Consider the following 57,671-nt stretch of genomic DNA (forward strand, 5'->3'; position numbering starts at 1 on the left):
GAATACTGGGTTCAGGTCTTTTACGAGCTTTGTACAAGATAATTGGCGTTGTAAGGGGGGTCGTGAAGGGGTGTTGTCTCTGTAACCCGCTTGAATACTGGGTTCAGGTCTTTTACGAGCTTTGTACAAGATAATTGGCGTTGTGAAGGGGTGTCGTGAAGGGGTGTTGTCTCTGTAACCCGCTTGAATACTGGGTTCAGGTCTTTTACGAGCTTTGTACAAGATAATTGGCGTTGTAAGGGGTGTCGTGAAGGGGTGTTGTCTCTGTAACCCGCATGAGTACTGGATTTCAGGTCTCTCACGAGCTTTGTACAAGATAGTTGGCGTTGTGAAGGGGGGCGTGAGTAGGTGTCGTCGCTGCCGCTCTATGGATACAGGGTCTCCACAGTTCGCAATGTCCATGGCGGTAGCGGGAGAACGACAGTAGATGACAACTGAGCATCAGAAGGTATCCGCCAGACGCGCACAGTTACAACACATGGTGGGCAGATGACGACTCTCCGGGCCAGCGAAAGGGCGCGAGCAATGAATGTGCAACAGATGACGACGATGAGTTGCTTTAGAAATCCCGCTACTCAAATGGTTGGGCTGGCTGATCGGTTTTTTGCCGGGGAACCACTGCATAGACTGCTAAAACCCCGTTTCGAGAACACATTGCAGTAGACATATCGTTGCTGGCTAACGTTCGAGTGCGGCCTTAGCACCTTTGAGTATTCGGAGCGGAGTGAAAATAGGCCGTCGGTTCTGTGACAGGGCGCCAGCTCTAAGGGGTAAACTTGCGTTTTTGCCCGTATTCCAAGGAGTTGTTGTGTGAACACGGAAAACCATTCCCAGGCGGCCGCGTTTCTTTGGTCCATTGCCGATCTGCTGCGCGGTGACTTCAAGCAATCCCAGTACGGCCGCATCATCCTGCCGTTCACCCTGTTGCGCCGGATGGAATGTGTGCTGGCACCGACCAAGGATGCCGTGATTCGCGAGTCCTACGCACAGGAAGGCCGCCCGGATACCGTGCGCGAGATGTATATGCTGCGCGCTGCCGGCCAGCAGTTTTTCAATGCCTCAAAGCTCACCCTGGAAAGCCTGTCTGACACCCAAACCGCCGCCGATCTGATGAGCTATGTGCAGGCGTTCAGCAAGGATGCCTGCGAGATCTTCGAGCACTTCCACTTTGAGGATTTCGTTCAGCAGTTGGAAACCGCCAACCTGCTGTATCAGGTGGTGCAGCGCTTTGCCGCGACTGACTTGAGCCCCGAGCGCATCAGCAACTTCGGCATGGGCATCATCTTCGAAGAGCTGATCCGCAAGTTCGCGGAAAGCTCCAACGAAACCGCCGGGGAGCACTTCACCCCGCGCGATATCGTGCACCTCTCCACCTCGTTGGTGATCACCGATCAAGACCACAAGCTCGCGCCCAACAGCATTGTTACCATCTACGACCCAACGGCCGGCACCGGTGGCTTTCTGTCTGAGGGTGATGAGTACATCCAGTCCATCAGCGAAAAGGTCAGCGTGTCGCTGCATGGCCAGGAGCTCAACCCCGAGTCCTACGCCATCTGCAAGGCGGACATGCTGATCAAGGGCCAGGACGTGACCAGCATCAAGCTCGGCAACACCCTGTCCAACGACCAACTGGTCGGCAAGCACTTCGACTTTATGCTCAGCAACCCGCCGTTTGGCGTGGAATGGAAGAAGGTGCAGAAGCAGATCACCGACGAGCACACCGACAAGGGCTTCAACGGCCGCTTCGGCCCCGGCTTGCCGCGTGTGTCCGATGGCTCGCTGCTATTCCTCCTGCACCTGGTCAGCAAGATGCGTGACCCGCGTGAAGGCGGCTCGCGCATCGGCATCATCCTCAACGGCTCGCCGCTGTTTACTGGCGGCGCGGGTTCGGGCGAGTCGGAGATTCGCCGCTACCTGCTGCAGAACGATCTGGTCGAAGCCATCATCGCTCTGCCCACCGACATGTTTTACAACACCGGCATCGCCACCTATGTGTGGGTGCTGAGCAACCACAAGGCCGCCGTGCGCCAGGGCAAGGTGCAGTTGATCGATGGCAGCCAGCATTTTGCCAAGATGCGCAAGTCGCTGGGCAGCAAACGCCAGTACCTCACCGAGGAGCAGATTGACGATCTGGTGCGCCTGTATGGCCGCTTCGAGGAAACCCTGCAGAGCAAGATCCTCCCCGTCGAAGCCTTCGGCTACCGGCGCATTACCGTCGAACGCCCGCTACGCCTGAACTTCCAGGCCAGCACCGGGCGCATCGACAAGGTTCTGGAAGAAAAGGCCATCGAGAAGCTAGAAGCCTCGGCACGCCAGCGCCTGATCGAAGCCCTGCAATCCATGGACGCCAGCGTGGTACATCGCAACCGCGAGCAGTTCAGCAAGCTGCTGAAGAAGACGCTCAGCGCTCACGATGTATCGCCTAGCACGCCGGAGCTGAAGGCCATCCTCAACGCCCTGAGCGAGCGTGACCCCGAGGCGGATATCTGCACCAGCAAGGGCCAGCCGGAGGCCGATACCGGCCTGCGCGACAACGAAAACGTGCCGCTGGGCGTGTCGGTGTACGACTACTTCGAGCGCGAAGTGAGACCCCATGTGAAGGATGCCTGGATCGACGAAAGCAAGACGGACGCGCAGGACGGCGAAGTTGGCGTGGTCGGCTTCGAGATTCCCTTTAACCGGCACTTCTATGTGTTTCAGCCACCGCGCCCGTTGGAAGAGATTGACCGCGACCTTAAAGCCTGCACAGACCGCATCAAGCAGATGATTGAGGGGCTGTCGGCATGAGCTTTCCCGCGTATCCGGACTACAAGCATTCCGGTGTTGAGTGGGCGAATGAGCTTCCTGCACATTGGAGGACAGTTGCTCTTAAATGGGTATCAAGGATCTATGCTGGCGGCACGCCTGATAAAAACAAAACGTATTACTGGGAGAATGGATCGATTCCGTGGTTGAACTCAGGCGCGGTCAATCAAGTATTAATCTCTGAGCCCTCAAGCTACATAACGACTGAGGCATTTAGCTCTAGTAGCGCCAGATGGATTCCAGCTGGCTCCTTGGTCATTGCTCTTGCAGGGCAAGGAAAGACAAAGGGTATGGTCGCACAGCTAGCAATTAAGACGACTTGCAATCAGTCCATGGCTGCAATTGTTCCTGATCTTTCGATGGTGTCTCGGTATCTTTTCTGGTGGCTTTCAAGTAATTACCAAAACATCCGAAACATGGCAGGTGGCGACCACAGGGATGGTCTAAATCTTGAGCTAATTGGCAATATTGCCGCACTACTGCCAACTGAAGCAGAACAAACCCAGATCGCCCGCTTCCTCGACCACGAAACCGCCCGCATCGACGCGCTGATCGAAGAGCAGCAGCGCTTGATTGAGTTGCTCAAGGAAAAGCGTCAGGCCGTGATCTCCCACGCCGTCACCAAAGGCCTCGACCCGACGGTGCCGATGAAAGACTCCGGAGTTGAGTGGCTGGGCGAGGTGCCGGCACATTGGGTGGTCAGTAAGTTTGGATATATCTCTTCTGTTGTCCGAGGAGGGTCGCCGCGACCGGCAGGTGATCCCGAACTCTTCAATGGGGACTTTTCACCTTGGGTAACGGTGGCAGAAATAACGAAAGACGATGAAATTTACTTAGAAGAAACAGAAACATTTCTAACAAAGAAAGGCAGTGACCAATGCCGAATTTTCTCCAAAGGCACGTTGCTTCTTTCAAATAGCGGGGCGACCTTGGGCGTTCCCAAAATACTGATGATCAACGCTAATGCTAACGACGGAGTTGTTGGCTTTGAAAATATCTCCTTAGATAGAGAGTATTCATACTTCTATCTGTCAACACTAACTCAAGGGCTTAGAAAAAGGGCTGCGGGCTCGGGGCAGCCAAACTTGAACACTGATATCGTCAAATCAATTGACGTGCCCATTCCTCCAAGTAATGAGGTGGCTGAGATTCTCGTTGCTGTCAGAAAACTAAGAGCTCAGTTTCATCTTTTGAGTAAGGAGGCTGCGGACGGCGTTAGATTGCTTCAAGAGCGTCGTTCAGCCCTAATCTCCGCCGCCGTCACCGGCAAAATAGACGTGCGCGGCTGGCAGCCACCGGTCAGCACCCAAGCCCCCAAATCAGAAGCAGCAGAGGCCGTATAAATGGCGGACAGCAAGGAAGCCCAGTTCCAGCAGGACATCATCACCGCCATGACCGCTCAGGGCTGGCTGACCGGCCCGGCCAGCGGCTATGACCGGCGTACAGCGCTGTATACCGAGGACTTTCTGGGTTACTTCAAGGACGCTTGGCCGGAGCGCTGGGACAAGTTTGCCAAGGCCAACCCGAACAACCCAGAAAGCGTACTGGCACAGAAACTGGTGCGCGAACTGGAGCAGGACGGCACCCTGGATGTGCTGCGCCATGGCTTCAAACTGCCTGGGGTCAAGGTCGATGTGTGCAGCTTCAAGCCCGACCACGGCATGAACCCGGACACTCTCAAGCGCTACCAGTGCAACCGCCTGCGTGTGGTGCCAGAGGTGTCCTACTCACCGCATTACCGGGAGGGCGAGTACAACCCTCGCCTCGATCTAGTGCTGTTCGTCAACGGCATCCCCGTCGCCACGCTGGAGCTGAAAAGCGAGTTCAAGCAGAGCGTCGAAAACGCCAAGCGCCAGTACCGCGTTGATCGCCCGGTTAAAGACCCGCTGACGCGCAAACCCGAGCCGCTGCTGACCTTCAAGCGCGGCGCGCTGGTGCACTTTGCCGTGAGCCAGGATGAGGTGGCGATGACCACCCAGCTGGCCGGCAAGGAAACCTTCTTTCTGCCGTTCAACCTGGGCAGCCTCGACGGCGGTGCCGGCAACCCGCCTGCGCCGGACGACAGCCAGTACGCCACCGGCTATCTGTGGCAGCGCCTGTTCCAGCCGGATGCCTGGCTCAAGGTGCTGGGCCGCTTCCTGCACCTGCAGAAGAGCGTGAAAGAAAATGCCGACGGCAAGTGCGTCACCAAGGAAACCCTGATCTTCCCGCGCTACCACCAGTGGGAAGTGGTCAATACGCTGATCGAAACCACCCGCGCCGAAGGGCCGGGCAAGCGTTACCTGATTCAGCACAGTGCCGGCTCCGGCAAGTCCAACTCGATTGCCTGGACGGCGCATCAACTGGCCTCGCTCTACGATGCCGAGGGCCAGCGCCTGTTCAACTCGGTGATCGTGATTACCGACCGCACCGTGCTGGACAAGCAGCTGCAGGACACTATCTACCAATTCGAGCACGCCCAAGGCGTGGTCAAGTGCATCACCCGCGATATCGGCAGCCAGAGCAAGTCCGAGCAACTGGCCGAGGCGCTGGCCGAGCAGACGCGCATCATCATCGTGACAATCCAGACCTTTCCGGCGCTGTTCGATGCACTGGACAAATACCCCAAGCTGGCCAGTGGCCGCTATGCGGTGATCGCCGACGAGGCGCACTCCTCGCAGACCGGCTCATCGGCCAGCAAGCTCAAGCAGATTCTCGGCAGCGATGCCCCGGAAACTGAAGAGATCAGCGCCGAAGAGCTGCTGGACGCCGCCGTGGCCGCCCGCGCGCCCAACGAGCGCATCAGCTACTACGCCTTTACCGCCACGCCCAAGGCCAAGACCCTGGAGCTGTTCGGTCGTGAGCCTGATCCAATGCAGCCACGCGGCCCCTACAACAAGCCCGAGGCGTTTCACCTGTACTCCATGCGCCAGGCCATAGAGGAGGGCTTCATCCTCGATGTGCTGCAGAACTACACCACCTACAGCACCGCCTGGAAGATCGCCCATCCGGACGGCGACGATGAGGAAGTGGACTCGAAGAAAGCACGCATGAAGCTGGCGCGCTGGGTGCGCCTGCACCCGTACAACATCAGCCAGAAGGTGGAGGTGATCGTCGAACACTTCCGCGCCAATATCCGCCACCTGCTGGGCGGCGAGGCCAAGGCCATGGTGGTCGCCAGCAGCCGGCAGGAGGCGGTGCGCTACCAGTTGTCGGTGCATGCGTATGTGAAGCAGATGGGCTACACCGATGTGCACCCGCTGGTGGCCTTCTCCGGCAGCGTGATGCCGGACGGGGTGATCCCCGAAGAGGTGACGGAAAGCAGCAGCCTGCTCAACCCCGGCCTGAACGGGCGTGACCTGACGGAAGCCTTCGACACCCAGGACTTCAACGTGATGATCGCCGCCAACAAGTACCAGACCGGCTTCGATCAGCCCAAGCTGTGCGCAATGTACGTGGACAAGAAGCTGCAGGGCGTGGACTGCGTGCAAACCCTGTCGCGTCTGAACCGTACCTTTGGCGACAGCAAGCCGACCTTCATCCTCGACTTCTTCAACGATCCTCAGGACATACTCGACGCCTTCTTGCCGTACTACACCAAGGCCGAGCTGACCGACGTAACCGACCCGCAGCTCATCTATGACTTGCAGAAGAAGCTGGATGCCGAGGGGATTTACCACTGGAAAGAAGTGATGGCCTTCGCGCTGGCCTTCTTCGACCTCAAGGCAGCCGCCAGCAAGCTCAGCTACTACTGCGCGCCGGCCAAGGAACGATTTTCCAAGCGCTACAAGCTGGCCCAGGAGTCACGCCAGCAGGCGCTGGACTTCAAGCGCACCGCCGAGCACAACGGCGACAGCGCCGGCCTGAAAAAGGCCGAGGCGGCAGTGAAGGAAGCCGGCGAGCAGGTGGATCAGCTCGACCTGTTCAAGAAGAACCTGCAGAGCTTTGTGCGCCTGTACGAGTTTCTCTCGCAGATCATTCCCTATGAAGATCGCGAGCTGGAGCAGCTGTGTGTGTACGCCAAGCACCTGTACCCGCTGCTGCGCGTGGATCGCCTCGATCAGGATGACGTGGACGTGGGCGAGCTGCAACTGACCCACTACCGCCTGACCAAGCGCGCCGAGCACCAGCTGCGCTTGAGTGAGGAGCAAGGCGACTACGGCCTCGACCCGGCCAGCGCACTGGGCAGCGGCAAGGCCCATGACCCGGAGAAGAAACGACTTTCGGAAATCATCGAGGCGCTGAACGATATCTTCGGTGCCGAAGTGAGCGATGAAGATCAGCTGCAGTTCCTCACCGGCATCGCCAAGCGCATCAGCCGCCAGGAGGATGTGATGGCCCAGGTGAACAGCCACTCGGTCGAGCAGGTGATGCACGGCCTGTTTCCCAAGCGGGTGCTCGACACGGTGCTAGATGCTATGACTGACCACGAGAAACTGTCGCTGGAAGTGCTGGATAACGAGACCAAGAGCCGGGCGTTTGCGTTGGTAATTTTGAAGATGCTGAAGACGGCGGCCGGGCTCGATAAGAGCGACTCGCGCGGCATCTAAGCGGCCAATAAGGTTGGGGAGTGATGATGGCAATTCCAGATTTTCAAAGCGTCATGAGACCGGTGCTGACCACCGTGCAGAACGGTGCGCCGCTGCCGCTCAATGAGTTGCGTGAGCGGGTGGCCGATCAGTTCCAGCTGAGCGAGGACGAGCGTAAGGAGCGGCTGCCCTCCGGCCATCAGACGGTGATCAACAACCGTGTGGGCTGGGCTCGCACCTATCTGAATAAGGCCGGGCTGCTGTGCATTCCCGCCAAGGGCATGGTTCAGATCACTGCGCGTGGCCGGGACGCTTTGGTCAGTGGCCCCGAGCGCATAACTGTAAGCTGGCTGAAGCAGTTTCCCGAGTTCGCGTACTTCCATACCCCCAAGCCGCAAACAGCTGACGCACCTGCCGCGCTGGACATTGAGATTGCCGAAACCACGCCGGACGAGCGGTTGGCCGAGGCGCATCAGGCGCTTGTGCAGTCCCTCGCAGACGAGGTGCTGGCGCAAGTCCGGGCAGCGACACCAAGTTTCTTTGAGCAGTTGGTGGTCGATCTGATGATTGCCATGGGGTACGGCGGCTCGCGCAAGGAAGCCGGTAAGGCGACCCAGGCGACCACCGATGACGGCATCGACGGCATCATCAAGGAGGACAAGCTCGGCCTCGACGTGATCTACCTGCAAGCCAAGCGCTGGACCAACACGGTACATCGCCCGGAGATCGACAAGTTCATCGGCGCCCTGACTCGTCAGCGGGCGCGGAAAGGCGTGTTTATCACTACCTCGGACTTTTCCGATGGTGCCCGTACTGCAGCGCAAGGGCTGGATATCAAAGTGGTGCTGATCGATGGTGTTGAGCTGGCGCGGTTGATGGTGGAGAACAACCTGGGCGTGAGCGTTAAGCAGGTGTACGAAGTGAAGCAGCTGGACAGTGATTACTTCGCGGAAGAGTGAGTCACAACCCAGGTAGCCGGCTCACCCAAGTAGGTATGAACTCGGAGATCACTGTTGTTGTGGCAGTTTTTATCCCTCCCAGGGGAAAGGGCTACCTACGAAACCTACAGAACTAGGTTTCGTAGGTTTTGTAGGTCGCCCTGCCGGTCTTTTTAGTGAACAGGTTGGGTTGAGCTACGTTTTTCGCCAGACATAGCGAGTCGATGGGCGGCCACCTTTTTCTCCGGCCACCTCGTAGCCAACGATGAAGTCATGTTCAGCTAGAACTGCGAGCGCATTATTTACCGCGTCCTGCGTGCTTAATCCTGTCCAATCCTTCTGGCGCACCTCTCGTGCAGTAAACGGCTCGGGCAATTTCTGCTGGCGCTCCAGAATCAGCCGCGCAGCGATTAGTGATGCGTTGATTGCCGCTCCGTACAGCCGCTGGGCGTGGCTCATCAGGTAGTTCGCCCAGTTGATGGCGCGGTCAGTGGACTCAGCGCCGACGGCTTCCCGCCCGCCTTCAATCAGCTCAAAAAGAAGGGCCAAGCCTGCAATGGTTTTCGGCATTTTCAGGTAATGAGATTGCAATGCGGGGTGAAGATGATCGCTCCGGCTTGCTTGCATGTGGCAGGTATACCAGGCGATAAACTTCTCCTGGGCTTCTGGGGTAAATCTGAGGGCAGAGCGAGGCTCACCAGGTATCTGGTCGAGCTGTTCGATAACCTCCGAGACGCGCTCAGCGGCGATGTTGTTCGGCCAACGGTCGATATAGCGCCATTCTCGAACATCGTCGGGATATACCGCTAGCTGCAGGCGCTGAATCAGGCCGTCATCCAGATCGCCGCTGACGGCAGCGTTTACAAGGGACGCAATTCGTGAGGGTTGAATCCCGCCGATCAACGATAAACAGCATGACTTGATATAAATGGTTCCTCGGCCGATACGGTCATAGGTGAATGAGCCGTTGCCGTCGAAACATTCCAAATAAAATGCTCGCGCAACCGAGCCGTCTTCGCTCTGCATCGTTGCCAGCCAACCTCCCAGCTCGTCACGCTCAACTACTAGACCGTTTGGATTCTCGTTGAGCAGCTCGCCGAGTTTTTCGACCGTTGCGTCGTTGACGATGTAACGCCGCTGGATTGGGAGGGCGTTCTCGCTTGAGTGACGTTTCAGTTCTTCCTGAGCTGCATTCTCATCACCACCACTGTAAAGCTTTCTGGCTTTTGCTCTGGCTGCATTGCGCTTCATGTCATACAGCTCCCTAGCAGCCTTGTGTTCGGCTTGAGCCTGGCTATAGCGTTCTCGCTCTTTGGCATCCAATGCGCGCAATGGAAGCAGGGCCTGTTTGAGTGCCGGCGTTTTCATCGCAGACGGTCGCCCGATGATGACGCCCCACTGGTTGGGAACGACCATCCAGTCATCGTGTTGTTTCGGGTAGACAGTGAATTTGCGCCCGACTACGGTGCTGACTGCCACGATAAGCGCGACCCCAACAAAATCAGGTGGGCACTGGGTACGCTCAGCAATATCCCGCACATACTCCTGAAGAGCAGTAGGTAATAGTTCATCAAGCCAGGGCATGACACTGGTCAACACGCTCGGGAGTGGCTTTGGCGCAATGTTAGGGTTCATGTATGCGGCAAGTGCCGACGCGGGCATCTCTGCCAAGAACGACGGTATCTGCTCGTGTGTAGTCATTTGTCTTCTCGCCCGGCGAGATCCAGAGCGACACCATCACGCTCGCTGATCTTGCTCTCCAGCCAGGCTTCTACCTCTGCGACAACGAAGTAAACCCCAGCCTGTTTGCTTGGGCCAAATTTGATGGGGCGAGGGAAGCTGGGATCGGTTTCGCGGAGTTTTTCTAGGCCGGAGAGGCTCTTGTCAAAGCAGTGCTGAAGAGAGGTGTGACTGATCAGGTATTTTTTGGGGGCGTGTGTCGACATGTGTGGGGCTCTGTGTGTAAGTCGACTCCTATTAAATATCCTGTCCGGTTAGTGGGGGGGCGATTTCAAACCAAAAAAGCGCCGGAAAACGTTCTGTCGATTGTTGAAGTAAAGGCGACGGCCGCGGATGGGCTTTGCGGTTAGACGGCTGTCATAAAGCTGGCATAACCCACCCGAAACAGCCCTGGAAAGCACAAAAAAGGCATTGCGGCTTTTCGATAAATGACTGATTTATAACGGTAATTTCGTGTGGTCTGAGGTGGGTCCGCATCCAGCCCTTGTATTTCGCGGCTTCACGCTACGACGTCGTGCCGCAGTCTTCGTCGTCTCTGCCGTGCCCTTGCTGGCTTGGGTCATTGCGCGGCTGGACGATCCGCAACCGGGTGGAGATGGACCTGCACAACGACGGCAAGCCGGACTGGTGGGGCGATTCAGTTCTACTACATCCCTAGTCCTCACTCTTTAGCATTCTAGACTTTTTGATTCGAAGATCGCACCACTCGATTACCTCTACCCTAACCCAGGCCACAGCTCGACCACCTAGTTTAACTTGTCGTGGAAATGTGCTCTGACTTACCATTTTGTAGATCGTACTAGTCGACATACCTGTAATTCGCTTTACTTCAGCCAGCCTAATGAAACGGATCGGTTGTCGACTAAGATCATTTGACTCTCTAGGTCGAGAAAATGTATCAGCCTCAGTCTTTTCGACTTCGCGCGGCTCTTGGCTCAAGGATTTGGTAGCCTGCTTCCTCGTCCGATCAAGCTCAAGCTTGGCTCTATCTCGCTGTCGATCAATGTAATCAGCAAGATCCGACAGATGAACGCCTCGTGCAGTTTTTTCGTTCAGCTCCATGGAGACAATCAGTAGATCAATCTCGCCTGAGGAGACCTTTGTTCGTAGATTTGTTGGTGTCAGATGAGTGAAATAGTCGGCGCATACCCGACTCAAGGGCACAATCGTCTGGCCATGATATTGAGCCATTAAGAGAAAAAGAGTGTTCATCGCTCGACTCCTTCGCATTACGGCGGCATTAATCTACCGGTGCGGTTTGTTCCATCCTTCGGGTCCAAGCATTTTGCCACTCTCTCTGCTCAAGTCGACTCACGAAAAATCTTAAAGCGCCGGCGCTCATTGCGACGATGATAGTTATATATTCGAAGCGTTCACTGTATACGCCTGCAATCGCCAGCGCGGTCATCGCGGCTAGCCATGCAGCCGTAGAAGCCAGTATGCAGTCTTTGACTTCGTTCGCTACGGGTCTTGGGTATCTGGTCGACGTCACGAAATTCGCGCGCGAATGATAGCTGTCAGGTTCTTCTGCGTTTTCATTCAACTTTGTACCGCTCCTGGTTATCGCCTGAGCTTAGCGCGAATGCAGTAGATGATCATCGCAGATGCTGTCATTAAGCTGGCATAACCGAGCCAAAACCACCCATTCAGGCACAAAAAAGGCACTTGCGGTAAACGCTAAGTGCCTGATTTGTATAGCTTATTTGGTGGAGCCGGGGGGATTTGAACCCCCGTCCGCCAGTACTCCGCTGTCGGTACTACATGCGTAGCCGTTTCTATTAAGTTAACCCTCAGCGACCCGAAGGGCAGGGTGCTTTGGGCGAGTTGTGTAAGTTTTAGCCGCTTCGTCCACAACGTACTGCACGGCGATTCTGTTCTATATGACAATCACTTTGGGTTTACAGACATCCCCTGGTGATTGCTGGACCCGAAGGTACCAGAAGCTCAGGGCTAAAGCTGCTTACGCAGCGAGAGCGAATTCCTGGCCGTAGTTTTCGTCATTGGCAACTATAAGAAGTTGCAACAGTGGATTTACGAGTTCTGTTACCAACTCGGCATGCACCTAAAGTTTCGCGACCGGCGTCGAATCCTAAACGGCCCCGTGCTTGTAACTCGTTGTTTCTTAGTGAGTGACAAGCCTGTGCAGTGTACGCCAAAAGCTCAGCGAAGGCCAACCCGAAGGTTGGCCCTATCGCTTACTGACCGCCTTTCTCGCTGTTCTGCAGGTCTTGCAGGGCCTTGGAGGTGATTTCGATGCACTTCTTCTCATCACCTGCGTCGTGGGCGGCCTTGGCCTGGGAGACGGCGGTGTCTATTTCGCCACTTTTGCCACTGGTATCGGTGGACAGCAGGGCTTTGCCGTTGTTGATTTTGTCCAGGTTGATCTGGCACAGGTCTTTGTCACCGGCAGCGAAAGCGGGAGAGGCGAGCATCGCAGCGGTCATGAACAAGCCAGCAAGAGCGGAACGCTTCATAGGGTGTCTCCTTGCGCAAAAGGGCTCGACGCTGCTGGCGTGCAACCGCTGCCAGCGACATCACTGATGGGCCTCGTTTGTCGAGGCCTATGCAGATGACTGCGCTGGTGCGCCAGGGTTCGGTTTTTTTGCCGGGTCAGTGGGCGCGGGCGCGGGTGACGCGGTCTACCAGGTAGACCAGGCCGTGGTAGTCGATGCCGCCATGCTGGCTCAGGCCGATCTCGCAGGTGCGGCTGGTGGAGATGCCTTCGCTGCAATGTTGCACGGCGTGCTTGAGCGAGCGCAGGGCGTGGGCGTTGAGTTGCGGGGTGGTGAAGCCTTTGTCGCCGGCAAAGCCACAGCAGTGAATGCCTTCGGGGATGACGACGGTTTTTGCACAGCGCCGGGCCAGTTCGATCAGGGCCTGGCTTTCGCCCAGGTGCTGGGTGCTGCACGTGACGTGTACGGCGATGGGGGCTTCCTGCGGCGTGAAGTCGAGGCGGTCCATTAGGTGGGTGCGGATAAAACGTACCGGGTCGTAGAGGTCCAGGCGGGTTTCGCCGAGGTCTTGTACCAGGCGCAGGGTGCAGGGGCTGGTGTCGCAATAGATCGGGTCGAGGCCGCCTCGGCTGGCGTGGAGCAGGGCGCCGATCAGTTCCTGGCGCTTGTGTTCGGCCTGCTCGGCATAGCCTTTGGAGGCGAAGGGCTGGCCGCAGCACAGGTTGTCTTGATTGTCGGGGAATACGACTTGGTAACCGGCTTTTTCCAGGAGGTTGCGGGTTTTGTCGTACAGCGACATCTGTTCTTTATCGCCGGCTGCCGGGCCCATGGCGCGTGAGACACAGGCGGCCAGGTAGACCACCCGCGGGCGCTCATCCATTACAGGCGGGCTGAAGCGAATGGCTTTTTCCGGTTGTGGCACGGCATTGGTCCACTGCGGGATTTGCCCTTTGGACAGTCTGTTCACGGTGGCTGACCACTTCTTCAGGCGCGGGGCACCCAATAACATGCGTGCACCATTGGCGACGTGCAGGGTGAAGCGCGCACCTTGCAGTGCGGTGGCGAAATGGCTGGCGAGCCATTCGGCGGTTTTCGTACGGTCTGCTTCGCGGCTGCGCAGCTTTTTCACCAGGTCGCCGGTATTGATGCCTACAGGGCAGCGTTGGGCGCATAGCCCGGTGGCGGCGCAGGTGTCGATGCCTTGATAGTGGTAGGCCGCTTCCAGTTCAGTGGTGTCCACGCCTGCGCGGCGTTTGGCCTGGATGTCGCGCCAGATCACAATGCGCTGGCGCGGGCTCAGAGTCAGGCCTTTTGAGGGGCACACGGGTTCGCAGAAGCCACACTCGATGCACTTGTCCACAAGCTCATCGGCGGCGGGCAGGGGCTTGAGGTGTTTGAGGTGGATTTGTGGGTCTTCGCTGAGCACCACATCCGGGTTGAGGATGCCGTTGGGGTCGAGCAGGCGCTTGAGTTGCCACATCAATTGATAGGCGTCGCTGCCCCATTCCAGTTCAACGAACGGCGCCATATTGCGACCGGTGCCGTGTTCGGCCTTCAGCGAGCCACCGAACTCCACCGCCACCAGTTGTGCGACGTCGTCCATGAACGCTTGATAGCGTGTGACTTCTTCGCTGCTGTTGAAGCCTTGGGTGAATACAAAGTGCAGATTGCCTTCCAGGGCGTGTCCGAAAAGGATGGCTTCGTCGTAGTGATGTTTGTCGAACAGTTCGATCAGGCGGTTTACGCCGATCGCCAGTTGTTCGACGGGGAAGGTGACGTCTTCGATGATCACGGTGGTGCCGGTTTTGCGCACCGCGCCTACGGCGGGGAAGGTGTCTTTGCGGATTGCCCACAGGCGGGCGTTTTCCACGGGGTCGTCGGTGAAGTCGACCTGTTTTTCTACGGGAAACGCCGCCAGAGAGGCCATGATCAGCGTCAGTTGTTCGTGCAGTAATGACGGCGAGGCCGCGCGGGATTCGATCAGCAGTGCGCAGGCATTTTCCGATAAGTGTTGTACGAATGCGGGCATACCCGGTTTGTCTTGCACCGAGCGCATACTGCGTCGGTCCAGCAGTTCAACGGCTGAAACCGGCTGGGTTTTCAGCACCGTTACTGCGTTGCAGCATGTCTCGACATCCGGGAACACGATCAGCGCCGAGGCTTTGTTCGGGTGATCGATCACCGTGTCGTAGGTGACCGCACTGATAAACCCCAGGGTGCCCTCGGAGCCGACCAGCAGGTGGCTGAGGATATCCAGCGGGTCGTCGAAATCCACCAAGGCGTTGAGTGACAGGCCGGTGGTGTTTTTCAAACGGTATTTGTGGCGAATCTTCGCAGCCAGTTCAGCGTTTGCGCGTGTCTCGCGGCCCAACGTGGCCAGGCGCTCAAGCAGTGCACTGTGGGTTTGGCGGAAGGCTTGCACGCTGGCGGCATCTTCGGTGTCCAGGCGGCTGCCATCGGCCAGTACCAAACGAATGCCTGCCAGGGTGTGATAGGTGTTTTGTGCCGTACCGCAGCACATGCCGCTGGCATTGTTGGCAACGATGCCGCCAATTTTGCAGGCGTTGATCGACGCCGGGTCCGGGCCGATCTTGCGCCCGAACGGCGCGAGCCAGGCGTTGGCCTGGGCGCCGATGACGCCGGGTTGCAGGCGGATCTGTGTGCCTTGCCCACGAATTTCGCGGTGGTTCCAATTGTCGCCGAGCACGATCAGCACCGAGTCGCTGATCGCCTGGCCGGACAGGCTGGTGCCCGCGGCCCGGAAGGTCACCGGCACGTGATCGCGCTGGGCCAGTTGCAGCAGTGCGACGACTTCGTCTTCTGACTCCACGCGGATCACCAGTTGTGGGATCAATCGGTAGAAGCTGGCGTCGGTGCCGAAGGCGAGGGTGGAAAGTGGATCGTCGAAGCGGCGATCTTGCGGGATCAGTTGTGCGACGTCGCTGAGAAAAGCAGCAGGCAGGCTCATCGGTCCTCCAGAAATAGCAGACGCCGGCATCGTTGTCCGGCGTCGATTCTTACCCTATTACGTGCAGGTCTCAGTGCACCAGCATACCGGTGAACCAGTACGCCTGCGCCAGGGTGATCAGCCCGACGATGGTGGCAAAGAACAGGCTGTGCTTGAGGGTAAAGCGGAACAGATCGGACTCCTTGCCCACCAGGCCCGTGGCTGCGCAGGCCACGGCGATCGATTGCGGCGAGATCATTTTGCCGGTCACGCCGCCGCTGGTGTTCGCCGCTACCAGCAGGGTGTCGTTAACACCAATCTGGTGGGCGGTGGTGGCTTGCAGCGAGCTGAATAGGGCGTTGGATGAGGTGTCCGAGCCGGTCAGGAAAACCCCCAGCCAGCCGAGGAAGGGCGAGAAGAACGGGAAGGCGGCGCCGGTGCCAGCCAGTACTAGGGCCATTGTCGAGGACATGCCGGAGTAGTTGGTGACGAAGGCGAACGCCAGCACCATGCCGATGGACAGGATCGGCCAGCGCAGCTCAAAGAAAGTCTCTTTTAAAGTGGTAAGACCAGTCTTGATATCAATTTTCAGCACTAGCATCGAGACCAGCGCGGAGAAGAAGATCGCGGTGCCGGTGGCCGAAATCGGGTCCAGCTTGAAGACGGCGGGGATGGCGGTGGGGTTGGTGACGATGGGTGCGACTTTGATCACCAATTGATCCAGGTGGGGGATCGCGAAGTTGAACACCCAGCTGTACATCGAACCGCCCGCGGCGAACATGGCCTTGAAGGGTTTGAGCGTCCAGATGGTGACCAGAACGGTCAGGATCAGGAAGGGCGACCAGGCCTTGAAAATTTGCCCCAGGCTGTAGGGTGAAACCACTGTGCTGCGTGGCAAACCAAAGCCGCCGGCGCTGGAGGTGACCGCTACGCTGGAGGTGGCACCGGCAATCTGCGCGCCTGCGGTGCGCTTGGGTTGCCAGATTTTCAGGAACAGTGTCAGGGAGATCAGGCTGGCGAGTGCCGAGGTAATGTCTGGCAGTTCCGGGCCAATGAAGTTGGAGGTGAAGTACTGGGTGACGGCAAAGCTCAAGCCGGCCACCAAGGCTGCCGGCCAGGTTTCACGCACGCCGCGCAGGCCGTCCATCATGAACACCAGCCAGAAGGGCACGAACAGCGACAGCAGCGGCAGTTGGCGGCCGGTCATGGCGCCGATCTTGAACGCATCGATGCCAGTGACCTGGCCTGCGACGATGATCGGAATGCCCAGTGCGCCGAACGCCACCGGCGCGGTATTGGCAATCAGGCACAGGCCCGCGGCGTACAGGGGGTTGAAGCCCAGGCCCACCAGCAGCGCGGCGGTGATTGCCACGGGTGCGCCGAACCCGGCCGCGCCTTCCAGGAAGGCGCCAAAGCAGAAGCCGATCAGCAGCACCTGCAGGCGTTGGTCATCGGTGATCGACAAGACGGAGCTGCGGATGATCTCGAACTGCCCGCTCTTGACCGTCAGCTTGTAGAGGAACACCGCCGCCACGATGATCCAGGCGATCGGCCACAAGCCATAGGCAAACCCGTAACCGGCCGCTGCCAGGGCCATGTCGACCGGCATCTGGAAGGCGAAGATGGCGACCAGGATCGACAATGCCAGGGTGATGCTGCCGGCCACATGGCCTTTGAGGCGGAATACGGCCAGGGCCAGGAAGAAGAACACGATTGGAATAACGGCGGCCAGTGCGGACAGGCCGAGGCTGCCGAGAGGGCTGTAGAGCTGTTGCCAGGTTTGCATATGGGGTGGCCCCTGATTGTTGTTGTTTGGTCAGCTTGGATAATTGGTAATACCAATTTACAATCGCTGTGGGCTAGATTAAGAGCCTTGGCAGGGTGTGTCAATTTGCCGCTCGTCAAACTTTGGTCTGAGAGTGGGTGTCGAGTGTTCTGATCGGGTAAATCGAAGGTGTTCTGATAGGTGCTGCCAGCGCGGCGATAGGCCAGAATAGGGGCCCCGGCGAGTGGTCGGGATGGTGGAGAGTGAGTTATGGGGTTTGATCAGGTGCGTCAGCGCCGTTTGTCTGACGATATTGTCGAGCAGCTTGAGGGCATGATCCTTGAGGGCACGTTGAAGTCGGGCGAGCGCTTGCCGGCCGAACGCGCCTTGGCTGAACAATTTGGTGTGTCGCGCCCTTCATTGCGTGAGGCGATCCAGAAATTGGCGGCCAAGGGGTTGCTGGTCAGTCGGCAGGGCGGCGGCAACTATGTGGTGGATTCCCTGGGTTCGACCTTCAGTGATCCGCTGCTGCATCTGCTGGAAAACAATCCCGAGGCGCAGCGCGACCTTCTGGAGTTTCGCCAGACTCTGGAGGCTTCGTGTGCTTATTACGCGGCATTGCGTGCTACCGAGGTCGACCGTGAGCGATTGACGGCAGCGTTCGAGGCGCTGCAGGACTGCTATGCGCGAGCCGACGAGGTGAGCCGAGTGGAGGAGGGCGCTGCGGATGCAAGGTTTCACTTGGCGATCGCCGAGGCCAGTCATAACGCGGTGCTGCTGCACACCATTCGCGGGTTGTTCGACCTGCTCAAGCGCAACGTGGTGACCAATATTGGCGGTATGTATCAGCAGCGCACCGAGACCCGCGACATGCTGATCAGTCAGCACCGGGACTTGTACCTGGCGATTATCGAGGGGCGGGCCGAGCAGGCGCGCGACGTTTCAACACGTCACCTGTTGTACGTGCAGGAAGTGTTGGAGGAAGTGCGGCAGGAGGTTCAGCGGGTAGCGCGGGCGGAGCGACGTAAGGGCATGTAGCCACGGGGGGTGCCCGCGGCTACATCATTACAAGGGTTAGTCTTCCTTGCCCTTGTTGCGCACGGCGCGATGCAGTTCGCGATTGGAGTCGCGCTCGCGTTCGGTGTCGCGCTTGTCGTATTCCTTCTTGCCCTTGCCCAGTGCGATTTCGCACTTGACCAGGTGCTTGCTCCAGTACCACGACAGGCAGACGCACGCGTAGCCTTTTTGCTGCACGGCCGCGGCGAGCTTTTCGAGTTCGCTGGCATTGAGCAACAGCTTGCGCGTGCGCACCGGGTCGGCAATCACGTGGGTGCTCGCGGTGGTCAGCGGGGTGATATGACTGCCGAGCAGCCACGCCTCGCCATCCTTGAGCAGCACATAGCTGTCGACCAGCTGCAGTTTGCTGGCACGCAGACTTTTTACTTCCCAGCCGGCCAGGACCAGACCAGCCTCGAACCGATGTTCGATGAAGTAATCGTGTCGCGCCTTTTTATTTTGCGCGATGGTCCCTGTGGGGTGTTTCTTTCGTTTAGCCATAGGGGCGGCATTATAGGGAGTTGCGAGCGTGTCGGCTACGGTCAACCTGCGTGCTTGAGCGTGTTGGACGAATCCCGGACAATACGGGCAGTTCTTTGGTTTTTTTCTCTCGCGGATCGGGCTGTACTTTCGCGACGTTTGCCTTAAGCAGTGGAAGTAACGCTCACATGACGACGCATATTCAACGTTCGGCCCTGCTGCCCTATCCGGCACAGGCGCTCTATGACCTGGTCAACGACGTGGCGCGTTACCCGGAATTCCTGCCTTGGTGCTCGACTGCCGAGGTTTTGGAGAGCAGTGATGAGCACATGGTCGCCAGTGTTGGTGTGGCCAAGGGCGGCCTCAGCCAGCATTTTGTTACGCGCAATGTGCTGGTGCCGGGCAAATCCATTGAAATGAATTTGCAGGAAGGGCCGTTCACCCAGCTGCACGGCGTGTGGGTGTTCAAGGCGCTGACAGATAAGGCCTGCAAGATCAGTCTGGATCTTTCATTTGATTACGCCGGCCCCATTGTGCGGGCGACTTTGGGGCCACTGTTCAATCAGGCGGCAAATACTTTGGTGGACGCTTTCTGTCAGCGAGCCAAGCAATTGCATGGTTGATATTGAAGTGGTGTATGCCGACGTGGATCGCCAGGTTCTGCTGGCGGTGGCGATACCGGTGGGCACAAGCCTGAGGGCGGCAGTGCTGGCGTCGGGCATTGCAGAGCATTTTCCGCAGTTGGCGTTGGCGGACTGCCCGTTGGGTATCTTCGGTAAGGTGGTGCCGGACGCTGATGTGCGTGCCGTGCAGGCGGGAGATCGGATCGAGATCTACCGGCCATTGCTGGCAGACCCCAAGGAAATACGCAGGCTGCGTGCGGCCAAGGCGGCGATGCTCAAGCGACAGAACGCCTAGGCTTGCCAACCGGCAGGCAACAAAAAGCCCGGCATGCCGGGCTTTTTATCGAGCGTCGCAAAATTATTGCGGGCTGGTGTCCAGAGGCTGTGGTGTCGGGACGGGTACAGTTTCGACACCGTCGACGTCTTTCTGGATCTGGTCCAGCAAGGAGCCTGGCTTGGCCGGCACCTCGGATTTCGGCTTTTCGGCTTCCTGCGCAGGTGCGGTCACGTTGGTGCCGCTGTCCTTGCCCAGCAAGGCTTCATCGCGGCTTACGCCGGGCATGAAGTCACCGGACAGGCTCACGAGCTGGTCATTGCCATTGAAGATGACACTGACGCGCTCCTGTTGGCGTTCACCGCCACCAGGCTGCAGGCTGTAGAGATAATCCCAGCGATCGGCATGGAATGTGTCGGTCAGCAGGGGGTTACCCATGATAAACCGTACTTGCCGTCGGGTCATTCCCGGGCGTAACTGGTCTATCATGTCCTGCGTGACGACATTGCCCTGCTGGATGTCGATTTTGTAAACCCCGGGGAATGAACAACCGGCGAGTGCGAGCAGTCCCACAAAGGTGAAACTGGTTAGCAAGAGCTTGGTGTTTTGCATCGGTGGGCGACTTCCACTATCTTGGCTGGGACAACGTAAACGCCGATCATACCCGTATTAAGAGAAGCTGCGAAGCAGCATCCGCGAGAAAGCTAACCATGGTTGAAAATAGCGAACTACGCAAAGCCGGTCTCAAAGTGACTCTGCCACGAGTCAAGATTCTACAAATGCTCGATTCTGCTGAGCAACGCCACATGAGTGCCGAGGATGTTTACAAGGCGCTGATGGAGTCTAACGAGGACGTCGGCCTGGCCACGGTTTACCGTGTACTGACCCAGTTTGAAGCCGCAGGGCTGGTGGTTCGCCATAATTTCGACGGCGGTCATGCAGTATTCGAACTGGCTGACGGTGGTCACCATGACCACATGGTTGATCTGGATACCAATGAGGTTATCGAGTTCACCAGCCCTGAAATCGAAGCGCTGCAGCATAAGATTGCTGAGGAGCACGGTTTCGATTTGGTCGACCATAATCTGGTGCTGTACATCCGTAAGAAAAAGTAAAAATCGACGCAGTTTTGCTCTGCGAAACGATTGAAGGCGACCCTAGGGTCGCCTTCGTGCTTTCTATAAAGAGGAAAAGTACCCGTTCAAGCCTTCGCGGCCACGACCATTTTTTTCGCGTGAGCCAACGACTCCTTGGTCAGGTCGATACCGCCGAGCATCCGCGCAACTTCTTCTACCCGTTCCGACTTGTTCAGCTTGGAGACGGCCGTGTGCGTCGCGTCGCTGCCGCGCACCTTGTGCACAAATAGATGTTGATGCCCTTGAGCCGCCACTTGCGGCAAGTGAGTCACCGTAAGTACCTGGCCACGATCCCCCAGGCGACGCAACAATTGGCCAACAATTTCTGCGGTTGGCCCGCCGATGCCAACGTCTACTTCATCGAATACCAGCGTTGGTACCCGTGAGGTCTGCGCGGTGATCACCTGGATCGCCAGGCTGATCCGCGACAACTCGCCGCCTGAGGCCACTTTGGCCAGGGCCTTGAGTGGCTGACCGGGGTTGGCGCTGACCAGCAGTTCTACCTGCTCCAGCCCATGGGGCTGCAGTTCGTGGCTGGCGTTGGCGCGCAGTTCGATGGTGAAGCGCCCGCCCGGCATACCCAGGCGCTGTATTTCCTGCTCGACGGCGCTGGCCAGGCTGGTGGCGGCCTGTTGGCGCAGGTCGCTCAGCTCCTGGGCCTTTTCCTGATAATGGCGGGCAAACGAAGCGAGTTCCTCGCCCAGTCGCTCGATGGACTCGTCGTTGGCGTTCAGTGTGTCGATTTCATCCAGCAGCTTCTGTTGCATGGCAGCCAGTTCAGTGGGCTGGATTCGATGCTTGCGCGCCAGGGTATAGATGGTGTCCAGGCGCTCTTCTATTTCCTGCAGGCGTGCCGGATCGGCATCGAAGTGGTCCAGGAAGCGGTTGAGTTCACCGACGGCTTCTTCAACCTGGATCTGTGCGCTGGTGAGCAGGGTAGTGGCCTCATTCAACGAGCCGGAAGCATTGTTCACGCTGGACAGGCGATTGAGGCTGGCTGTCAGTGCGTTGAGCACATTGCCCGAGTCGCTCTCGCTGCATTGCTCGACGACCTGGCGGCAGATACCCAGCAAGGTCTCTGCATTGGTCAGGTTCTTGTGTTCCTGCTCAAGCTGCTCCAGTTCGGTCTCGCCCAGGCCCAGGCTTTCAAGCTCTTCGAGTTGATAGCTGAGCAGTTGGTGGCGGGCGCGTTGTTCATCGCCGGAGTTGGAGAGGCGTTCCAGTTCCTGGCGTGTCTGGCGCCAGCGTTGGGCGGCCAGTTGAACCTGGCGGGCAAGGTCGGTGGCGCCGGCGTATTCGTCGAGCAGTCGGCGGTGAGTATCGGTTTTGAGCAGGGACTGGTGTTCATGCTGGCTGTGGATATCGATCAGCAGCTCACCCAGGGCTTTCAAGTCGCCAAGTGGGCACGGCGTGCCGTTGATATAGCCGCGGGAGCGACCTTCGGCAGTGATCACCCGGCGCAGAATGCACGGGCCTTCATTGTTCAGGTCGCGCTCGACCAGCCATGCTTCGGCCTCGGGAATGTCGGCCAGGTCAAAGGTGGCCAGGATATCGGCTTTGTCGGAGCCTGGGCGTACCACGCCACTGTCGGCGCGGTCGCCGAGGGTCAGGCCGAGGGCGTCGAGCATGATCGACTTGCCGGCGCCGGTTTCGCCTGTGATTACGCTCATCCCGCGATCCAGTTCGAGATCCAGATGTTCAACGATTGCGTAGTTATGTACAGACAGGTGCACGAGCATGACGGCCGCTCCCAGGCTTGAGGTCTGGTTATTTATACAGTGTTTTGTTTGTGGCTGACAATCCTAGCGCTTAGCTCGATTTGCTTGATCAATAGCTTTTTTTAGCGCGATGAGGAATGTAGGGGCAGGAAATGATCCGAGTCATGCGAAAGACTTTTGGTAACGCCCGCGCCCTTGAACCTGGAAATTGTGGCCCCATATACCGGAACAGAAGCGCGAGTCGAGATCGCGCATGATTTTGAAAGGAGAAATCTATGGCTGACGAACAGACGCAGGATACGCAAACTCCAGACGCCAATGCGGCTGCCGGTGATGAGCTGGCCACCCGCGTGCAAGTGCTCGAAGAGCAATTGTCCGCTGCGCAGGATCAATCGTTGCGTGTTGCCGCCGATCTGCAGAACGTCCGCCGCCGTGCCGAGCAGGACGTAGAAAAGGCTCACAAATTCGCGCTGGAAAAATTCGCTGGCGATCTGCTGCCGATCATCGACAGTCTTGAACGTGGTCTTGAGTTGTCTGACCCGGCCGACGAAAACATCCGCCCAATGCGTGAAGGTATCGAGCTGACGCTGAAAATGTTCCAGGACACCCTGAAGCGTTATCAGCTGGAAGCGATCGATCCGCAAGGCGGCGAGCCGTTCAATGCTGAGCATCACCAGGCCATGGCCATGCAGGAAAGCCACGATCTGGAGCCTAACAGCGTGATGAAGGTGTTCCAGAAGGGTTACCAGCTCAATGGTCGCTTGATGCGCCCGGCAATGGTGGTGGTGAGCAAGGCTCCTGCACCCGCTGCACCTTCTATTGATGAGCAGGCTTGAAATCCGCCGCAAGGCCCCCATCTATAAGTCAAGCGTTTAAGTGCTACCGCAGTTAGCCACAACTGCTGCGGCAACCAAATTCAAAGTTCGGGAGAGTAAATCATGGGCAAAATTATCGGTATTGACCTGGGGACCACCAACTCCTGCGTCTCCGTGCTGGAAAACGGCGTTGCAAAAGTTATCGAAAACGCCGAAGGCGCACGTACCACTCCGTCGATCATCGCTTACGCCAACGACGGTGAAATCCTCGTCGGTCAGTCGGCCAAGCGTCAGGCTGTGACCAACCCGCATAACACCCTGTATGCGGTAAAGCGTTTGATCGGTCGTAAGTTCGACGAAGAAGTCGTACAGAAAGACATCAAGATGGTCCCTTACAAAATCGCCAAGGCCGACAACGGTGACGCCTGGGTTGAAGTAAACGGCCAGAAAATGTCGCCGCCGCAAATTTCGGCTGAAATCTTGAAAAAGATGAAGAAAACCGCCGAAGACTACCTCGGTGAAGCAGTGACTGAAGCGGTGATCACCGTTCCGGCCTACTTCAACGACAGCCAGCGCCAGGCAACCAAAGACGCCGGTCGCATCGCGGGTCTGGACGTAAAACGTATCATCAACGAGCCAACCGCAGCCGCTCTGGCTTACGGCATGGACAAGGCCAAGGGCGACCACACTGTGATCGTCTACGACCTGGGTGGCGGTACTTTTGACGTGTCCGTGATCGAGATCGCAGAAGTTGACGGCGAGCACCAGTTCGAAGTGTTGGCCACCAACGGCGACACCTTCCTGGGTGGTGAAGACTTTGACATCCGTCTGATCGACTACCTGGTAGACGAATTCAAGAAAGAAAGCGGCATGAACCTCAAGGGTGACCCGCTGGCCATGCAGCGCCTGAAAGAAGCCGCTGAAAAAGCCAAGATCGAGCTGTCTTCCGCTCAGTCGACCGACGTCAACCTGCCGTACATCACTGCAGACGCTACCGGTCCTAAGCACTTGAACGTGAAAATCTCGCGCTCCAAGCTCGAAGCTCTGGTTGAAGACCTGGTTCAGCGCACCATCGAGCCTTGCCGTATTGCACTGAAAGACTCCGGTATCGACGTTGGCTCGATCAACGACGTGATCCTGGTCGGCGGTCAGACCCGTATGCCGCTGGTTCAGAAGCTGGTAACCGAGTTCTTCGGCAAAGAAGCACGTAAAGACGTGAACCCGGACGAAGCTGTTGCCATGGGTGCTGCCATCCAGGGTGCGGTATTGGCCGGTGACGTAAAAGACGTATTGCTGCTGGACGTGAGCCCGCTGACCCTGGGTATCGAAACCATGGGTGGCGTGATGACTGCGCTGATCGAGAAAAACACCACGATTCCTACCAAGAAATCCCAGGTGTTCTCGACTGCCGATGACAACCAGGGCGCCGTGACCATTCACGTGCTGCAAGGTGAGCGCAAGCAAGCCGCGCAGAACAAGTCCCTGGGCAAGTTCGACCTGGCTGAGATTCCACCAGCACCACGTGGTGTGCCGCAAATCGAAGTGACCTTCGACATCGACGCCAACGGCATCCTGCACGTCGGCGCGAAAGACAAGGCAACCGGCAAAGAGCAGAAGATCACCATCAAGGCCAACTCGGGTCTGTCTGATGAAGAAATTCAACAGATGATTCGTGATGCTGAAGCCAACGCTGATGCGGATGCCAAGTTTGCTGAACTGGCTGGCGCCCGTAACCAGGGTGATGCGCTGGTTCACTCGACTCGCAAGATGATCGCTGATGCTGGCGATAAAGTGACCGAAGAAGAGAAAACCGCAATCGAAGCGGCCTTGGTTGCCCTGGAAGCCGCCATCAAAGGTGACGACAAGGCTGCCATCGAAGCCAAGATCGAGGAGCTGTCGAAAGTCTCCGCACCGGTCGCTCAGAAAATGTACGCCGAACAAGGCCAGCCGGCTGACGGTGCTGCGCAGCAGGCAGAGCCAGAAGCCAAGCACGACGATGTTGTCGATGCCGAGTTCGAAGAAGTCAAAGAAGACCAGAAGAAGTAACTTGGTCGCCCGGTTGACCGCTCACAAGCGGTGACTGGTAGGATGTCGCCGCGCGGGAGCTTGCTCCCGCGTTGGCGTGTCTGGGGTATGCGAATTTTTACAGCATGCGACAACGCTCGGATGCTGGCGGTGTGATCGGGAATGCTCCTGCTTTCCGAATGGCATTCACCGCGTTTTTGGCCGGGTCCCTGGCTGAAAGCAGTAATGACCAGGATCGTTGAATTGACGTGAGTTGGGTCCGGGCCTGTATTGGGGCTCAACGAGTTTGGCAGGGTTCAGGAGGGCCAGGCCGAACGTCCTTAAGAGTGCAAAGACTTATGGCAAAGCGTGACTATTACGAAGTATTGGGTGTGGAGCGCGGGGCCAGCGAGGCGGACCTGAAGAAGGCCTACCGTCGCCTGGCGATGAAGCACCACCCCGACCGTAATCCGGATAACAAAGAATCCGAAGAGATGTTCAAAGAGGCCAATGAGGCCTACGAATGCCTGTGTGATCCCAATAAGCGTGCGGCCTACGACCAGTACGGTCATGCCGGCGTCGACCCGAGCATGGGTGGCGGCGGCGCCGGTTTCGGCGGTCAGAACTTCTCCGATATTTTCGGCGACGTGTTCAGCGATTTCTTCGGCGGTGGTCGTGGCGGTCAACGTGGCGGCGCGCAGCGTGGCAGTGACTTGCGCTACACGCTGGAGTTGAATCTGGAAGAAGCCGTGCGCGGCACCAGCGTCAATATTCGTGTGCCGACGCTGGTTAACTGCAAGCCGTGCGACGGTTCGGGTGCCAAGAAAGGCTCCTCGCCGATCACGTGCCCGACCTGTGGTGGCATCGGTCAGGTGCGCATGCAGCAGGGCTTCTTCTCGGTGCAGCAAACCTGCCCGCGTTGCCATGGCCAGGGCAAGATCATTTCCGACCCGTGCGATTCCTGCCACGGCGAAGGTCGTGTTGAAGAGTACAAGACCCTCTCGGTGAAAGTGCCGGCGGGTGTGGATACCGGTGATCGTATTCGCCTGTCGGGCGAAGGCGAGGCGGGGACCCAGGGCGGTCCGACTGGCGACCTGTACGTGGTGATCAATGTGCGTGAGCACTCGATCTTCCAGCGCGATGGCAAACACCTGTTCTGCGAAGTGCCGATCAGCTTTGTCGATGCGGCCCTGGGCGGTGAGTTGGAGATTCCGACCCTTGATGGTCGAGTCAAACTCAAGATTCCCGAGGGGACACAGACTGGCAAGCAGTTCCGCATCCGTGGCAAAGGCGTTGCGCCAGTGCGCGGTGGCGGTGCGGGCGACCTGATGTGTCGTGTGGCGGTGGAAACCCCGGTCAACCTGGGCCGTCGTCAGCGCGAACTGCTCGAAGAGTTCCGCAGCTCGCTGGAAGGCGATGACTCCCATTCGCCGAAAACCACTGGCTTCTTCGATGGCGTGAAACGCTTCTTCGGCGACCTGTAAGGACGTGAATATGCGACGTATAGCCGTAATGGGCGCTGCCGGGCGCATGGGCAAGACGCTGGTCGAGGCGGTGCAGCAACGCTCGCCGGCCTCCGGGCTGACGGCGGCGATTGTTCGCCCCGGCAGCACGTTGATCGGTGCGGATGCCGGTGAGTTGGCGTCGTTGGGCCGCATCGGTGTCTCGTTGACGGGCAGCCTTGAGCAGGTGGCTGACGAGTTTGACGTGCTCATCGATTTCACCTTGCCTGACGTGATGCTGAAAAACCTGGCCTTCTGCCGCAAGGCAGGCAAGGCCATGGTGATCGGTACGACTGGTTTGAGTGCTGAGCAGAAGCAGTTGCTGGTGGAGGCTGGCAAGGATATTCCGATCGTCTTTGCTGCCAACTTCAGCGTTGGCGTGAACCTGTCGCTGAAATTGTTGGACCTGGCAGCGCGTGTGCTGGGTGACGAAGCCGATATCGAGATTATCGAGACTCATCACCGCCACAAGATCGATGCGCCGTCGGGCACTGCGTTGCGCATGGGTGAAGCTATCGCTGATGCGCTGGGCCGCGATCTATCGAAAGTGGCGGTATACGGGCGTGAAGGCCATACCGGTGAGCGCGCGCGCGACACCATCGGCTTTGCAACCGTGCGCGGTGGTGATGTGGTTGGCGATCACACGGTGCTGTTCGCCACCGAAGGCGAGCGCCTGGAGATCACGCACAAGGCTTCAAGCCGCATGACGTTCGCCAAGGGTGCAGTGCGAGCTGCGCTCTGGTTGGAAGGCCGCGAGCCGGGCCTGTATGACATGCGCGACGTGTTGGATCTGCACTAATCAGTAGCTTAAATGGGGCCTCGGGATTATCCTGAGGCCCCGTTTTTACCCGCTAAGCGACGTCCTGTCGCATTCTCCTGCCTTTAAGGCTCATTAGCGGTGGACCCAAAAAGCCTTTTTCTGTAAGCTACAGCTTTAGTGTGTCCACTAAAAGCGCGCAGAATAATTCGATGAAGAAGCGGGGTGACGTGTCCATACGTCACTCCGCTTTTTTACAACCTGCGATCGCCCTTTCAGGCTTTATTTACGGGAGGTCTTCTTGACTAAGCCAGCCATACTCGCCCTTGCTGATGGCAGCATTTTTCGCGGCGAAGCCATTGGAGCCGACGGTCAAACCGTTGGAGAGGTGGTGTTCAACACCGCCATGACCGGCTATCAGGAAATCCTTACCGATCCTTCCTACGCCCAACAGATCGTTACCCTGACCTATCCGCACATCGGCAACACCGGCACTACACCGGAAGATGTCGAGTCTGATCGTGTCTGGTCGGCCGGTCTGGTGATTCGTGACCTGCCACTGGTTGCGAGCAACTGGCGTAACACGATGTCGCTGTCCGATTACCTGAAAGCCAACAATGTTGTGGCGATCGCCGGTATCGATACGCGCCGCCTCACGCGCATCCTGCGTGAAAAAGGCTCGCAGAATGGCTGCATCATGGTCGGTGACAATATTTCCGACGAGGCGGCGATTGCCGCAGCACAAGGCTTCCCTGGCCTGAAAGGCATGGACCTGGCGAAAGTCGTCAGCGTCAAAGAGAAGTACGAGTGGCGTTCCACTGTGTGGGATCTGAAGACCGACAGCCACGCGACTATCGAGGCTGCCGATCTGCCTTACCACGTGGTCGCCTATGACTACGGCGTCAAGTACAACATCCTGCGTATGTTGGTCGAGCGTGGCTGCCGCGTGACCGTGGTGCCCGCGCAAACACCTGCCAGCGATGTGCTCGCGATGCAGCCGGACGGCGTGTTCCTGTCCAACGGCCCGGGTGACCCCGAGCCATGCGACTACGCTATCCAGGCCATCAAGGACGTGCTGGAAACCGACATTCCGGTGTTCGGTATCTGCCTTGGTCACCAGTTGCTGGCTTTGGCCTCCGGCGCCAAGACCCTGAAAATGGGCCACGGCCACCACGGTGCCAACCACCCGGTACAAGACCTGGACACCGGCGTTGTGATGATCACCAGCCAGAACCACGGTTTTGCGGTGGATGAAGCCAGCTTGCCGAGTAATGTGCGCGCCATTCACAAGTCGCTGTTCGACGGTTCCCTGCAGGGCATCGAGCGCACCGACAAGAGCGCGTTCAGCTTCCAGGGCCACCCTGAAGCCAGCCCGGGCCCGAACGACGTAGCGCCGCTGTTCGACCGTTTCATCAATGAGATGGCCAAGCGACGCTGACTGAGTGCTCTGCGGGCGGCCCCGAACCACGGTGGCCCCCGCAGGCTCTTCAAGGATTGTTCTAGACGGCTTGCCGACTGACCTGCGGATTTGAGTGACAAACCCATGCCAAAACGTACAGACATAAAAAGCATCCTGATTCTCGGCGCTGGCCCGATCGTGATCGGCCAGGCCTGCGAATTCGACTACTCCGGCGCCCAGGCCTGTAAGGCCCTGCGTGAGGAGGGCTACCGCGTCATCCTGGTGAACTCCAACCCGGCCACCATCATGACCGACCCGGCCATGGCCGACGCGACGTACATCGAGCCGATCAAATGGCAGACCGTTGCCAAGATCATCGAGAAAGAGCGTCCGGACGCGCTGCTGCCAACTATGGGCGGCCAGACTGCATTGAACTGCGCCCTGGACCTGGAGCGCGAAGGCGTCCTGGAAAAGTTCGGCGTAGAGATGATCGGCGCCAATGCCGACACCATCGACAAGGCTGAAGACCGTTCGCGTTTCGACAAGGCCATGAAGTCCATCGGCCTGGCGTGCCCGCGTTCCGGTATCGCCCACAGCATGGAAGAAGCCAATGCGGTCCTTGAGACCCTGGGCTTCCCGTGCATTATCCGTCCGTCCTTCACTATGGGTGGCACCGGTGGCGGCATTGCCTACAACCGTGAAGAGTTCGAAGAAATCTGCGCGCGTGGCCTGGACCTGTCGCCGACCAAAGAGCTGCTGATCGACGAATCGCTGATCGGTTGGAAAGAATACGAGATGGAGGTGGTCCGCGATAAAAAGGACAACTGCATCATCGTCTGCTCCATCGAAAACTTCGATCCGATGGGCGTGCACACTGGTGACTCGATCACCGTGGCTCCGGCGCAGACCCTGACCGACAAGGAATACCAGATCCTGCGTAACGCCTCCCTGGCGGTACTGCGCGAGATCGGCGTTGAAACCGGCGGTTCCAACGTTCAGTTCGGTATCTGCCCGGACACCGGCCGCATGGTCGTGATCGAGATGAACCCACGTGTATCGCGTTCTTCGGCGCTGGCCTCGAAAGCTACCGGCTTCCCGATTGCGCGTATCGCTGCCAAGTTGGCTATCGGCTACACCTTGGACGAACTGCAAAACGAAATCACCGGCGGCGCTATGCCGGCGTCTTTCGAGCCGTCTATCGACTACGTTGTGACCAAGCTGCCACGCTTTGCCTTCGAGAAGTTCGCCAAGGCTGATGCGCGCCTGACCACCCAGATGAAGTCGGTTGGCGAAGTCATGGCGATCGGCCGCACGTTCCAGGAATCCCTGCAGAAAGCCCTGCGCGGCCTGGAAGTCGGTGTTTGCGGCCTGGACGAGAAGCTCGACCTGAGCAATCCGGAAAGCATGAGCATCCTCAAGCGCGAGCTGACCGTGCCGGGTGCCGAGCGTATCTGGTACGTGGCTGACGCCTTCCGTGCCGGCCTGAGCGTCGAAGATATCTTCGGCATGAACATGATCGATCCGTGGTTCCTGGTGCAGATCGAAGATCTGATCAAGGAAGAAGAGAAGGTCAAGACTCTGGGCCTGTCGTCTATCGACCGCGACCTGATGTTCCGCCTCAAGCGCAAAGGCTTCTCCGACCAGCGCCTGGCCAAGCTGCTGGGTGTGACCGAGAAGAACCTGCGTACTCATCGCCACAAGTTGGATATCTTTCCGGTCTACAAGCGCGTTGACACCTGCGCCGCAGAGTTCGCCACCGACACTGCCTACATGTACTCCACCTATGAGGAAGAGTGCGAAGCCGCGCCGTCGGATCGCGACAAGATCATCATCCTGGGTGGCGGTCCGAACCGTATCGGCCAGGGCATCGAGTTCGACTACTGCTGCGTACACGCCGCCCTCGCCCTGCGCGAAGACGGGTACGAGACCATTATGGTCAACTGCAACCCGGAAACGGTTTCCACTGACTACGACACTTCCGACCGTCTGTACTTCGAGCCGGTAACGCTGGAAGACGTATTGGAAATCTGCCGCGTCGAGAAGCCTAAAGGCGTGATCGTCCAGTACGGCGGCCAGACCCCGCTGAAGCTGGCGCGTGCCCTGGAAGCTGCCGGCGTGCCGATCATCGGTACCAGCCCGGACGCTATCGACCGTGCCGAAGACCGTGAGCGCTTCCAGCAGATGGTTGAGCGCCTGAACCTGCGTCAGCCGCCGAACGCTACTGTGCGCAGCGAAGACGAAGCCATCCGTGCAGCCAGCAAGATCGGCTACCCGCTGGTGGTGCGCCCGTCCTACGTACTGGGCGGTCGCGCGATGGAAATCGTCTACGAAGAAGACGAACTCAAGCGCTACCTGCGTGATGCGGTGAAAGTGTCCAACGACAGCCCGGTGCTGCTGGACCACTTCCTCAACTGCGCCATCGAAATGGACGTGGATGCGGTATGCGACGGTACTGACGTAGTGATCGGCGCGATCATGCAGCACATCGAGCAGGCCGGCGTTCACTCCGGTGACTCCGCGTGCTCGCTGCCGCCGTACTCGCTGCCGGCGCACATCCAGGACGAGATGCGCGAACAGGTCAAGAAAATGGCCCTCGAGCTGGGTGTGGTCGGCCTGATGAACGTTCAGTTGGCGCTGCAAGGCGAAGACATCTACGTCATTGAAGTCAACCCGCGTGCCTCGCGTACCGTGCCGTTTGTATCCAAGTGCATCGGTGTGTCCCTGGCCATGATCGCTGCCCGTGTGATGGCCGGTAAGACCTTGAAGGAAATCGGCTTTACCAAGGAAATCATTCCCAACTTCTACAGCGTGAAAGAGGCGGTGTTCCCATTCGCCAAATTCCCTGGTGTGGACCCGATCCTGGGCCCAGAGATGAAGTCCACCGGTGAAGTGATGGGCGTGGGCGATACCTTCGGTGAAGCGTTCGCGAAGGCCCAGATGGGTGCCAGCGAAGTGCTGCCGACCGGCGGTACTGCATTTATCAGCGTGCGTGATGACGACAAGCCACTGGTTGCGGGCGTGGCCCGTGATCTGATCAACTTGGGCTTTGAAGTTGTCGCGACTGCCGGGACCGCCAAGCTGATCGAGGCTGCGGGCTTGAAAGTACGTCGCGTGAACAAGGTGACGGAAGGCCGTCCGCATGTGGTCGACATGATCAAGAATGACGAAGTCACGCTGATCATCAACACCACCGAAGGTCGTCAGTCGATCGCGGATTCCTACTCCATTCGTCGTAATGCCTTGCAGCACAAGATCTACTGCACCACCACCATTGCTGCTGGCGAAGCTATCTGCGAAGCGCTCAAGTTCGGTCCGGAAAAGACCGTGCGTCGCTTGCAGGATCTACACGCAGGATTGAAGGCATGATCAAATACCCAATGACCGTCCAGGGCGCCAAGGCCCTGGAAGAGGAACACGCCCATCTGACCAAGGTTGTACGTCCGAAGCTGAGCCAGGACATCGGTACGGCCCGCGAGCTGGGTGACTTGAAGGAAAACGCCGAATACCACGCTGCTCGCGAGCAGCAGGGTATGGTCGAGGCGCGGATTCGTGATATCGAGGGCCGTATGCAGAATGCGGTGATTATTGATGTCACGACCATCCCGCATACCGGCAAGGTGATTTTCGGCACGACCGTGGAAATCGCCAACGTCGAGACTGACGAAAGCGTGACTTACCAGATCGTGGGTGAGGATGAGGCTGATTTCAAGCAAGGCAAGATCTCTGTCGGCTCGCCGATCGCTCGCGCCTTGATTGCCAAGGAAGAGGGTGACGTCGTTGCCGTGAAAACGCCGAGCGGCGTCATTGAGTACGAGATTGTCGAAGTCCGCCACATCTGAAAGACGGCGTCCGCTACGTGTGGGCGCCATGCTTTGGCAGCTCTCTCAGATGCTTTGGGTGGGCGGCCTGTGGCTGTTGCATATGGGTGTATTACCGGTGCTGGGCCTTATTGGTCTGGCACCGTTACTGATCGATGAGATCGACAAATTGCTGAGCGCGCTGCTGGTGGGTTTTGCGGCGGCGTGTGTGTTGCTCCAGGCGTTAGTGCTGGTCAAGGCTGAGGGCTTTGAGAGTTTGTGGCGGGACATTCGCGGGCAACTGCTGTTGATGGCGCTGTATGCGTGCGCGATGTTTTGCGTGGTGTATATTTGGCTGCCGCAAGCGTTGCGCTGGCAGTTATTCAGCTATCTTGTGCTAGGGTTTTCCGGTTTGGTGCTGGTCATGCAGCCGGCGCCGGGGTGGAGTGGCAGGGCGCGCGAAGCACGCCCGTGACCCTTTTCATCATTTGAAGCGATGAACGTTCGACAGTTGCTTGTTGACGCTGAAGTTCTTGCGATACAGCAGCGCCATCTTGCCGATGACCTGAACCAGGTCCGCTTTGCCCACCTTGCACAGTTCTGCAACGGCGGCCAAACGCGCTTCGCGATCAAGGATATTGACCTTGATCTTGATCAGTTCGTGATCGTTCAGTGCGCGTTCAAATTCGGCTAAAACACCTTCAGTCAACCCGTTGTCTGCCACAATCAGAACTGGTTTCAGATGGTGGCCAATGGATTTGTACTGTTTCTTCTGCTCTTGAGTGAGCGGCATAATCTGACCCCTGCGTCTGATCTTGTAAAAAGCGGCGGCCAGTTTACCCGAGCGAGTCCGGGACCGCCCAGTTAATCACGACCCGTTTTATTTTTCGAGGTGGCCCGTGGCCCGTTCCAAAACCAGCCTTAAGTGGCTACAAGAACATTTCAATGATCCTTACGTCAAAAAGGCGCAAAAGGACGGCTACCGTTCCCGGGCCAGCTACAAGCTGCTGGAGATCCAGGACAAGGATAAACTGATCCGTCCGGGCATGAGCGTTATCGATCTCGGCGCGGCCCCCGGTGGCTGGTCCCAGGTGACCAGTCGTCTGATTGGTGGGCAAGGCCGATTGATCGCTTCCGACATCCTCGAGATGGACAGCATCCCGGACGTGACCTTTGTTCACGGCGACTTTACCGAAGACAAGGTATTGGCCGAGATCCTGGAGGCTGTGGGAAATTCGCAGGTAGACCTTGTGATTTCCGACATGGCCCCCAATATGAGTGGATTACCGGCTGTTGATATGCCGCGTGCCATGTTCCTGTGTGAGCTGGCGCTGGATTTGGCAGGTCGGGTATTGCGTCCGGGTGGCGATTTCCTGGTGAAGGTCTTCCAGGGCGAAGGTTTCGACGAGTACCACAAGAACATTCGCAAGTTGTTCGACAAGGTGCAGACCCGTAAACCGGACTCTTCCCGTGACCGGTCCAGGGAGCAGTATCTGCTGTGCCGTGGCTACCGCGGTGTGGAAGGCGCAGCGAGCGAAGAGCGTTTTTGAGAAATTCGAGGAGGGCGATAGGTTTTTTTATATCGCTTTCGTCACGAAGCTTTACGAATATTGTGTAGTCAAAGTTTCACAAAGGGTTACAGACGGCGCCTGCCAGAGTTGTAGGTAATGTAGTAAGTTAGGCCGGTGAATATCATGCGAAGCGCGCGCCAGTAGCGGAGCTTGCTTCAGAGGGTAGTTAATTGAACGATATGGCAAAGAATCTGATCCTGTGGTTGATCATCGCGGCTGTCCTGGTGACGGTGATGAACAACTTCTCCAGCCCTAACGAGCCGCAGACCCTCAACTATTCCGACTTCATCCAGCAAGTTAAGGATGGCAAGGTCGAGCGCGTAGCGGTTGATGGCTACGTGATTACCGGTAAGCGCAACGACGGCGACAGCTTCAAGACCATTCGTCCGGCAATTCAGGACAATGGTCTGATCGGTGACCTGGTGGATAACCACGTGGTTGTCGAAGGCAAGCAGCCTGAACAGCAAAGCATCTGGACTCAGCTCCTGGTGGCAAGCTTCCCGATCCTGGTGATTATCGCCGTGTTCATGTTCTTCATGCGCCAGATGCAAGGTGGTGCGGGAGGCAAGGGCGGGCCGATGAGCTTTGGCAAGAGCAAGGCACGCCTGCTCTCCGAGGACCAGGTCAAGACTACCCTGGCTGACGTTGCAGGTTGCGACGAAGCCAAGGAAGAAGTGGGTGAGTTGGTCGAGTTCCTGCGTGATCCGGGCAAGTTCCAGCGCCTGGGTGGTCGTATTCCTCGCGGCGTGTTGATGGTAGGTCCGCCAGGTACCGGTAAAACCTTGCTGGCCAAGGCGATTGCCGGCGAAGCCAAGGTGCCTTTCTTCACTATTTCCGGTTCTGACTTCGTCGAAATGTTCGTCGGTGTGGGCGCCAGCCGTGTTCGCGATATGTTCGAACAGGCCAAGAAGCATGCGCCGTGCATCATCTTCATCGATGAGATCGATGCCGTTGGTCGCCATCGTGGCGCTGGCATGGGGGGTGGTCATGATGAACGTGAGCAGACCCTCAACCAGTTGCTGGTAGAGATGGATGGTTTCGAGATGAATGACGGCATTATCGTCATCGCCGCGACCAACCGTCCGGACGTACTGGACCCGGCGTTGCTGCGCCCGGGCCGTTTCGACCGTCAGGTCGTGGTTGGCCTGCCGGATATCCGCGGTCGTGAACAGATTTTGAAAGTACACATGCGCAAGGTGCCAATGGGTGACGACGTGGCTCCGGCTGTGATTGCCCGTGGTACGCCTGGCTTCTCCGGTGCCGACCTGGCCAACCTGGTCAACGAGGCTTCGTTGTTTGCTGCCCGTACCGGCAAGCGCATTGTTGAAATGAAAGAGTTCGAATTGGCAAAAGACAAGATCATGATGGGCGCTGAACGCAAATCCATGGTCATGTCCGAGAAAGAGAAGCAGAACACGGCTTATCACGAAGCCGGTCACGCCATTGTTGGTCGCGTTGTGCCTGAGCATGACCCGGTCTACAAGGTGTCGATCATTCCTCGTGGCCGTGCGCTGGGTGTGACCATGTTCCTGCCGGAAGAGGATCGTTACAGCCTCTCCAAGCGTGCATTGATCAGCCAGATCTGTTCGCTTTATGGCGGGCGGATTGCCGAGGAGATGACCCTGGGCTTCGATGGCGTCACCACAGGTGCTTCCAATGACATCATGCGTGCCAGCCAGATTGCACGAAATATGGTGACCAAGTGGGGCTTGTCGGAAAAACTCGGTCCTTTGATGTATGCAGAGGAAGAGGGTGAGGTGTTCCTCGGTCGTGGTGGTGGCGGTCAAAGTGCCAGCTTCTCCGGTGAGACTGCCAAGCTGATCGACTCCGAAGTTCGCAGCATCATTGACCAGTGTTATGGCACGGCCAAGCAGATCCTCACCGATAACCGCGACAAGCTTGATGCCATGGCTGATGCGCTGATGAAGTACGAGACCATTGATGCCGATCAGATCGATGACATCATGGCTGGTCGTACACCGCGTGAGCCTCGCGATTGGGAAGGTGGTTCAGGTACTTCGGGTACCCCACCCGTCGTTCAGAACGAACGCCCTGAGACCCCGATCGGCGGCCCGGCAGCTGACCACTAAGGTTTGAAATGACTTCTGCTTTGTCCTCTACCCGGTTGCCTTGCGGCAACCGGGTTCTTGATTTGGCCCATACGCATGTCATGGGTATTCTCAATGTAACTCCCGATTCCTTTTCCGATGGTGGCCGTTTCAGCCAGCTGGATGCCGCGTTGCGTCATGCCGAGGCGATGGTGGCTGCCGGCGCGACCTTGATTGATGTGGGCGGCGAGTCCACTCGGCCTGGGGCTCGTGTGGTATCCCCGTTGGAAGAGCTTGAGCGGGTAGCGCCCATTGTCGAGCGTATCGCCCGTGAGCTGGATGTGATCATTTCTGTGGACACTTCAACTCCCGCGGTAATGCGTGAAACCGCGCGTCTGGGGGCGGGGCTCATCAATGATGTGCGTTCGTTGCGGCGTGACGGTGCTCTCGATGCAGCTGCAGCGACCGGCCTGCCGGTGTGCCTGATGCACATGCTGGGTGAGCCCGGTAACATGCAGGACAGTCCTCACTACGACAACCTGGTCGGTGAGGTCACTGGGTTCCTGGCAGACAGGATCGCTCAGTGTGTCGAGGTGGGCATCGCGTGCGAAAAGATCATCCTTGACCCGGGGTTTGGCTTTGCCAAGACCCTGCGACATAATTTAAGCCTGTTCAAGCATATGGAGGCGCTGCATGCCCTTGGTCGGCCGCTGCTGGTCGGTGTGTCGCGCAAGAGCATGATAGGGCTGGCCTTGAATCGCCCGGTGGGTGAGCGCTTGTACGGCGGCCTCGCGCTTGCAGCGCTTGCCGTGACCAAGGGCGCTCGTATTTTGCGTGTGCATGATGTCGCCGAGACGGTGGATGTGGTGCGCATGATTGCCGCTGTAGAATCAGCCGAATAAGAATGATGGAGCACTTATGACTAAAAAATACTTTGGCACCGACGGCATCCGTGGTCGGGTCGGCGAGTTTCCGATTACCCCTGATTTCATGCTCAAGTTGGGTTGGGCGGCAGGCATGGCGTTCCGCAGCATGGGGGCGTGCCGGATCCTGGTTGGCAAGGACACCCGTATTTCGGGTTATATGTTTGAATCCGCGCTTGAGGCAGGCTTATCTGCTGCCGGCGCCGACGTAATGCTGTTGGGGCCCATGCCGACGCCGGCGATCGCTTACCTGACGCGTACCTTTCACGCTGAAGCCGGTATTGTGATCAGTGCGTCGCACAACCCGCATGACGACAATGGCATCAAGTTCTTCTCGGGGCAGGGCACCAAGTTGCCTGACGAGATCGAGTTGATGATCGAAGAGCTGCTGGATGCGCCGATGACGGTGGTTGAATCCAGCAAGCTGGGCAAGGTGTCGCGTATCAATGATGCGTCCGGCCGTTATATCGAATTCTGCAAAAGCAGCGTGCCGAGCAGTACCAATTTTGCCGGGCTGAAGATCGTTGTCGATTGCGCCCATGGTGCGACCTACAAGGTAGCGCCAAGTGTTTTCAAGGAGTTGGGGGCGCAAGTCACTGTACTATCGGCTCAGCCTAACGGCTTGAACATCAACGACAACTGCGGCTCCACGCATATGGAGCAACTGCAGGCGGCGGTTCTGGCCGAACATGCGGACCTGGGTATCGCGTTCGATGGCGACGGCGATCGTGTGCTGATGGTGGATCACACCGGCATGATTGTGGATGGTGATGATTTGCTGTTCATCATTGCCCGCGATCTGCATGAGCGTAACAAGCTGCAGGGCGGCGTCGTGGGTACCCTCATGAGCAACCTGGGGCTTGAGTTGGCATTGGCGGAGTTGGGTATTCCGTTTATCCGCGCCAATGTCGGCGACCGTTATGTGATCGCCGAGCTTCTGGAGCGTAACTGGCTGGTAGGCGGCGAGAACTCGGGACACGTCGTATGCTTCCAGCATACGACTACGGGCGACGCCATCATCGCTGCGCTGCAGGTGCTTCTGGCCTTGCGTCGTCGTGACGAGAGCCTGGCGCAGGCGCGTCAGGCCCTGCGCAAGTGTCCGCAGGTGCTGCTCAATGTGCGTTTTGCCGGTGGTGAAAATCCGATCGAGCACCCTGCCGTCAAAGCGGCTTGTGAGCGTGTTACCCAGGCAATGGCTGGGCGTGGGCGTGTGTTGTTGCGCAAGTCGGGCACTGAGCCTCTGGTGCGTGTCATGGTCGAAGGCGAGGACGAAACCCAGGTTCGCGGCCATGCCGAAGACCTGGCAAAACTGGTAACTGAAGTTTGCGCCTGAATTCGGCTTGCCAGTGATGGTGTGGTTGGGTAACATCTGCGCCCACTTTGACCGACGGGGTACAGCATGCGTCGCACTATGGTAGCTGGTAACTGGAAGATGCACGGTACCCGCGCCAGTGTCGCTGAGCTGATCAATGGCCTTCGTCACTTGGCCTTGCCTAGCGGTGTTGATGTCGCGGTTTTCCCACCTTGCTTGCATATCAACCAAGTGGTTGATGGCTTGAAGGGCAAGTCGATCCAGGTCGGCGCGCAGAATTCTGCGGTGGAGCCCATGCAAGGCGCATTGACCGGTGAGATTTCGCCGAGTCAGTTGGTTGATGCGGGTTGTGCCTATGTACTCGTTGGGCACTCCGAGCGCCGTCAGATGATGGGCGAGCGGGATGCGACGCTCAATCGCAAGTTCGCCGCGGCACAGGCTTGTGGCTTGGTTCCGGTGTTGTGCATAGGGGAGACCCTTGAGCAGCGCGAATCGGGCAAGACTCTTGAGGTTGTCTCGCGTCAGCTGGGCAGCATCATCGAGGAGTTGGGTGTTGGTGCGTTTGCAAAGGCGGTTATTGCTTACGAGCCGGTCTGGGCCATTGGCACCGGACTGACTGCTACACCGCAACAGGCGCAGGATGTGCACGCAGCCATCCGCGCGCAGTTGGCGGCAGAGAATTCTGAAGTCGCGCAAGGTGTGCGGCTTCTATACGGCGGCAGCGTGAAGGCGGCCAATGCGGTCGAACTGTTCGGCATGCCGGATATCGATGGGGGGCTCATTGGTGGAGCTTCCCTGAATGCAGATGAGTTCGGTGCGATCTGTCGCGCCGCGGGAAACTGAAAAAATGCTGGAAACAGTCGTAGTCGTTTTTCATCTGTTGGCTGCCCTGAGCGTAGTTGCTCTGGTTTTGTTGCAACAGGGTAAAGGTGCGGATGCTGGTGCGTCTTTCGGTGCAGGTGCTTCAAATACTGTGTTCGGAAGCCAAGGTTCCTCTACCTTTCTTAGTAAGTTTACTGCTATACTTGCCGCAGGTTTCTTCATGACCAGCTTAGGGTTAGGTTACTTTGCTAAAGAGAAAGCTCATGTGCTGACTCAGGTAGGTTTGCCAAACCCAGCAGTGTTGGAAGTTCCAAAAGCAAAACCGGCTTCTGATGATGTCCCGGTGCTTCAAGAGCAAAAGTCGGCTACTCCAGCGACTGACGTACCTCCAGCTCAAGAGCAGAAGTAAGAAGGGTTGTAAGCGCTGTATTGCCGAGGTGGTGGAATTGGTAGACACGCAACCTTGAGGTGGTTGTGCCCATAGGGTGTAGGGGTTCGAGTCCCCTTCTCGGTACCAATTATCAGGAGAGCCCGCTGTTGCGGGCTTTCTTGTAGGTGGAAGGTTACATTGACCCTGTAAGGGATCGGTCGTATACTTCCGCCCCAGCTTTGTCGCGGGGTGGAGCAGTCTGGTAGCTCGTCGGGCTCATAACCCGAAGGTCGTCGGTTCAAATCCGGCCCCCGCAACCAGTTTTAGCGGAGCCCCTTTTAAGGGGCTTTTTGTTAGCTGGACACTTTCAACGCCGCTGTTCGACGGCGTTTCAAGGATGGGCGTTTCGCCCATTTTTTTATTTTGCACAGCATGCACATACATGCACGAGGGGGTTCAGGTGTCGAGCAAGCTAGAAGAGTTGCAGGCCTTGCTGGCCCCGGTGGTCGTGGCCCTAGGCTATGAATGCTGGGGTATTGAGTTTTCGGCTCAAGGTCGCCACTCAATGTTGCGCGTTTATATCGATAAAGAGGGCGGCGTGCTGGTGGACGATTGTGCCATTGTCAGCCGTCAGATCAGCGGTGTGCTGGATGTTGAAGATCCGATTTCCGTTGAGTACACCCTTGAAGTTTCCTCGCCAGGCATGGAACGCCCACTGTTCACTATTGATCAGTTTGCAAAATTTGCCGGTGAACAAGTGAAGATCAAGCTGCGTTCGCCCTTCGAAGGGCGACGCAACTTTCAGGGCCTTCTGCGCGGTGTAGAAGAACAGGATGTCGTGGTGCAGGTAGAAGACCATGAGTTCCTGTTGCCGATCGATATGATCGACAAGGCCAACATTATTCCCAGTTTTGACTGAGACGCGGATCCCGCGGATCCAATGGCTTGCGAAAGGCGAGGCGTACGATGAGCAAAGAAGTACTGCTGGTTGTTGAGTCGGTATCCAATGAAAAGGGCGTACCGGCAAACGTGATTTTTGAAGCGCTGGAGCTGGCCCTGGCCACTGCTACCAAAAAGCGTTTTGAAGACGAAGTTGATCTGCGTGTGGAAATCAACCGCCACACCGGTGCCTATGAGACTTTCCGTCGCTGGACGGTCGTCGAAGAAGCCGATCTTGATGATCCGGCCATCGAAACCTGGCCGAGCAAGGTTGCACAAACGCACCCGGGCGCCCAGGTCGGTGATGTCGTCGAAGAAAAGATCGAATCGATCGAATTCGGCCGTATTGCTGCACAGACCGCCAAGCAGGTCATCGTGCAGAAGGTTCGTGAAGCCGAGCGCGCTCAAGTCGTTGACGCTTATCGCGAGCGCCTGGGTGAAATCATCTCCGGCACCGTGAAAAAAGTTACCCGCGACAATGTGATCGTCGACCTGGGCAACAACGCCGAAGCGTTGCTGGCCCGCGAAGACATCATCTCTCGCGAAACCTTCCGTGTCGGCGTGCGTCTGCGTGCGCTGCTCAAGGAAATCCGCACCGAGAACCGCGGTCCTCAACTGATCCTGTCGCGTACCGCGCCGGAAATGCTGATCGAGCTGTTCCGCATCGAAGTGCCGGAAATTGCCGAAGGTCTGATCGAAGTCATGGCTGCGTCCCGCGATCCGGGTTCGCGTGCCAAGATCGCGGTTCGCTCCAAGGACAAACGCATCGACCCGCAAGGCGCTTGCATCGGTATGCGCGGTTCGCGCGTCCAGGCAGTGTCGGGCGAATTGGGCGGTGAGCGTGTGGATATCGTCCTGTGGGACGATAACCCGGCGCAGTTCGTGATCAACGCCATGTCGCCGGCTGAAGTGGCGGCAATTATCGTTGACGAAGATGCCCATGCAATGGACATCGCCGTTGGCGCAGACAATCTGGCTCAGGCCATTGGTCGTGGTGGTCAGAACGTGCGTCTGGCCAGCCAACTGACCGGCTGGACCCTGAACGTGATGACCGAATCGGACATCCAGGCTAAGCAGCAAGCTGAAACCGGTGACATCCTGCGCAACTTCATCGAAGAGTTGGAAGTCGATGAAGACCTGGCACAGGTACTGGTAGATGAAGGCTTCACCAGCCTGGAAGAGATTGCCTACGTACCGTTGGAAGAAATGCTCAACATCGACGGCTTTGACGAAGACACCGTCAACGAGCTTCGCGCTCGGGCCAAGGATCGTTTGTTGACTAAAGCCATCGCTACTGAGGAAAAGCTGGCAGACGCCCATCCGGCCGAAGACCTGCTCTCGCTTGAGGGTATGGACAAGGATTTGGCGATGGAACTGGCGGTGCGCGGCGTAATTACCCGCGAAGACCTGGCCGAGCAGTCTATTGACGATCTGCTCGACATCGACGGCATTGACGAAGATCGTGCCGGCAAGTTGATCATGGCCGCCCGAGCCCATTGGTTCGAGTAATTAGGCGCGGCCTGAGGAGAGAAGTGCATGACGCAAGTCACGGTGAAACAACTGGCCGATGAGGTCAAAACACCGGTAGAGCGCCTGTTGCAGCAGATGCGTGAGGCAGGTCTGCCGCACACCGCCGCCGATGAAGGTGTGAGCGATAGTGAGAAGCAGTCTTTGCTGACTCACTTGAAGAGCAGCCACAAGGCGAAAGTGGAAGAACCGCGCAAGATTACATTGCAGCGCAAAACCACCAGCACCCTGCGTGTTGCGGGTAGCAAGAGCATCAGCGTAGAAGTACGCAAGAAGAAAGTCTTCGTACAGCGCAGCCCGGAAGAAATCGAAGCCGAGCGCAAACGCGAGCTGGATGAACGTCGCGCAGTAGAAAATGCTGCTCGCCAGAAGGCTGAAGAAGAAGCCAAGCGTCGCGCCGAAGAAGAAGCGCGTCGCCAGCCTGCTGCTGCGCAACCTGCCAACACTGAAGCGGTTGCCGCTCCTGTTGAAGCTGTGCGTGAGGCCGCCCCGGTTGCTGCTGCGCCTGCTCCTGCAGCTGACGCCCGCAAGCGCGACGAACCTCGTCGTCCGGACAAACCACGTGCCGACGATAACAATCGTCGCGGTGGTGGTGGCGATGGCGAGCGCAAAAACGCTCCGCATCGTGCCTCGGTCAAAGAGAAAGCGCCTGCTCCACGCGTTGCCCCACGTACTACCGACGAAGAAAGCGATGGCTTCCGTCGCGGTGGTCGCGGCAAGGCCAAGCTGAAAAAACGCAACGCCCACGGTTTCCAGAGCCCAACCGGCCCTGTCGTGCGTGAAGTGAAGATCGGCGAGACCATCACTGTGGGCGATCTGGCCCAGCAGATGTCGGTCAAGGCTGCTGAAATCATCAAGTTCATGTTCAAGCTGGGCACCCCGGCCACCATCAACCAGGTACTGGATCAGGAAACTGCCCAGTTGGTTGCTGAAGAGCTGGGCCACAAAGTGACCCTGGTCAGCGACACCGCCCTGGAAGATTCCCTGGCCGAGTCCCTGAAGTTTGAAGGCGAGGCAGTTTCCCGTGCACCGGTTGTGACCGTAATGGGCCACGTTGACCACGGTAAAACTTCCCTGCTCGACTACATCCGTCGTGCCAAGGTTGCCGCAGGCGAAGCCGGTGGTATTACCCAGCACATCGGTGCATACCACGTTGAAACCGAACGCGGCATGGTCACCTTCCTCGACACTCCAGGTCACGCCGCGTTTACCGCGATGCGTGCCCGTGGTGCCAAGGCGACCGACATCGTGATCCTGGTGGTTGCAGCGGACGACGGCGTAATGCCGCAGACCATTGAAGCTGTCCAGCACGCCAAGGCTGCCGGCGTTCCTCTGGTTGTAGCCGTGAACAAAATCGACAAGCCCGGCGCCGATCTCGATCGCATCCGTAGCGAACTGTCGGTTCACGGCGTGACATCCGAGGAATGGGGTGGCGAGACGCCATTCGTATCGGTCTCGGCGAAAATGGGTACCGGCGTTGACGAACTGCTCGAAGCGGTCCTGTTGCAAGCTGAAGTCCTGGAATTGACTGCTACGCCTTCGGCTCCTGGCCGTGGTGTGGTAGTTGAATCGCGCCTCGACAAGGGCCGTGGCCCGGTCGCGACCGTGCTGGTTCAAGACGGTACCCTGCGCCAAGGCGACATGGTGCTGGTCGGTTCGAACTACGGCCGTGTACGTGCCATGCTCGACGAGAACGGCAAGCCAATCAAGGAAGCAGGTCCTGCTATCCCGGTCGAGATCCTCGGCCTGGACGGTACGCCGGACGCTGGCGACGAGATGAGCGTAGTTGCCGACGAGAAGAAAGCCCGTGAAGTGGCTCTGTTCCGTCAAGGCAAGTTCCGCGAAGTCAAGCTGGCCCGTGCTCACGCCGGCAAGCTGGAAAACATCTTCGAGAACATGGGCCAGGAAGAGAAGAAGACGCTTAACATCGTCCTCAAATCCGACGTCCGTGGTTCCCTCGAAGCGTTGAACGGCGCCTTGAACGGCCTGGGTAACGACGAAGTGCAAGTGCGTGTTGTCGGTGGCGGTGTCGGTGGTATCACCGAGTCCGACGCCAACCTGGCACTGGCTTCCAACGCTGTACTGTTCGGCTTCAACGTGCGTGCCGATGCTGGCGCTCGCAAGATCGTCGAGCAGGAAGGTCTGGACATGCGTTACTACAACGTCATCTACGACATCATCGAAGACGTCAAGAAAGCCCTTACCGGTATGCTTGGCAGCGATGTCCGGGAGAACATCCTGGGTATCGCCGAGGTGCGTGACGTGTTCCGCTCGCCGAAATTCGGCGCGATCGCCGGTTGCATGGTTGTCGAAGGCACCGTGTACCGTAACCGTCCGATCCGTGTACTGCGTGAAGACATCGTTATCTTCGAAGGCGAGCTGGAATCCCTGCGCCGCTTCAAGGATGACGCTGCCGAAGTACGTGCCGGCATGGAATGCGGTATCGGCGTCAAGAGCTACAACGACGTCAAGGTTGGCGACAAGATCGAAGTCTTCGAGAAGGTTCAGGTTGCTCGCAGCCTCTAACTCGCGCACTTCAGGAGCCACACAGCGCGTGGGCATGTACTTGCCCCGCGCCGTGTCCGGACTCTAAACGCAACGCCCGGTCTGGCTTTTGTCAGGCCGGGCGTTTGCCGCTTTCAGACCCCACGGGTTTCACCGTGTGGCAGTAACAGGTAACAAGACATGGCAAAAGAATACAGCCGTACCCAGCGTATCGGCGATCAGATGCAGCGTGAGCTGGCTCAACTGATCCGTCGCGAAGTCAAAGACCCCCGCGTTGGCCTGGTCACCATCACCGCCGTTGAAGTGAGCCGTGACGTGGGTCATGCCAAAATCTTCATCACCGTGATGGGGCAGGACAACAGCGAAGAAATCGCGCAAAGCATCAAGGTGCTCAACTCCGCCGCAGGTTTCCTGCGGATGCAGTTGGCCCGCGAAATGAAGCTGCGCAGCGTTCCGCAGTTGCACTTCCATTACGACGAAAGCGTCGTGCGTGGCGCGCACCTCTCGGCCTTGATCGAGCGCGCCGTGGCTGAAGACAGTCAGCATCCGTCCACACCTGAAGACGCCAAGGAGTAAGCGGTGGCTCAGGTCAAACGTATCCGTCGCAACGTCAGTGGCATCATTCTGCTCGACAAGCCCATTGGTTTTACCTCCAATGCGGCGCTGCAGAAGGTCCGCTGGCTGCTTAACGCCGAGAAGGCGGGACACACCGGCAGCCTGGATCCACTGGCCACCGGCGTTCTGCCGTTGTGCTTTGGTGAGGCCACCAAGTTCTCGCAGTACCTGCTTGATTCGGACAAGGGTTATGAAACCCTCATGCAACTGGGCAAGACAACCACCACGGCAGACGCCGAAGGTGATGTTTTGCAGGTTCGCGACGTGACCGTTGGTCGTGCGGATATCGAAGCTGCATTACCTGCTTTTCGTGGGCAAATCAGTCAGATACCGCCGATGTACTCGGCGCTCAAGCGGGATGGGCAACCTCTTTATAAGCTGGCACGTGCGGGCGAAGTGGTGGAGCGCGAACCGCGTTCTGTTACTATTGCCCGGCTGGAACTGCTCGCCTGTGAAGGTGACACTGCTCGATTGGCGGTGGACTGCAGCAAAGGCACCTATATCCGTACCCTCGTGGAAGATATTGGTGAGAAGCTGGGCTGCGGTGCTTATGTAGCTGAACTGCGACGTACCCAGGCAGGCCCTTTCACCCTGGCCCAGACGGTCACGCTGGAAGAGCTGGAAGCGGTGCACGCCGAAGGCGGCAACGAAGCGGTTGATCGCTTCCTGATGCCCTCGGACAGCGGTTTGCTGGATTGGCCATTGCTGCACTTCTCGGAGCACAGCGCGTTCTACTGGCTCAACGGCCAGCCGGTACGCGCCCCGGATGCCCCGAAGTTCGGCATGGTGCGAGTACAGGATCATAACGGTCGCTTTATCGGTATCGGTGAAGTGAGCGAAGACGGGCGCATCGCGCCGCGTCGACTGATTCGGTCAGAATGACCGAACGAGGGTGGCTGTTAATAGGCATGGTCACTTCTCATTTATAGATACGGGGGTATGCCCTCGGCCTATTGAGATCACCCCTTGGGTGGTTTCCTGAAAAAAGGATTGCCTCATGGCTCTCGACGTTCAAGAAAAAGCACAAATCGTAGCTGACTATCAGCAAGCTGTTGGTGACACTGGTTCGCCAGAAGTGCAAGTTGCACTGCTGACCCACAACATCAACAAACTGCAAGGTCACTTCAAGGCCAACGGTAAAGACCACCACTCCCGTCGTGGTCTGATCCGCATGGTAAACCAGCGCCGTAAGCTGCTGGACTACCTGAAAGGCAAGGATCTGGGTCGTTATCAGACTCTGATCGGTCGCCTGGGTCTGCGTCGCTAATCAGCGATTGCGCTAGAGGTTGGTTGTCTGCCGTGTGCCAGTGGGATTCCCGCTGGCCCATGGTAGGCTCCCAGCCTCAAGTTTTATCTGGATCCACGTTTTACCCTGGACGAGGGTCGGGCCGATTCCCGACATTGCCCAAGAATTTCGCAAGAAGACAAGTTCCCCCAAGAGCCACAAAGAAGGTAGGACACCGTGAACCCGGTTATCAAAAAATTCCAGTTCGGTCAGTCGACCGTTACCCTCGAGACAGGCCGTATCGCCCGTCAAGCCTCCGGCGCAGTGCTGGTTACCGTTGACGACGACGTTACCGTACTGGTGACCGTGGTTGGCGCCAAGACCGCTGACCCGAGCAAGGGCTTCTTCCCTCTGTCCGTTCACTACCAGGAAAAGACTTACGCTGCCGGTAAGATCCCTGGCGGTTTCTTCAAGCGCGAAGGCCGTCCTTCCGAGAAAGAAACCCTGACATCCCGACTGATCGACCGTCCGATCCGTCCGCTGTTCCCGGAAGGCTTCATGAACGAAGTGCAGGTTGTCTGCACCGTCGTTTCCACCAGCAAAAAGACCGATCCGGACATCGCTGCGATGATCGGTACTTCGGCTGCGCTGGCGATCTCGGGCATTCCGTTCGATGGTCCTATCGGTGCCGCTCGCGTTGCTTTCCATGAAAGCACCGGTTACCTGCTGAACCCGTCTTACGAGCAGCAGAAAGCTTCGAGCCTGGACATGGTCGTTGCCGGTACCTCCGAAGCCGTATTGATGGTTGAGTCGGAAGCCAAAGAGCTGACCGAAGACCAGATGCTGGGCGCCGTACTGTTTGCTCACGACGAGTTCCAGGTGGTAATCAACGCGGTCAAGGAATTGGCTGCCGAAGCTGCCAAGCCAACCTGGACCTGGGCTGCTGCCCCGGAAGCCACCGACCTGCTGGGCGCTATCCGCTCCGAGTTCGGCGCTGCCATCTCCGACGCCTACACCATCACCGTCAAGGCCGACCGTTACGCTCGCCTGGGCGAGTTGAAGGACCAGGTTGTCGCCAAGTTGTCCGGTGAAGAAGGCCAGCCTTCTGCCAGCGACGTCAAGGCTGCATTCGGCGAAATCGAATACCGCACCGTTCGCGAAAACATCGTTAACGGCAAGCCACGTATCGACGGTCGCGACACTCGCACCGTGCGCCCGCTGAACATCGAAGTCGGCGTGCTGCCCAAGACTCACGGTTCGGCGCTGTTCACCCGTGGTGAAACCCAGGCCCTGGTAGTCGCGACTCTGGGTACTGCCCGTGACGCACAACTGCTGGACACCCTGGAAGGCGAGAAAAAAGACCCGTTCATGCTGCACTACAACTTCCCTCCGTTCTCGGTGGGCGAGTGTGGTCGCATGGGTGGTGCTGGTCGTCGTGAAATCGGTCACGGCCGTCTGGCCCGTCGTTCGATTGCTGCGATGCTGCCGGCTGCCGATGTGTTCCCGTACACCATCCGTGTCGTATCGGAAATCACTGAGTCCAACGGTTCCAGCTCGATGGCTTCCGTTTGCGGTGCTTCCCTGGCGCTGATGGACGCTGGTGTGCCGATGAAGGCGCCGGTTGCCGGTATCGCCATGGGCCTGGTTAAAGAAGGCGAGAAGTTCGCCATCCTGACCGACATCCTGGGCGACGAAGACCACCTGGGCGACATGGACTTCAAAGTAGCCGGTACCGCTAAAGGCGTAACCGCGCTGCAGATGGACATCAAGATCAAGGGCATCACCGAAGAGATCATGGAAATCGCTCTGGGCCAAGCCCTGGAAGCGCGCCTGAACATCCTCGGCCAGATGAACCAGATCATTGGCCAGTCGCGTACCGAACTGTCGGAAAACGCTCCGACCATGATCGCGATGAAAATCGACACCGACAAAATCCGTGATGTTATCGGTAAAGGCGGCGCGACCATCCGTGCGATCTGTGAAGAAACCAAGGCTTCGATCGACATCGAAGACGACGGCTCGATCAAGATCTTCGGCGAAACCAAGGAAGCGGCTGAAGCTGCACGCCAACGCGTCCTGGGCATCACCGCTGAGGCCGAGATCGGCAAGATCTACGTCGGCAAGGTTGAGCGCATCGTCGACTTCGGCGCATTCGTCAACATCCTGCCGGGCAAAGACGGTCTGGTTCACATCTCCATGCTGAGCGACGCTCGTGTTGAGAAAGTGACCGACATTCTCAAAGAAGGCCAGGAAGTGGAAGTGCTGGTACTGGACGTGGACAACCGCGGCCGTATCAAGCTGTCCATCAAGGACGTAGCAGCAGCCAAGGCTTCGGGCGTTTAATCACCCCGCGTTCTAGCTGAAAAAAAGGGACTCTTCGGAGTCCCTTTTTTGTGGGAGAAGGAAATTCCCCTAAAATCAGTTGTTTAGTCGCCTGCAAAAAACCGCAACTTGCACGCAGGCACGACCTGCTTCATGCAACTTGCACGATTTCGAAAATCACTCTGTTTTTTAACTTGTTGTTTTATAACGATTTTGTCCTGTTATCCCACTTGGCACGCCGCCTGCACTATCCCTGTTAGCGCTGCAGCATCAAGGTTTACGTCTGCAGACTTTTAATAAAACAGGAGTTATTCGTATGAAGAAGTTCGCTCTCGCTACTGCTACCGCTCTGACCCTGGCGATGGGTGCTAACGTAGCCTTTGCTCAGACTTCCCAAGCCCCTATGACTTTGGCGGCCGGTGAAGCGACCAAGGCTAAGGAAAGCGTTTCGGATACTTGGATCACCACTAAAGTCAAAGCCGACCTGCTGACCGAAAAAGGCATTCCGGGTTCGGACATCAAGGTTGAGACCAACAAAGGTGTGGTTTCCCTGTCCTCCGACGTAGCAGTCTCGGATTCGCAGAAAGCCACTGCTGTAGCCATCACCAAGAAAATCAAAGGTGTGAATGCTGTTTCGGCTGACGGTCTGCTGGCTGGCGGCGCTGTCAAAGCTGACGGCATCGACAAAACCAAAGGTGCGGCACACGACGCTAAAGAAACCACCAGCGACACTTGGATCACTACCAAAGTGAAGGCTGACCTGGTTACCGAGAAGGGCATTCCTGGCACTGACATCAAGGTTGAGACCAACAAGGGCGTAGTGTCCCTGTCGTCTCCGACTGCCGTGACTGCATCGCAGAAAGAAACTGCGGTTGCCATCACCAAGAAAATCAAAGGCGTTAAAGCTGTATCGGCCGACGGCCTGAAAGCAGAGTAACGTTAAAGGTTTCGTTTGAACGATATAGCGGCGGCTTAGGGTGAGCTAGTTATCCACCCGATGCACCTCTGGAGTTCATGCGACCGACCACACGGATGTGGTCATTACAGGCCCCGGCACTTGTGTCGGGGCCTGTTCTATTTTGGGGTTGAAACAAAACTGCCAGCCAACCCCCCAAAAAAAATGTGGGAGCTGGCTTGCCAGCGATGTTGGCACCTCAGTCATTCGGTTGCACCGAGGTGATGCTATCGCAGGCAAGCCAGCTCCCACATTAGGATAGGCGTTGCTCAGAAGTTACTCGGCATCCAGATGCATTGGGGTGATGACCCGACCATCTTTCTCCGCCTGCCCCAGTTGCGCATCAATGAAGTACACCCGCTCATCTTCCAACTGGCCCTTGTCCACCAAGTAATCCTTGATGGTACTGGCGCGCTCCTGGCCCAGTTGGCGCAGCAGCACATCACTGCCGCTCCAGAACTTGATCACACCCTCTTTGAGCTTCGCCGAGCGCTCATCGCTGCCAAGGTTTTTCCATTCGGCGGGAGGTTGCTGTTTAAGACGGGTGCGGTAGATACCTTCCAGCAACGGTGCTTTTTCTTTCTCGGGCACTTCAAGCAACGAAGCTTGGGCCGGGACTTTGTCGCCACGGCGCTGGAGGATCTTGTAGTAGTTGTACTGGTATTCACGTTCCAGCCGCTGCGCCGCCAGGAACGGCCCATCGCTGCTGGCAGCAGCCGTGCCTTCGATTTCCAGGCGCAGGGTAGGGCGCTCTTTCAGTGCCTTGGCCAAGGTGTTCAGCGCGCCCTCGGCATCTTTGTTCAGCTCACTGGAGCCGGCGGCGAACGAAACATTACCCAGGTCTTCAGAGCCGCCACCCGTCACCAGCCCGCCAATAAACTTGAAGGGCGCGGTCGCTGCGCGGACGACGAGGTTACGCAGGGTCTGCCACACAATCGGCATCACGCTGAATTGCGGGTTGTTCAGGTCGCCACTGACCGGCAGTTCGATCGAGATCTTGCCGTCGCTGTCCTTGAGCAGGGCGATGGCCAGGCGAATCGGCAAGTCCACCGCATCGGAGCTGTCGACTTTCTCACCCAGTTGCAACTGTTCGACCACCACTTTGTTTTCGGCCTTCAACTGGCCCTTGGTGATCACGTAGTGCAAGTCGAGATTCAGCCGGCCCTTGCGGATACGGAAGCCTGCGAACTTGCCCGAGTAAGGTGTCAAGTTGGTCAACTCGACACGTTTGAAGCTGGTCGCGATATCCAGGGCTGCCATCGGATCAAACGGGTTCACGCTGCCCTTGATGGTCACTGGGGCGTAACGGTCTACCTTACCCTTGATATCGACGCTGGCCGGTTTGGCCTGGCGACTATCGATGGTGCCAATCTGGCCGTTGAGCTGTTGAATCGCGGTGGCGAAGTTGGGCGTGAGGCTGAAGTCGGCAAAGTTGGCCGAACCATCGTTAATTGCGATCTGCCCGATGTGGATGCCCAAGGGCTTGTCTTTGCTGGCCGCCGGCTTGGCGGCTGATTTGGCACCACTGTCGGCAGGCTGGGGAATCAGCAAGTCATCGATGTTGGTGGTGCGATCGTCGTTGATCATGAAGCGCGCATACGGCTGCAGCAGGTTGACCTTGTCGATCGACAGGCTCTGACCGTGCTGATAGTTCACACCCTCCAGTACCAGGCGCTGCCACTTGAGGAAGTCGCGGGTCTTGAGGGTGTCCAGGGTATGCAACTGATCGACCTGAGCGCGGCCGGTGATTTGCAGGGCCAACGGCTCGGTGCTCTTGAGGTTCACATCCAGGTTGCCGCCCAACATGCCGCTGCGCAGTTCCAGGCGAATAAACGGGCTGATATACGACTGGGCCACCCGCAGGTCGATGTCCTGGGTATTCACTTTCAGCTTGGCGCTGACCGGGTTGAGGTTAACCTCGCCGGTTGCCTGGATCTTGCCTTGCTTGCCCACGCCACTATCGACCTTCAAGGTGAAGGGGCTTTGGTTGAGGCTGTCGAAGTTCTGCATGTCGACATTCAACGGGCCCAGTTCCAGCGCCACCGCAGGTTTGGCCTGGCGGTCGGCCAGGTGTACCTGATAGTTACGCAGTTGCACATCCTTGAGCATCACTTGCCAGGGTTTGCTTGGCGCTGCCGGTTGGGCTTCAGGCGTGTCGGCGTTGGCCGGTGCCGGTGCCGGTGCCGGTGTTGGCTTGCTTGGCTGGCTGGCGAACAGTTTCTGCCAGTCGAGTTGGCCATCGGCTTCAAGAGCGGCCCAGGTTTCCAGCTTGTTGCTGCGGATTTTGCCGACGACTACCTGCTGCTTGGCCAGGTCTACCGTAGTTTCGCTGACATCCAGGCGTTCCAGGCGTACCAATGGCCGGCCATCCGGCGCCTTGATCGCGAAGGGCGCAATGCTGGCGGCGGTGTTGGTCAGGTTCAGCTCGGTCTCTTTGGCCAGGCTGAACTTATAGTCGGTGCTGAAGTTAAGCACGCCGTCTTCCAGCACCAGCGGCAAGGCGTCACGTACATACGGCCACCAGGCTTTCATCTTGCCGTCGGTGACCTTCAAGGTACCTTCGGAGGTGATCGGTACCAGGCTGACATTACCTTTCCAGTCGATCTGCCCGCCGTCAGGGCCAGCGGCCACCAGGGTCATGTCGGCGTTGTCTTCGGGCAAGGTGCTGAGGTTTTTCAGCTCGAAGTCGAGTTTGTCGTAGAGGAATTCGATAGGTTCGCTGGGGCGCAGATCTCGGAAATGCAGATTGCCGCCCGCCAGTTTGATGCTGTCGATACGCAGCGGGAACGGTTTGGCATCGGGATCTGCGGGAGTCGGTTCGCTCGGCGGCAGTTTGAACAACTGCGCCAGGTTCAACTGGCCGGATTTGTCGAACAACAGTTCGGTCTTGGGCTGGTCCAGTTGCACATCAGCCAGGTGCAGGGCGCGGGTCCAGAGACTGTCGGCCTGCAGGTTGGCGTAGAAGCGCTGGAAGCCCACTTGTTCTTTGCCCGGCTCACCGATCTTCAGGCCCCACAGCGTGAGTTCCAGGCTGAACGGGTTGAGCTCGATGCGCTCGATTCGCGCCGGCACCGTGGCGTAATTCGCCAACTGTTGGTTGGCAATGCGAAGAGCGATGCCGGGTAAAATCAAAAAGCCCAGCAAGCTGTACAAAGCCAGGGCGGTCAACAAGGCGCCTGCGGCGCGGATCAATCCTTTGGGCATGGGTGACGCCATCTGTGTCGAACGAGAGTGCCTTGGAGTATGGCACGGTAATTCGGTTCCGAAGAACAGTGGCTGCTGGGAAACTTCCTACAAATGCAGGATCAAGGTCTTTAACGGAGGCTGCTGATCTGTGGAAGGAAAGTCTGCCCCGGGTGTCATGACCTGCCAGTCGCGCACTGGGCGGCCGGCTTTTTCTGCGCAACGCAGCACCTGTTCACGCCAGTCATCCATGCTGACTTTCGCCAGGTTGTTACAACAGATCAGTACCCCATTGTCAGCGGTGGTCAGCAGCGCGGGCTTGAGCAAGCTCTGATAGTCGCGCAGCAGGTCGACGGTGCCGAACGCGCTCTTGGCCCAGGCGGGCGGATCAAGCAGAACCAGGTCGTACTGGCGCTGCTCCAGGCGCGGATAGCTCGGCAGCTTTTGGCCGCGACGCTGGGTGATCGGCAGGCCCGCCAGTTGGCGAATGGCCGGGAAGTAATCGGACTGTACGAACTCCATGCTCGGCAATTGTGGGTTGAGCAGGCCGTTTTCACGCCCGACCGCCAGGTTGCCCTCGGCAAAATCCAGGTTGCACACTTCGCGTGCGCCGCCGGCGGCCGCGCTCAAGCCCACGCCGCAGGTGTAGGCGAACAGGTTCAGCACGCTTTTGCCGGCGCTGTGATCCTTCACCCAGCCACGGGTGTTACGCAGGTCGAGGAACAGCAACGGGTCCTGCCCGGCATGGCGCCCCCGCACACGGTAGCTGAGGCCCCACTCGTGGCCGACCAGGTCTTCCAGCGCCGCAGGCTCTGCGCGGTATACCGTGTCTTCACGATCGATACGCGAGTTGCCTCGGGCACGGTCGTTGTACACCAGCAGCAATTCCAGGCCCATGTATTGGTTGATCAGTTGATGCAGGTCCAGAAGGTCTGCGCTGTCCAGCGACTGATGGAAGCTCTGCACCAGCAATTGCGGGCCGTAGCGGTCGATGGTCAAGCCGCCGGCGCCTTCCTGGCTGCCGTGGAACAGCCGGTAGCAGTCCGTACCCTGGGCGTGCAGTTCGTTGATCAGGTCTTGGCGGTGATCGAGGGCGGCGCGCAGCGCCTGATTCAGGGGGGTCATGAAGCGCGCCTTGCTTGCAGAAAAATAAGAAAATCGGGGCGCGGAGTTTAACAGTTAACCCCGGCCTGCACAGGCCGGGGATTATCCTGAGCGCTATCGGTTCAGGCGTTTGTCGATCAACCCGTCTACGACGCTTGGGTCAGCCAGGGTTGAGGTATCGCCCAGGCTGTCCAGTTCGTTGCAGGCGATCTTGCGCAAGATGCGCCGCATGATCTTTCCGGAGCGGGTTTTCGGCAAGGCAGGCGCCCACTGGATCAGTTCCGGTTTGGCAAAGCTGCCAATTTCCTTGCTGACCAGGTCCAGCAGGTGTTTTTTCAGCGCATCGCTGGGTTCTACGCCGTTCATTGGCGTTACAAAGGCATAGATGCCCTGGCCCTTGACGTCATGGGGATAGCCGACCACAGCGGCTTCAGCGACCTGGTCATGCAGCACTAGGGCGCTTTCGACCTCGGCGGTGCCGATGCGATGGCCGGACACGTTGATCACATCATCGATGCGGCCGGTGATCCAGTAGTCGCCGTCTTCATCGCGGCGCGCGCCGTCGCCGGTGAAGTAGTAGCCGGGATAGGGCTTGAAGTAAGTGTCGATCATACGCTGCGGGTCGCCGTAGACGCTGCGAATCTGCCCCGGCCAGCTTGATTTGATAGCGAGGACGCCGCTGCCGGCGCCGCTGATTTCCTTGCCCTGCTCATCGAGCAGCACCGGTTGTACGCCGAACATCGGCTGTGTCGCGCAGCCCGGCTTGATGCGCTGGGCGCTGACCAGCGGGCTGAGCATGATGCTGCCGGTTTCGGTTTGCCACCAGGTATCGACGATGGGGCAGCGCTGTTCGCCCACCGCATTGAAATACCAGTCCCAGGCCTCCGGGTTGATCGGCTCACCGACACTGCCCAGCAGGCGCAGGCTGGCGCGGGAGGTGCTCTCCAATGGGCCGTGGCCTTCACGCATCAGGGCGCGCAAAGCGGTGGGCGCGGTGTAGAAAATATTCACCTGATGTTTATCGATCACCTGCCAGAAGCGCGAGCTGTCCGGATAACTCGGCACGCCCTCGAACATCAGCGAAGTGGCGCCATTGGCCAGCGGACCGTAGACGATGTAGCTATGCCCGGTAACCCAGCCCACATCGGCGGTGCACCAGAACACTTCGCCCTCTTGGTAGTCGAGTACGTACTTGAAGGTCATCGCCGCTTGCAGCAGGTAGCCGCCAGTGGTGTGCAGCACGCCCTTGGGTTTGCCGGTGCTGCCGGAGGTGTAGAGGATGAACAGCGGATCCTCGGCGTCCATCGGCTCGGGTGGGCAGTTGTCGCTGGCGGCGTCCAGGGCCGCTTGATACTTGAGGTCGCGGCCCTCGTTCCAGTTCACGCTGGCTCCGGTGCGCTCGACCACCAGCACCGTGCTGACGTTCGGGCAACTGGCCAGGGCTTTATCGACATTCTGTTTCAGCGCCACGGGCTTGCCGCCGCGCACGCCTTCGTCGGCGGTTATCACGGTGCGGCAGTCGGCATCGAGAATACGGTCACGCAGGGCGTCAGGCGAAAACCCGCCAAACACCACCGAGTGCACCGCGCCAATTCGCGTGCAGGCCAGCATGGCGTAGGCCGCTTCCGGGATCATCGGCATGTAGATGCACACGCGGTCGCCTTTTTTCACGCCACGGTTTTTCAGCACATTGGCCAGGCGGCTGACGTTTTGATGCAGTTGGCGGTAAGTGATCGTGGAGGATTTTGACGGATCGTCGCCCTCCCAGATGAAGGCCGGCTGATCGGCGCGTTGCGCCAGGTGACGGTCAATGCAGTTGTAGCTGACGTTCAGTTGGCCGCCGGCAAACCATTGGGCGGCACCGGTATTGATGTCTGACTGCTGGACGGTGTGCCACGGTGTTATCCAGTCCAGAAAGCCCTTGGCCTGTTCGGCCCAGAAGGTCTCTGGCTGCTCGATGGATTGGCGATAGAGGCGCTGATAGTCTTCTTGACTGAGTTGCGCAGCCCGGCGGACGGCATCGGCGGTGGGAAACGTGCTGATATCGAACATGAGCGATCCTTATTCTTGTTTTTGCGACAAGTGATAAAGATGCACCCTGTGGTGGGAGGGTTCAAGGCCAACGTCCAAACAGACGTTGGCCTTGAGTGATCAGCATCAGCCGCGGTGACGACCGCGGAAGTAGTTGATCAGGCCCTGGGTCGAAGCGTCCTCGGCTGAGGTTTCTTCGGCGCCCGTCAGGCGGTTGTAAACGCCTTTGCCCAGTTCCTTGCCCAGTTCAACGCCCCATTGGTCAAAAGCGTTGATGCCCCAGACCACGCTCTGCACGAACACCTTGTGCTCATACATCGCCACCAGCGCGCCGAGGCGACGAGGGCTGATGCGTTCGACCACGAGGGTGTTGCTCGGACGGTTGCCCGGGATCACCTTGTGCGGTGCCAGCTTCTGCACTTCCGCTTCCGGCAGGCCCTTTTCACGCAGCTCGGCTTCGGCTTCGCCGCGGGTCTTGCCGAGCATCAGTGCCTGGCTCTGGGACAGGCAGTTGGCGTATAACCACTGGTGGTGATCGGAGACCGGGTTGAAGCTGACGATCGGCACGATGAAGTCGGCCGGGATCAGTTGCGTCCCTTGGTGCAGCAGCTGGTGGTAAGCGTGCTGCCCGTTGCAGCCTACGCCGCCCCAGATCACCGGGCCTGTATCGGTGGACACTGGCGTGCCGTCCTGGCGGACGCTCTTGCCGTTGGATTCCATGTCCAGCTGTTGCAAATGCTTGGTGATGTTACGCAGGTAATGGTCGTACGGCAGGATCGCATGGCTCTGCGCGCCCCAGAAGTTGCCGTACCACACGCCCAGCAAACCCAGCAGCACAGGCATGTTGGCTTCGAACGGCGCGTTCAGGAAGTGCTGGTCCATGGTGTAGGCACCCGACAGCAGTTCCTTGAAGTTGGACATGCCGATGGCCAGGGCGATTGGCAAGCCAATCGCCGACCACAGCGAGTAACGCCCACCTACCCAATCCCACATCGGGAAGATGTTCTCTTCACGAATACCAAAGGCTACGGCCGCCGCGTTGTTGCTCGAAACGGCGATGAAGTGGCGATACAGCTCAGCTTCCGAACCACCCTGGGCCAGGTACCAGGCGCGGGCGGCCTGGGCGTTCTTCAGGGTTTCAAGGGTGTTGAAGGATTTGGACGACACAATGAACAGCGTGGTCTCGGCGCGCAGCTTCATGGTCAGCTCGTGGAACTCGCTGCCGTCGATATTCGCCAGGTAGTGGCAACGCACGCCTTTGTGGGCGTAGGACAACAGCGCTTCGGAGACCAGTTCCGGACCGAGGAACGAACCACCGATGCCGATGTTCACCACGTCGGTGATCGGCTTTTCGGTGTAGCCACGCCACAGGCCGTCGTGGATGCGGCCGACCAGGTCAGTAATCTGGTTCAGCACCTTGTGCACGTCCGGCATGATGTTCACGCCGTTGACCGACAGCTTGTCACCCACCGGGCGGCGCAGGGCGGTATGCAGCGCCGGGC

The 57,671-nt window shown here is 58.2% G+C and carries 44 protein-coding genes, 2 tRNA genes, 1 other RNA gene and 1 pseudogene (1 of these 48 running past the window's edge); 32 read left to right on the forward strand and 16 right to left on the reverse strand.

The genetic code is table 11. The features are described 5' to 3' along the window. Positions 1-810 precede the first annotated feature (810 nt). The 4 genes from E4O98_RS00005 to E4O98_RS00020 are packed head-to-tail and all read left to right on the forward strand — an operon-like array spanning position 811 to position 8,272. Entirely contained in the window at positions 811-2,787 is a 1,977-nt protein-coding gene (locus E4O98_RS00005; RefSeq protein ID WP_248133872.1) for a class I SAM-dependent DNA methyltransferase, read from the forward strand. After that, entirely contained in the window at positions 2,784-4,148 is a 1,365-nt protein-coding gene (locus E4O98_RS00010; protein WP_248133874.1) for a restriction endonuclease subunit S, read from the forward strand. The genes E4O98_RS00005 and E4O98_RS00010 overlap by 4 nt, the downstream gene beginning before the upstream one ends. After that, on the forward strand, positions 4,149-7,334 hold the full coding sequence (locus E4O98_RS00015; RefSeq protein WP_248133876.1) for a DEAD/DEAH box helicase family protein: 3,186 nt from the start codon (positions 4,149-4,151) through the stop codon (positions 7,332-7,334). Between the two features lie 26 nt (positions 7,335-7,360). Beyond that, on the forward strand, positions 7,361-8,272 hold the full coding sequence (locus tag E4O98_RS00020; protein ID WP_248133877.1) for a restriction endonuclease: 912 nt from the start codon (positions 7,361-7,363) through the stop codon (positions 8,270-8,272). Positions 8,273-8,446: 174 nt separating this feature from the next. On the opposite strand, the gene E4O98_RS00025 is transcribed toward E4O98_RS00020, so the two are convergent. From E4O98_RS00025 to E4O98_RS00060, 8 genes and pseudogenes are all read right to left on the reverse strand, one after another. Then, entirely contained in the window at positions 8,447-9,952 is a 1,506-nt protein-coding gene (locus E4O98_RS00025) for a YfjI family protein (protein WP_248133879.1), read from the reverse strand. After that, on the reverse strand, positions 9,949-10,197 hold the full coding sequence (locus E4O98_RS00030) for a hypothetical protein (protein ID WP_248133881.1): 249 nt from the start codon (positions 10,195-10,197) through the stop codon (positions 9,949-9,951). Before E4O98_RS00030 ends, E4O98_RS00025 begins: the two co-directional genes overlap by 4 nt. Before the next feature lie 448 nt (positions 10,198-10,645). After that, positions 10,646-10,930: an AlpA family transcriptional regulator gene (locus tag E4O98_RS27620; protein ID WP_282445042.1), complete on the reverse strand. Its 285-nt coding sequence runs from the start codon at positions 10,928-10,930 to the stop codon at positions 10,646-10,648. Between the two features lie 24 nt (positions 10,931-10,954). Continuing rightward, positions 10,955-11,203: pseudogene (locus tag E4O98_RS00040) on the reverse strand (pyocin activator PrtN family protein); the annotation flags it as partial. A gap of 492 nt (positions 11,204-11,695) precedes the next feature. Continuing rightward, positions 11,696-12,092, reverse strand: a transfer-messenger RNA (tmRNA) gene (gene ssrA, locus E4O98_RS00045). 94 nt (positions 12,093-12,186) lie between these two features. Continuing rightward, on the reverse strand, positions 12,187-12,465 hold the full coding sequence (locus E4O98_RS00050) for a hypothetical protein (protein WP_223018236.1): 279 nt from the start codon (positions 12,463-12,465) through the stop codon (positions 12,187-12,189). Positions 12,466-12,601: 136 nt separating this feature from the next. Then, positions 12,602-15,412, reverse strand: coding sequence for an FAD-binding and (Fe-S)-binding domain-containing protein (locus tag E4O98_RS00055; protein WP_248133883.1), 2,811 nt, complete (start codon positions 15,410-15,412; stop codon positions 12,602-12,604). Positions 15,413-15,482: 70 nt separating this feature from the next. Then, positions 15,483-17,177, reverse strand: a complete 1,695-nt coding sequence (locus tag E4O98_RS00060) for a lactate permease LctP family transporter (protein ID WP_032879436.1) — start codon at positions 17,175-17,177, stop codon at positions 15,483-15,485. A gap of 249 nt (positions 17,178-17,426) precedes the next feature. Here E4O98_RS00060 and E4O98_RS00065 point away from each other — a divergent pair, with 249 nt between their 5' ends. Beyond that, a complete protein-coding gene (locus tag E4O98_RS00065) occupies positions 17,427-18,194 on the forward strand; it encodes a GntR family transcriptional regulator (RefSeq protein ID WP_005791515.1) in 768 nt (255 codons plus the stop codon). A 36-nt stretch (positions 18,195-18,230) separates the two neighbouring features. On the opposite strand, the gene smpB is transcribed toward E4O98_RS00065, so the two are convergent. Further along, on the reverse strand, positions 18,231-18,713 hold the full coding sequence (gene smpB / locus E4O98_RS00070) for an SsrA-binding protein SmpB (RefSeq protein ID WP_248133885.1): 483 nt from the start codon (positions 18,711-18,713) through the stop codon (positions 18,231-18,233). Between the two features lie 167 nt (positions 18,714-18,880). Between smpB and E4O98_RS00075 the strand changes: the two genes are divergently transcribed. Both E4O98_RS00075 and E4O98_RS00080 read left to right on the forward strand, forming a co-directional pair. Beyond that, positions 18,881-19,315, forward strand: coding sequence for a type II toxin-antitoxin system RatA family toxin (locus E4O98_RS00075; protein ID WP_005791512.1), 435 nt, complete (start codon positions 18,881-18,883; stop codon positions 19,313-19,315). After that, on the forward strand, positions 19,308-19,610 hold the full coding sequence (locus E4O98_RS00080) for an RnfH family protein (protein WP_078822325.1): 303 nt from the start codon (positions 19,308-19,310) through the stop codon (positions 19,608-19,610). Before E4O98_RS00075 ends, E4O98_RS00080 begins: the two co-directional genes overlap by 8 nt. A gap of 63 nt (positions 19,611-19,673) precedes the next feature. On the opposite strand, the gene E4O98_RS00085 is transcribed toward E4O98_RS00080, so the two are convergent. Next, complete coding sequence (locus E4O98_RS00085) at positions 19,674-20,201, reverse strand: outer membrane protein assembly factor BamE (protein ID WP_005791510.1); 528 nt, start codon at positions 20,199-20,201, stop codon at positions 19,674-19,676. Between the two features lie 98 nt (positions 20,202-20,299). Between E4O98_RS00085 and fur the strand changes: the two genes are divergently transcribed. Further along, entirely contained in the window at positions 20,300-20,704 is a 405-nt protein-coding gene (gene fur, locus E4O98_RS00090; RefSeq protein WP_003194220.1) for a ferric iron uptake transcriptional regulator, read from the forward strand. 86 nt (positions 20,705-20,790) lie between these two features. Here fur and recN read toward each other — a convergent pair whose 3' ends face one another. Then, positions 20,791-22,464, reverse strand: a complete 1,674-nt coding sequence (gene recN, locus E4O98_RS00095; protein ID WP_032879439.1) for a DNA repair protein RecN — start codon at positions 22,462-22,464, stop codon at positions 20,791-20,793. Positions 22,465-22,718: 254 nt separating this feature from the next. Between recN and grpE the strand changes: the two genes are divergently transcribed. The 8 genes from grpE to E4O98_RS00135 all read left to right on the forward strand — a co-directional run bounded on the left by grpE (position 22,719) and on the right by E4O98_RS00135 (position 33,192). Beyond that, the gene (gene grpE, locus E4O98_RS00100; RefSeq protein WP_005791505.1) at positions 22,719-23,279 is read left to right on the forward strand and encodes a nucleotide exchange factor GrpE; all 561 of its coding nucleotides are present in this window, start codon (positions 22,719-22,721) and stop codon (positions 23,277-23,279) included. Between the two features lie 102 nt (positions 23,280-23,381). Further along, positions 23,382-25,304, forward strand: a complete 1,923-nt coding sequence (dnaK, locus tag E4O98_RS00105; RefSeq protein ID WP_005791503.1) for a molecular chaperone DnaK — start codon at positions 23,382-23,384, stop codon at positions 25,302-25,304. Positions 25,305-25,621: 317 nt separating this feature from the next. After that, on the forward strand, positions 25,622-26,746 hold the full coding sequence (gene dnaJ, locus E4O98_RS00110; RefSeq protein WP_005791501.1) for a molecular chaperone DnaJ: 1,125 nt from the start codon (positions 25,622-25,624) through the stop codon (positions 26,744-26,746). A 10-nt stretch (positions 26,747-26,756) separates the two neighbouring features. Further along, positions 26,757-27,563, forward strand: coding sequence for a 4-hydroxy-tetrahydrodipicolinate reductase (dapB, locus tag E4O98_RS00115; RefSeq protein ID WP_005791500.1), 807 nt, complete (start codon positions 26,757-26,759; stop codon positions 27,561-27,563). A 259-nt stretch (positions 27,564-27,822) separates the two neighbouring features. Further along, positions 27,823-28,959, forward strand: coding sequence for a glutamine-hydrolyzing carbamoyl-phosphate synthase small subunit (gene carA / locus E4O98_RS00120; protein WP_005791498.1), 1,137 nt, complete (start codon positions 27,823-27,825; stop codon positions 28,957-28,959). Between the two features lie 105 nt (positions 28,960-29,064). After that, positions 29,065-32,286, forward strand: a complete 3,222-nt coding sequence (carB, locus tag E4O98_RS00125; RefSeq protein ID WP_005791497.1) for a carbamoyl-phosphate synthase large subunit — start codon at positions 29,065-29,067, stop codon at positions 32,284-32,286. Further along, positions 32,283-32,759, forward strand: a complete 477-nt coding sequence (gene greA / locus E4O98_RS00130) for a transcription elongation factor GreA (RefSeq protein ID WP_005791494.1) — start codon at positions 32,283-32,285, stop codon at positions 32,757-32,759. The genes carB and greA overlap by 4 nt, the downstream gene beginning before the upstream one ends. 28 nt (positions 32,760-32,787) lie before the next feature. After that, positions 32,788-33,192 carry a hypothetical protein gene (locus E4O98_RS00135; protein WP_032879441.1) on the forward strand — a complete coding sequence of 135 codons (405 nt, stop codon included), beginning with the start codon at positions 32,788-32,790 and terminating at the stop codon, positions 33,190-33,192. Positions 33,193-33,201: 9 nt separating this feature from the next. Here the strand turns inward: E4O98_RS00135 and E4O98_RS00140 are convergent, their stop codons facing one another. Continuing rightward, positions 33,202-33,510 carry a YhbY family RNA-binding protein gene (locus E4O98_RS00140; RefSeq protein ID WP_003176146.1) on the reverse strand — a complete coding sequence of 103 codons (309 nt, stop codon included), beginning with the start codon at positions 33,508-33,510 and terminating at the stop codon, positions 33,202-33,204. A 106-nt stretch (positions 33,511-33,616) separates the two neighbouring features. Here E4O98_RS00140 and rlmE point away from each other — a divergent pair, with 106 nt between their 5' ends. The 16 genes from rlmE (at position 33,617) to E4O98_RS00220 (ending at position 49,833) form a co-directional block, all read left to right on the forward strand. Continuing rightward, entirely contained in the window at positions 33,617-34,267 is a 651-nt protein-coding gene (gene rlmE, locus E4O98_RS00145) for a 23S rRNA (uridine(2552)-2'-O)-methyltransferase RlmE (protein WP_003194199.1), read from the forward strand. A gap of 200 nt (positions 34,268-34,467) precedes the next feature. Next, a complete protein-coding gene (gene ftsH / locus E4O98_RS00150) occupies positions 34,468-36,378 on the forward strand; it encodes an ATP-dependent zinc metalloprotease FtsH (protein ID WP_032803717.1) in 1,911 nt (636 codons plus the stop codon). 8 nt (positions 36,379-36,386) lie between these two features. Next, entirely contained in the window at positions 36,387-37,238 is an 852-nt protein-coding gene (folP, locus tag E4O98_RS00155) for a dihydropteroate synthase (protein WP_248133888.1), read from the forward strand. A 16-nt stretch (positions 37,239-37,254) separates the two neighbouring features. After that, positions 37,255-38,592: a phosphoglucosamine mutase gene (gene glmM, locus E4O98_RS00160; RefSeq protein ID WP_248133889.1), complete on the forward strand. Its 1,338-nt coding sequence runs from the start codon at positions 37,255-37,257 to the stop codon at positions 38,590-38,592. A 66-nt stretch (positions 38,593-38,658) separates the two neighbouring features. Continuing rightward, entirely contained in the window at positions 38,659-39,414 is a 756-nt protein-coding gene (gene tpiA, locus E4O98_RS00165) for a triose-phosphate isomerase (RefSeq protein ID WP_005791483.1), read from the forward strand. Positions 39,415-39,418: 4 nt separating this feature from the next. Continuing rightward, entirely contained in the window at positions 39,419-39,802 is a 384-nt protein-coding gene (gene secG, locus E4O98_RS00170) for a preprotein translocase subunit SecG (protein ID WP_248133892.1), read from the forward strand. 22 nt (positions 39,803-39,824) lie between these two features. Then, positions 39,825-39,910 (forward strand) — tRNA-Leu (locus tag E4O98_RS00175). Positions 39,911-40,006: 96 nt separating this feature from the next. Beyond that, a tRNA-Met gene (locus tag E4O98_RS00180) sits at positions 40,007-40,083 on the forward strand. A 140-nt stretch (positions 40,084-40,223) separates the two neighbouring features. Next, positions 40,224-40,682: a ribosome maturation factor RimP gene (rimP, locus tag E4O98_RS00185; protein ID WP_003235029.1), complete on the forward strand. Its 459-nt coding sequence runs from the start codon at positions 40,224-40,226 to the stop codon at positions 40,680-40,682. Between the two features lie 47 nt (positions 40,683-40,729). After that, positions 40,730-42,211, forward strand: coding sequence for a transcription termination factor NusA (nusA, locus tag E4O98_RS00190; RefSeq protein WP_005791481.1), 1,482 nt, complete (start codon positions 40,730-40,732; stop codon positions 42,209-42,211). A gap of 27 nt (positions 42,212-42,238) precedes the next feature. Further along, positions 42,239-44,755, forward strand: coding sequence for a translation initiation factor IF-2 (infB, locus tag E4O98_RS00195; protein ID WP_005791478.1), 2,517 nt, complete (start codon positions 42,239-42,241; stop codon positions 44,753-44,755). A 159-nt stretch (positions 44,756-44,914) separates the two neighbouring features. Then, positions 44,915-45,310, forward strand: a complete 396-nt coding sequence (gene rbfA / locus E4O98_RS00200; RefSeq protein ID WP_003176137.1) for a 30S ribosome-binding factor RbfA — start codon at positions 44,915-44,917, stop codon at positions 45,308-45,310. Between the two features lie 3 nt (positions 45,311-45,313). Next, positions 45,314-46,231: a tRNA pseudouridine(55) synthase TruB gene (gene truB / locus E4O98_RS00205; RefSeq protein ID WP_005791476.1), complete on the forward strand. Its 918-nt coding sequence runs from the start codon at positions 45,314-45,316 to the stop codon at positions 46,229-46,231. A gap of 115 nt (positions 46,232-46,346) precedes the next feature. Continuing rightward, positions 46,347-46,616, forward strand: coding sequence for a 30S ribosomal protein S15 (gene rpsO / locus E4O98_RS00210; RefSeq protein WP_003177875.1), 270 nt, complete (start codon positions 46,347-46,349; stop codon positions 46,614-46,616). 195 nt (positions 46,617-46,811) lie between these two features. Beyond that, on the forward strand, positions 46,812-48,917 hold the full coding sequence (gene pnp / locus E4O98_RS00215; RefSeq protein ID WP_005791474.1) for a polyribonucleotide nucleotidyltransferase: 2,106 nt from the start codon (positions 46,812-46,814) through the stop codon (positions 48,915-48,917). Positions 48,918-49,212: 295 nt separating this feature from the next. Beyond that, complete coding sequence (locus E4O98_RS00220) at positions 49,213-49,833, forward strand: BON domain-containing protein (protein ID WP_032879445.1); 621 nt, start codon at positions 49,213-49,215, stop codon at positions 49,831-49,833. 294 nt (positions 49,834-50,127) lie between these two features. Here E4O98_RS00220 and E4O98_RS00225 read toward each other — a convergent pair whose 3' ends face one another. The 4 genes from E4O98_RS00225 to pgi all read right to left on the reverse strand — a co-directional run. Continuing rightward, complete coding sequence (locus tag E4O98_RS00225) at positions 50,128-53,055, reverse strand: DUF748 domain-containing protein (RefSeq protein WP_223018238.1); 2,928 nt, start codon at positions 53,053-53,055, stop codon at positions 50,128-50,130. An 87-nt stretch (positions 53,056-53,142) separates the two neighbouring features. Then, positions 53,143-54,159, reverse strand: coding sequence for a class I SAM-dependent methyltransferase (locus tag E4O98_RS00230; protein ID WP_078822319.1), 1,017 nt, complete (start codon positions 54,157-54,159; stop codon positions 53,143-53,145). 93 nt (positions 54,160-54,252) lie between these two features. Beyond that, entirely contained in the window at positions 54,253-56,190 is a 1,938-nt protein-coding gene (gene acs, locus E4O98_RS00235; protein ID WP_228308970.1) for an acetate--CoA ligase, read from the reverse strand. A gap of 105 nt (positions 56,191-56,295) precedes the next feature. Next, positions 56,296-57,671: the 3' portion of a glucose-6-phosphate isomerase gene (gene pgi, locus E4O98_RS00240; protein WP_032879450.1), read on the reverse strand. Its footprint extends 289 nt past the window's final position; 1,376 of the gene's 1,665 nt are visible here — the last part of the coding sequence; the start codon falls outside the window, past its right edge; the stop codon is at positions 56,296-56,298.

The sequence above is a fragment of the Pseudomonas sp. W2Jun17 genome (assembly GCF_023127795.1).
GTDB lineage: Bacteria > Pseudomonadota > Gammaproteobacteria > Pseudomonadales > Pseudomonadaceae > Aquipseudomonas > Aquipseudomonas synxantha_A.

Bases quoted from the DNA above. Each gene is read 5' to 3' on its own strand.
- E4O98_RS00010 (WP_248133874.1), top strand. From the start codon at position 2,784: ATGAGCTTTCCCGCGTATCCGGACTACAAGCATTCCGGTGTTGAGTGG.
- E4O98_RS00015 (WP_248133876.1), top strand. From the start codon at position 4,149: ATGGCGGACAGCAAGGAAGCCCAGTTCCAGCAGGACATCATCACCGCC.
- E4O98_RS00020 (WP_248133877.1), top strand. From the start codon at position 7,361: ATGGCAATTCCAGATTTTCAAAGCGTCATGAGACCGGTGCTGACCACC.
- E4O98_RS00025 (WP_248133879.1), bottom strand. From the start codon at position 9,952: ATGACTACACACGAGCAGATACCGTCGTTCTTGGCAGAGATGCCCGCG.
- E4O98_RS00030 (WP_248133881.1), bottom strand. From the start codon at position 10,197: ATGTCGACACACGCCCCCAAAAAATACCTGATCAGTCACACCTCTCTT.
- E4O98_RS00050 (WP_223018236.1), bottom strand. From the start codon at position 12,465: ATGAAGCGTTCCGCTCTTGCTGGCTTGTTCATGACCGCTGCGATGCTC.
- E4O98_RS00055 (WP_248133883.1), bottom strand. From the start codon at position 15,412: ATGAGCCTGCCTGCTGCTTTTCTCAGCGACGTCGCACAACTGATCCCG.
- E4O98_RS00060 (WP_032879436.1), bottom strand. From the start codon at position 17,177: ATGCAAACCTGGCAACAGCTCTACAGCCCTCTCGGCAGCCTCGGCCTG.
- E4O98_RS00065 (WP_005791515.1), top strand. From the start codon at position 17,427: ATGGGGTTTGATCAGGTGCGTCAGCGCCGTTTGTCTGACGATATTGTC.
- smpB (WP_248133885.1), bottom strand. From the start codon at position 18,713: ATGGCTAAACGAAAGAAACACCCCACAGGGACCATCGCGCAAAATAAA.
- E4O98_RS00075 (WP_005791512.1), top strand. From the start codon at position 18,881: ATGACGACGCATATTCAACGTTCGGCCCTGCTGCCCTATCCGGCACAG.
- E4O98_RS00080 (WP_078822325.1), top strand. From the start codon at position 19,308: ATGGTTGATATTGAAGTGGTGTATGCCGACGTGGATCGCCAGGTTCTG.
- E4O98_RS00085 (WP_005791510.1), bottom strand. From the start codon at position 20,201: ATGCAAAACACCAAGCTCTTGCTAACCAGTTTCACCTTTGTGGGACTG.
- fur (WP_003194220.1), top strand. From the start codon at position 20,300: ATGGTTGAAAATAGCGAACTACGCAAAGCCGGTCTCAAAGTGACTCTG.
- recN (WP_032879439.1), bottom strand. From the start codon at position 22,464: ATGCTCGTGCACCTGTCTGTACATAACTACGCAATCGTTGAACATCTG.
- grpE (WP_005791505.1), top strand. From the start codon at position 22,719: ATGGCTGACGAACAGACGCAGGATACGCAAACTCCAGACGCCAATGCG.
- dnaK (WP_005791503.1), top strand. From the start codon at position 23,382: ATGGGCAAAATTATCGGTATTGACCTGGGGACCACCAACTCCTGCGTC.
- dnaJ (WP_005791501.1), top strand. From the start codon at position 25,622: ATGGCAAAGCGTGACTATTACGAAGTATTGGGTGTGGAGCGCGGGGCC.
- dapB (WP_005791500.1), top strand. From the start codon at position 26,757: ATGCGACGTATAGCCGTAATGGGCGCTGCCGGGCGCATGGGCAAGACG.
- carB (WP_005791497.1), top strand. From the start codon at position 29,065: ATGCCAAAACGTACAGACATAAAAAGCATCCTGATTCTCGGCGCTGGC.
- greA (WP_005791494.1), top strand. From the start codon at position 32,283: ATGATCAAATACCCAATGACCGTCCAGGGCGCCAAGGCCCTGGAAGAG.
- E4O98_RS00135 (WP_032879441.1), top strand. From the start codon at position 32,788: ATGCTTTGGCAGCTCTCTCAGATGCTTTGGGTGGGCGGCCTGTGGCTG.
- E4O98_RS00140 (WP_003176146.1), bottom strand. From the start codon at position 33,510: ATGCCGCTCACTCAAGAGCAGAAGAAACAGTACAAATCCATTGGCCAC.
- ftsH (WP_032803717.1), top strand. From the start codon at position 34,468: ATGGCAAAGAATCTGATCCTGTGGTTGATCATCGCGGCTGTCCTGGTG.
- folP (WP_248133888.1), top strand. From the start codon at position 36,387: ATGACTTCTGCTTTGTCCTCTACCCGGTTGCCTTGCGGCAACCGGGTT.
- glmM (WP_248133889.1), top strand. From the start codon at position 37,255: ATGACTAAAAAATACTTTGGCACCGACGGCATCCGTGGTCGGGTCGGC.
- tpiA (WP_005791483.1), top strand. From the start codon at position 38,659: ATGCGTCGCACTATGGTAGCTGGTAACTGGAAGATGCACGGTACCCGC.
- secG (WP_248133892.1), top strand. From the start codon at position 39,419: ATGCTGGAAACAGTCGTAGTCGTTTTTCATCTGTTGGCTGCCCTGAGC.
- nusA (WP_005791481.1), top strand. From the start codon at position 40,730: ATGAGCAAAGAAGTACTGCTGGTTGTTGAGTCGGTATCCAATGAAAAG.
- infB (WP_005791478.1), top strand. From the start codon at position 42,239: ATGACGCAAGTCACGGTGAAACAACTGGCCGATGAGGTCAAAACACCG.
- rbfA (WP_003176137.1), top strand. From the start codon at position 44,915: ATGGCAAAAGAATACAGCCGTACCCAGCGTATCGGCGATCAGATGCAG.
- rpsO (WP_003177875.1), top strand. From the start codon at position 46,347: ATGGCTCTCGACGTTCAAGAAAAAGCACAAATCGTAGCTGACTATCAG.
- E4O98_RS00220 (WP_032879445.1), top strand. From the start codon at position 49,213: ATGAAGAAGTTCGCTCTCGCTACTGCTACCGCTCTGACCCTGGCGATG.
- E4O98_RS00225 (WP_223018238.1), bottom strand. From the start codon at position 53,055: ATGCCCAAAGGATTGATCCGCGCCGCAGGCGCCTTGTTGACCGCCCTG.
- E4O98_RS00230 (WP_078822319.1), bottom strand. From the start codon at position 54,159: ATGACCCCCCTGAATCAGGCGCTGCGCGCCGCCCTCGATCACCGCCAA.
- acs (WP_228308970.1), bottom strand. From the start codon at position 56,190: ATGTTCGATATCAGCACGTTTCCCACCGCCGATGCCGTCCGCCGGGCT.